This window comes from Mangrovibacter plantisponsor (assembly GCF_003182475.1).
GTDB lineage: Bacteria > Pseudomonadota > Gammaproteobacteria > Enterobacterales > Enterobacteriaceae > Mangrovibacter > Mangrovibacter plantisponsor.
Genome location: NZ_QGTS01000010.1, coordinates 171505 through 229175, shown reverse-complemented (window position 1 = coordinate 229175; position 57671 = coordinate 171505). Strand labels below are relative to the sequence as shown.

Here is a 57671-nt window from a genome sequence, read left to right as displayed (position 1 = left end):
GTGTTCCCCGTGGATACATTCCACTTTCAGTGAGTGGAAGAAGCTTTCCGCACAGGCGTTATCGTAACAGCAGCCCTTTGCACTCATGCTACCGCGCAGGTTGTGTAAGCATCCCTGCAAAACGGCCCATTCACTTTTAGAGATCTTCCGACATACTGATTATGTCCTTCTGAGGAGATCGCCATGCGCAAAGCCCGATTCACCGAACACCAGATTATCGCCGTGCTGAAGTCCGTCGAAGCCGGACGTACCGTTAAGGATGTCTGCCGTGAAGCCGGTATCTCTGAAGCCAGCTATTACATCTATGGACTACCTCCGTTTTGCAAGTACTGAATCTGGTTTTAGGTTGTTGCTTACATCTATCCGGCATCAGGGATACTGACCTGTGCCCAAATGGGTAATCCGCACACAATCGCCTCAACAACTGGACGGCCTCTGAGGCCAATATAATAGTCAGGTTCCGATTGTGCAGGTGCAACCTGTCACCATTTTTCAATACTCTGCAACTTTTTCCGGCAAGCTTTAAATCACAACAGATTGATATTCTGTATTATTTTTCAAAATCGACCAGACAATCCGGGCATTCTTGTTTGCGACTGCAACAGTAGTTTTATTAGCGCCTCTTCGTTCTTTTAATTGATTAACCCACTGATTCATTGCACTATCATTATTATTCTCTGCAACCCTGACGACGGACCTGGCCCCATGGATAAACAAGGTCCTCAAATGCTTATCGCCTTTTTTAGTCATATTCATAAGTACCTGTCTGTCTCCGCTCGAATACTGTCGTGGGACAAGCCCGAGCCAGGTGGCAAAGTGGCGGCCATTCTTAAATTCTGAGCCTTTTCCTATAGCAGCTACCACAGCTGTCGCTGTTTTGGGACCAATACCTTTTATTTTTGCAATACGCTGGCAGGGTTCGGACTGTCTGAATATGGCCTCTATTTCTTTATCAAAGAAAGTAATACGACGTCCCAAATCCATAAACAGATCAAAGAGCTCAGCGACTGTTTTACGCATCCTGGTACTTAATCCGTTCTCAACATCTTCAATAATAAGAGGAACGGCACGCTTTACTCTGGAAATAGCTGCACCAATAGTGAACCCCCGATCCAGTAATAATCCCCTGATCTGACAGACAGTTGCTGTACGATGGTTAACAATGCGTTGTCGGGCTCTGTGGAGGGCCTGAATATCCTGTTGCTCCGGACTTTTGGGGGGAACAAATCGCATCGTCGGCTGCATAAGGGCAATGCCGATAGCCTGCGCATCATTCCCGTCATTTTTTTGCCCCCGGACGAAAGGTTTTACAAACTGAGGGCTAATAACTTTGACATTATGGCCCAGCTTTTCAAACTCACGTTGCCAGTAAAATGCGCCTGTTGAAGCTTCGACTCCAATCAGGCAAGCCGGGATGTTGGCCACGGTCTGGAGCAAAATCTTTCGCGAAACCCGTTTACTGTATACCGGTTTTCCGGCCTGATTCAGTCCACAAAGCTGGAAAACATTTTTAGCCAAATCGATACCCAGAAATTTGATAGTCATGGTTATTCTCCCGCTGAATGTATTTTATTCAGTTAAGCGCAGAGGGTGGAGGTAGTCCATCCCATTAACTGGAAAGCAAAGTTTGGCGGTATGGAAGCGTCTGATATCAAGAAGATGAAAGACCTGGAAGATGAAAACCGGCGCCTCAAACAGATGTTTGCCGATCTCAGCCTTGAATGCCGGGCACTGAAAGATGTTATCGAAAAAAAGCTTTAAAACCAGCGATAAAGCGGGAGCTCGTCAGCTATCTGACGGCACAATTTGCCATGAGCATCCGCCAGGCCTGCAGGACGTTATCGCTGAGCAGGACGGTCTATGTTTACCAGCCCGATACCCGGCGTGATGAACCGGTGATTCAGGTGCTGACTGAGCTGGCGGAGCGCTACCCGCGGTATGGTTTTAAGAAGCTGTTTCAGTTGCTGCGCAGGCAGGGTAACGCCTGGAACCATAAACGCGTTCACCGGATTTACTGCCTGCTGAAACTGAATTTTCGCCGTAAGGGAAAACAGCGCCTTCCGGTGCGTAATCCGGCTCCGCTGGCGACGCCAGAGGCGATGAACCAGAGCTGGTCCATCGATTTTATGCACGACGCGCTGGTCTGCGGCAGACGCTTCCGGACCTTCAATGTGGTGGATGATTTTAACCGTGAAGCTCTGGCGACAGAAATCGATTTGAATATCCCGGCTCAGCGAGTCGTCAGGGTGCTGGACAGGATCGTGGTAAACCGCGGCTACCCGCTGAAGATGCGGATGGACAACGGACCGGAACTGGTCTCACTGGCGCTGGCACAATGGGCTAGAACATGGCGTGCAGCTCGAATTTATCAAGCCGGGTAAGCCAACACAAAACGCTTTTATCGAACGGTTCAACCGGACATACCGGACAGAAATTCTGGATTTTTACCTGTTCAGAACACTGAATGAAGCACGGGAAATTACAGAGCGCTGGCTGATGGAATATAACAACGAGCGGCCTCATGAATCCCTGAACAACCTGACGCCGGAAGAGTACCGGCTGATGGCCGAAACCCCAGAAATCTCAAAAAGTGCGTGGAACTAAAATAGGTATGCTTACAATACTGCCCGCCACGATCCGTGTTGACGATAACATTTTCCGGACATTTACGCCGCCAGAGCGCCATCTGTAACGCATCGCAGGCCAGTTTCGCCGTCATTCGTGAGGACATCGACCAGCCAATAACGGTACGGGACCACAGATCAATCACCACCGCCAGATACAGCCAGTCTTCATCAGCCTGCCAACGACCATGCTGGCATCCTGGTTAACCTTCCGTCTGTCTGGATATCTGCCTTTCTTACGTCCATAAGCTCGCTGGTGGAGAAATTCCACCAGCATGCCCCACTTGCCAACACGACACAGTGCAGTGACCTGGTGTTTTTCAGTATCAAAACGCCCAATGCGGCAGACCATGTTGGTGTGTACCTGGGTGCACGCCGGGTTATCAAAGAATCAGTTTTGTTGTAAACAGAAAAAAAGCGTGAGCAACCCGCTCACGCCCATCACCACATTCCGTGTGATAAAGAGAGTAACGCCAGGAATCACCAGCCTGACGTCACCCGGGGATATCATCACCGTTGTTACGGTTACTTTTTCCCGTTCGGTAGTAATTGCCCGCCAATTTTCAGGCGGAACAACTCATCATCCCTTGTTGAAACCCGGGCGCTGCCATCCGGCATCCGGTAAGCGCCTTCAGTAAACCCGGCTCCATTAATAAATGGCGCGACGGCATCAGGTTTATTCTGCAGAGCGGCCTCCAGCGCCAGAATGGCGTAAGGGTCGATATTGTCGATACTGGCATATTGCAAATCAGGGCTGTCCATAAAGAAACCGTGATGCAGGTTGTGGGCAATAATGTTATCCGCAACTTTTTCAGCCACAGCCAGGTATTGTTTGTCCTGGGTTGCACGCCACAAATCAATCAGGGCAAAAATTGCGTATGGATCACGATTGCGGGTATTCAGGTCTAATTTTGCTTTCCCGGATACCACGCCAATATCGCCAAGGCCCCTTGCCAGGGCAATCCCCCGGGCAACGGCCCACAAGTCCGGGTTGGGCTCTACCGCGTAGGCGCGTGCATAAGAGAGGAGAAACTCACTGCCCGCCGGGTAGGGTTTCAGCATTGTGCCTTTTTTGCCGTAATAGCCATCCCGCGGGAGTGTGTAGCCAGACAAATCCGTGCCATTAGCCAGCATCGGCCGGAAGGTATTGTTGCGGGCGTCATACGCGTATTTGGCAAACGCCTTCAGCCCGTTCACCGTCCATGTTTTTAATGTGTCGCCTTGCGCACCCAGGTCTGCCGCCAGTTGGAGTTGCATCAGGGCGTTTTCAGAATAGAGGGTACTGGTTCGCCCTTTAAGCAGCATATTGCCTTCAAGGGCATCCGGCCCAAACTCCGGGCCAAACTGGCGCTGAGCGCGGTCGCCATATTTGGAATGGGTGTCGCTGTCATCGGTGGTTTCCGCCCGTTTCAACGGCTGGGTAAACTGGTAAACCCCAAGGCCGGTTTGCTTATCGCGCGGTAACACATATTGCTGCGCCAGGCGTAGTGCCCAGGTCAGCGCTTCTGGCTCCTGGTTATATTTGGCAAGCAAGGAGGCTGAATAAATAAGGTCATTACCGGCATTTAAAAAACTGAGCCCTTTGGTGGCGAAAAACGGCGGTTGTTGGGTGAAATCATTGCGCCATAATTTCCCCATGGCTTTACCGTACTCACCATGGCGGCTGGTTTCGAGCGTTTTCCAGTCGTACACATGGGCATTCCAGAAAGCATGAATAAACCGAACTGTCGCGGGTTTATCTACCTGAAACATTAGCGAATAAAAGGGGTAGGCATTCTTGAGTTCATGCACCAACTCTTTCTCGCTCGGCCCTTCGGGTTGCAGGGTTTTTAAGTCCACAAAGCGGTGCCCACCCCAGAAAAGCAGGCCGCTTTTGTCCTGGTAATGGTCAAAATAGTAACGCACCAGGGTTTGCGCGCGTTCAGCATAACGTGGGTCGCCGGTGAGCTGCGTTAACCCCACCAGTACCCGCATAAAGTTTTGCTGGGCTGAAAAGTTGGATAACACCGCATGGCGCCCATCGGGGAATACCCACTCCAGTTGCTGGCCGGTTCGCGGGTCTACGCCATCGGCCAGCAAAGGCGAGGGGGTGTCACCATGGTAGTGATCGGCTGCTTTATCCAGTACCGTATCTGCATACTGCTTTACTACATCAATGCGCGCAGAAGCATGTGCCCCGGCTGCCAAAAAACCTGCGCAACACAGCGCAATCAAAGAGAATTTTGTCATTGCTGTTTCCTTGTGCTCTGTTAATGCAAAAGTGCATCACTCCAGCCAGTGAAAATATCGTGCAGGTCATAATGGGCGGCGTCATCGGGCGATAGCTGGTAATGTTCGCCACCCTGCCCGGCTCCCGGCCCGGTGTTATCCACTTCATAGAACCGGCTGTCTTGTGGGTAAAACCAGATCTTGTCACCCTGTTTATCTCTGCCGGACATTTTGTCCCAGCCATAGATATGGTCATCAATGTCGCAGTGAATAAACGCGACGGTGCCAATTGCATTTGGGTCAGCGTAGCGCCCGTCATCAAAGGTGGTGGTAGGGTGCCAGGGCCGCCCCAGCGCAAAACTGCCAGCCGGAACGCCAGGCTCTTTGGTCAGGTGGCTGTTGAGAAACACTAGGCCGAAGTGGGCATCCCGGGGCGTGCTGGGTGCCGTGATATACCCCAGCGGTGGGGCGATATCGCTGCGGTTGCGGGCAATAATGGTACAGCGGTCAAACACCGCAATGCCGCCGCCAAAAATAAAGTCCACATGGCCGCTAATTTCACAGTCAGTAAAATAGCTGCGGCTGCCATTTTTGCTGTAGAACGTGTCCTGGTAACCTTCCAGGCGCACCTTGCGAAACCGCGCCAGGTCAACATTTTCATCAACCATTAATGCCACCGCCTGGGTGTCTTTCAGTTTGTTGGGGTCGCCCTCCGCTAAGGCACTGTTTGCCGGGAAATCAAAGCTGTTACGCACGGTCAGGTTTTCCAGTGTCACGCCCGAAGCTGCCACTTCAACAGTGCTGGTGCGGAACGTCCCCAGTTTTTTCCCTTCGGCATCGAGCGCGCCAGCTGGGGTGTTGGCTTCGATAATCGTGCGCTCCCGGGATTCACCCACCAGCGTGACTGGCTTAGTGATGACCAGCCGCTCATGCCAGGTTCCGTTTTTAATCAAAATACGCCAGGGCTTACCTTGCTCCGGCGCTGCTTCTAACGCCGCCTGGAGAGAGCTGTAATGGTTTTTGCCAGCGGTGGAAGACACAATGGCATCCCAGGTGCTGGCATGAGCCGCACTACTTGCCATCATCGCCATCGCAAAACAGGTGGCAGGCAAAAATGAACGTGTCATTAATTCACTCCTCCATTCTCAGGGTTGTAATTGCGCAGCGAGAGATTTCAACTGTGGGTTTTCCCGAACCAGCCCGGCAACCAGGGCAGCAATGGTTTCTGCGCCTTTTTGCTGGAAGTGGGTAGTGTCCGGGTTTGCCAGCGTGCCGCTGGTTTGTGTCTGGTACCAGGGGTAACGTGCAGGGTCAACTGCCAGCCAGTATGTCTGCCAGTCCTGAGGGTGCTGGTTCGCCAGCGCGATGGTTGCCGCTTCCAGGTCAAGCAGAGGCACGGCGTTATCCGCCGCGGTTTTACGCACACTGGCAATATAGTCGCCACTGAACAGGTAGCCCGGTTTTGCCGGGGTGTGATGGCTGCTGACCACAGGTTGGGTATCACCGTTTACAAAGGCCGTTTTCCCCCGGGCGTTTTTGACTCTGGCAGTTGAGGTAAGCAGTACCGGGTGTGCGCCCTGCGCCCAGGCTAGTTTGATATAACGCTCAAGAGAGGTTTGGTAAGACATCTCAGGATGCCCCGCCGGGAACTGGCGTTCTCCCTTGTTGTTATTGGGGTAGGTACACAAGTTTTTGACATCGGCTGCGCCGCGCAGTGGTTTGCTGCTGTTGCAGTTCTGGTCGTTATGCCCGTGAGCAATCAGCACATAGTCGCCAGCGCGCATAAAACGCGCCATTTGTTGGTACCAGCCTTCATTATAAAAATCCCGGCTGGAACGCCCGGCACGGGCACCATTGAGCACCACCACACCACTATCTGGCGCAAATTGTTGCTCAAAGACCTGGCCCCAGCCCATACGCGGCAGGCGGCTGACTTCATAAGTAGCGGCCGTTGAGTCACTGACAATCAATACCCGGGTTTTTGCCGCCAGTATGGCCATTCTCTCCTTTACAGCACGTGCATAATCAAAGGGTTCATATGGCCCGGCATTTTGCAGGCCCACCAGTGGGCGGAAACTGATATCTGTGAGAATGGTGCCCGCAGCTTCACCACTGTTATTGTCATAACCGCGGTTATGGTTGATGACTGCCAGAAGTTGGCTCATACCGTCGCCCGGTTGCATCGGCAATGTGACCGGGTTTGTGTGCAGTGGTACTAACCCCACTTGCTCCAGTGCATCATGCATACCGGCCTGAAAACGCGCTAAAGGTGCCGCCAGTTGTGTGGTGTCGATGGTGATCCCTTTCGCCATAATCCATTGTTGCGGGCCGGTATACCCGTTTGCTGTGGCAATTTCCGACACCATACGGTCAGTAAACGGTGTGATATTGGCAATATTGGTTCGGCTGGCATCCAGCTCAGGGAGCAGCGATGCCATGCAGCGCGCCCGCGGCTGGTCATTGTGCAGGCAATCCTGGCTGGTGACACCCTCCCAGGGGTGCGTGTTCATCGCGGAAAGCCGTAGAGGGGCGCTTAGCCCCTGAACGTCCAGTTGGTAGCGGCCTTCATTATCCGTGACTGCGGTACGTTGCAGCCCTTTGCTGTCCGTGACACTGACGGTAACCGAACGAAAAGGCTGCTCAGCTATCACCATCCCTTCCAGCACCGGTGCTGCGGTGGCTGATAATGCCGTGCCGCATAACCCGGCACAGAGTAAAAATTGACGCGCTTTCATACTCTCTTTCCTGTTAATAGCGGGTGCGAACACCCGCAGGTGAGTCAGAAGGTGTAAGTAACCCCGGTTTTCAGTAGTGCCTCGCGCCCGCCTTCCTGGGCGCTTTTTGCCACATCCTGTGCACCAATATTCAGTTGCCATGCCGGGTTTACTTGCCAGTCAACGTATATATCCTGCTGATAATCATGTTTTTTGTTATCAGCCAGGACATAGTCAGCTTTGTGCCAGAAGGCCTTGTAACGTAGCGCCAGGTTTTCCAGCAGGTGGTACTCGGTACCCACTTCGTAACGGTGGCGATGGCGGTTGAGTTGCTCCCCTTTTGCGGCCCGGCCGCGTGCGAGTTTGCGGTAGTCGTAGCGGTACTGGGTGTATAACGACAACGGATCAGCCGCCTGCCAGCTCAGCATCAGCCCCGGGGTATAGCGGGCACCCGCGGTCTGGCTGTCGCCCATCTCACCTGGTGTGCCTTGCCCACTGGTTCCCCCGGAGTAAAAACGGGCCTGCATACTGGGGCTGAGTGTCAGGAGATTATTTAAATGGAAGTGGTAACCAGAAAAAAATGAATAGGAATTAGAAACCACCTCATCAAATGCGGTGTCTTTATTTTTCCCATAAAAATCGATTTTTATTTTGTACCAGGCATCTCCTTGTTCATGCAACAGGCCAAAGTTGTCACTATGAATCCGGTTTTCAGTTGCATAACTGTGCTCATAAAAAAAGTAGGTTTCGGATGCTGAAGTAAGAGAGGGCAAAAAGAACAGACCAGACAGCCCCAGAGTAATGATTTTTTTCATTATTAATTCCCTATACATGAATATAATCAGTCGAATAAATAATTAAACCCGATTTTGTACTGTTGCTGGCGCGATTTTGAATTACCAGAAACTGTAACGTCATCGACTTCAAGATAGGGGCGGAACTGTTTGAAATACCTTACCGCAATTTTGAACTGCTGTTCGGTATCCGTCTTTTTCCCGTTATAAACGGCATACTGATTGGCTGTGAATACACCATTTTTATAACTCCAGGAATCATTAATGTTATCGCCAATAAAATAGTTAAACACATAGCTCAGTTGCAGATGCGGGATACCCGAGTAACTCACCCCACTGTCCAGACGATGGCGGCCAGTATCAGAGCGAGAACGGTAGACTTCACCGGCGTGCCCGTATTTATCAGACTTACTGATGGTGTTGTAACGGTAATCACGCGTCAGCTTTTTCAGCTCGTAACGGTAACGCCCATAGACTGACCATTCCTTGTTAATAGAATAACTTAGCCTGGTGCCTGGTTGATAAGTCAACGAGGTATTTCCAAAGGAAAACTCCATTGATGGTGTCAGTGTGGCCCGACGTTCCAGTAGCCTGAAGTCTTTCTGGAGAACCAGGCCACCAGATCCACCCTGCATATCATCATAAGCGACATCATAATTGCGGCTACTGCCCGCAGAGGTACCAAACTTAACTTCGAAATGCCATAACTCGGGCGTTTTGTGGATAAGTTTTAACGTATCGTGATGGCGCCGGTCTGTTGTTTTAAATTTATGTTCATACTGGAAAGTTGTTCTGCCATCAGCAGCCAGTAGTGAACAGGGAATACAGCCAATCATAATACCGATTGTGAGCTTATTTATGATACAACCTTTCATGACATCCTCTTTATATTGTCGGAAAGGGTGCTTACGCACCAGAAATATCATAAATCCCAGAGGTAATTTTATAGTTATATGACTCATGCTGTGCATAACAAATGGCACAGTTAATAATAAACTCGCCCGGTAAAAGAACCAGAAGGCAGCGAGATCTTGTTATTTTGACCATGGGTGATTAGTCAGGGCTTCAGAAACCTCTTTACGATTTTTGACCTGCGTATGATGCATCAAAAGAAACATCGTTTTAATTTAAAATTTACGATATTTCATTTTTGTTTCTATATTTGTGACCATGCTCAACATTAAATAACAATCGGAATTTTTTTAGTCATTTTTCTTATAATGAGAACCTGCCATAAGCGGAATATTTACTGTCTGCCACTCACATCTGGCAGATGAAGACTGAGGAAGTGCCACAGAATGCCGATATATACTTAACTGTATGCCAACTACCCGGCCCATGAAGGAGGCTCCATGCGTACCTGGTTCGATAAACTGACAGGCAAGAATAAACCGCCCCGGTTTACGAAGAGCTGGGCCCCGGAGCGGGAAGCGATTTACCACTGGATGGGCACCTGGCAACGTAGCCTGCACCGCGAAGAGATGGCATTGCCCGATGAGCCGCCCGCTGAAGATGAAAGTTTGCGCTGGGCACCTGGCGCACTGGACGGTACGCTGGCATGGCATACCGGGCAGCCGGACGATGTGCGCCAGAAAGTCGGCCTGGTTATTCATGCACTCCAGGCGGTGCTGGCTGTGCCCTCCGACGAGGTGGCGGTGCAGAGCCTGTACCGTTTGCTGAATGAAGGCTATCCACTGAGCTATATCGATGCGCTGCTGCAAGAAATCGCCAACACCCGAACTATCTCCGCCGAACGCCTGCGCTGGCTTGCTGAGTGGCTGGCAACACAAGCGCCAGACCGCAATGTGGTGAAAGTCGCAATGGCGTTGCTGATGTTTTTCCCAGGCGAACGGAGTGTCTCTATTCTGACCACTCTGGGCGCACATGATGAATTTACGCTCTATGCGGTAGTGGCGTTACGCGCCATGGTAAGCCAGGAAGAGTACGCCCAGGTATGGTTTACACTGGCACAACAGGCTGAAGGCTGGGGGCGCATTCACCTGATTGAGCGCTTACCCACTCCATTACCCGATGAGGTTCGCCACTGGCTGCTGCGTGCAGGCTATAACAATACCGTCATGAATGAATACACCGCCTGGCATTGTGCCAGCGGTGGGGATTTACCCCAGGCATTGCAGGAAGAACAGGACGAAGCACTACTATTGGGGGCGGCGGGTATTATTCAGGCGCTGATTGCTGGCGGCCCCGCCCGTGATATGCGTAATTATGACGATAATGACCTGCTGTGCACTCGCTGGTTGCAGCGAATACACACCCTGCCGCCTGCCAATTTGCACTATTATCTGTGTGCCAGTGCTATTGCCAACTGGGCTGCACACCAGGCAGAGGAAGATACCGACAACGCACCGCGCTGGCTGGATTTACGCCATCTGGCCGTAGATGTTCTGGCTAACCCCGGCTGGGCAGATTGTATTAGTGAAGAATTTGAGCAGCCAGACTGGTCGCGTTTTTACCTGGCGGTACAGGCAAGCCAGTGCCGTGGGGAAGACCCCTGGCCCAAAGTGTATGAACGCCAGAGTCGTTTTCCGGATGAAAGCCACTGGTATACCTTGCTGCAAACTCACGCCAGGGAGCGGGCCAGCATGGTTCAGGCGCTGGCAGAACAGCAACTGAACCTGGCGCAGATCGCCAGCGGTCCTTCGCTTGAGGCCGGGATCGGCACCGGCTGGCATGATCACCATGTTCTGGATGGGATCTTATATGGGTTGCAACGTTTCCCGGGAGTGGGGTGGTCACTGGTGGATGCAGGGCTATACAGCCCGCTGATTCATAACCGTAGTGTGGCGTTGCAAGTGCTTGAAGCCTGGTCATTACCGGAAGACACACGCTGGCGGCTGGAGCATTTATTACGTGTTGAGCCAGACGATGAACTGCGGCTGCGTATTAGTGAGCAACTGGCAACATTATCCACTGCATAACATTTTGTGCTGTTTTTCTGACGGGCACAGGGCCGCCTGGCTGTGTGCCAGCCAGCACCCGCTCTGATACGGGTGTTGAGGTAAGTATCCGGGCCTGGTAAAGCACGGATAAAAGCGGGTTTGTATTCTGCCAGTTACTGCGTTATATCCCTTAGCACACAGAATTCACCATCCTCATCACAGGAGAGACCATGACTAAAGTTGCAGTGGTTTATTATTCTGGCTACGGTCACACCAAACTGGTAGCAGAAAACGTTGCTGAAGGTGCTCAGGCGGAACTTATTGAGATTGACCAGGAAGGTAATATTCCTGAAGCCGCATGGGACACGCTGCAGGCTGCCGATGCCATTATTTTTGGTGCGCCGACCTATATGGGTTCAGCCCCGTGGCAGTTTAAGAAATTCGCCGATGCCAGCTCCAAAGCCTGGTTCACTCGCGCCTGGCAGGATAAAGTTTTCGGTGGTTTCACTAACAGCGCCAGCCTGAATGGCGACAAACAAGTCACCATGATTGCCATGCAAACCCTCGCTGCGCAACATGGCGGGATTTGGGTAAGCCTGGGCCAGATGCCGGCAAATACCCTGGCATCTACCCGTGATGACGTGAACAACCTGGGTGGCTCCGCAGGCCCGCTGGTACAGTCTCCTTCTGATGCCGGTGCCGATAAAATCCCCGCTGGCGACCTGGAAACCGTTCGCCTGTACGGTGCCCGTGTTGCCTCTATCACTGCACGCCTGAAATAAGCCTCATCACCTGACGTAATCCTCTGGCGCAGTTACCTGATGCCGGGGGGTTATGTATTTGGATACAGTCTCCTTACACTGTTAAAAGTGAACCCGCAGTAACAGTCATCTGCCAGCACAGAGCCAGTTGCACGCCTCAACGATTCAGAGGCCACACCCGTTTGTAATATCTCAGCAAAAATCAAAGAAAACAGACAACGCACAAATCCCCCAGCCACACCATACAGCACAAAAAAACAGCTACTCGCAGCGAGTGTTGTGTCGCGTAAGACCGGTGAACCGGAGAAAGGAAGACAAGGTTATTCCGCCCGGATGGCGGAATAAGGCGAACCGAGGCAGGGATGCCGAGTCGAGCCGGCCGCAGGCTGACTGCCCGGAGGTGAACGCAGTGCGCAGCACCGGTCGCCCGCGAAAACGGGGATTGCAAAGGGGGCGAGCCCCCTTAGCCCGTTCACTGGCTGTGAAGCCACATTAACCTCATCACTTTAAGTGAACGGAATTTTCACGCCAGCCCGGGTGAACGGAAACAACCACACTGCAAGTGAACGGAACAATCGCACCAGCCAGGGTGAACTGACCCCGCTCTGCCAGCACTGAGCAAATTGCGCGCCGTGGTAACCACACTGCTTTCTCTCACCACCAGCGCCCGGCGCCCGCAGGGGGCAATGGCCCCACCCCCTTTTGTGGCCGGCAAAATCGCCGCTTCGCGGACATTCGGCTTACCCCGGCGGCCTGTTCGGGTACCGCTCCGAGTCGGCCTCCTGCCTCCCGTCGCTCTGCCTGCGTCCTGCAGGCAGCCCCGGCCCGCCAGGCACGCCTCAACGATTTAGAGGCCACACCCACACCCGCCTTTAATATCTCAGCAAAAAACATCAAAAAGACAGACCAGACACAGAACTTACAGCCACTCAGCACAACACAAAAAACCCCGCTACTTGCAGCGAGGCCTGTTCGCGTAAGACCGGTGAACCGGAGAAAGGAAGACAAGGTTATTCCGCCCGGATGGCGGAATAAGGCGAACCGAGGCATGGATGCCGAGTCGAGCCGGCCGCAGGCTGACTGCCCGGAGGTGAACGCAGTGCGCAGCACCGGTCGCCAGCGAAAAACCGGATTGTTAAGGGGCGGGCCCCTTAACACGTTCACAGGCTGTGAAGCCACATTAACCACGCCACTGGAAGTGAACGGAAACAGCTGGCTCCACTGCAAGTGAACGGAAACCCCCGCCCCACGGGCAAAAAACACTACTCACTCTCTAACACCATCTCCGCATTCGCCACATCATCCCGGCGCGACTTCGTCGACAGAAAATAGAGATAACCCGCAACCATAAAGGCAATAAACAACCCACCAATTTCCGGGTTAAACCACAACATCGCCACCAGGCAAATCACGGAACAAACCAGCGCGATTGCCGGAATAACCGGGTAACCTGGCGCACGGTAACTGCGCTCCAGCTCCGGTGCGCTGCGGCGCAGGCGGAACAGGCTCAGCATACTCATGATATACATCACAATGGCACCGAACACGGCCATGGTTATCATGGCGGCGGTCAGGCTCATGCCTTGCAGGTTCACGCCATCACAGAAAATCGCGATGATACCAATCACACCACCGGCCAGAATTGCACGGTGTGGTGTCTGGAAGCGGGAAAGTTTTGCAAGGCCGTGAGGCAGGTAACCGGCACGGGCCAGCGCAAAGAACTGGCGAGAATAGCCAAGAATAATCCCGTGGAAACTGGCAATCAGGCCGAACAGGCCAATCCACACCAGCATATGCATCCAGCTGGAGTGCTCGCCAACAATCATTTTCATTGCCTGCGGCAGCGGGTCGTTAATGTCGGACAGTTTACGCCAGTCGCCTGCGCCACCTGCCAGCAACATCACACCAATTGCCAGTACCACCAGAGTAAGAATACCGGTGATATAGGCGCGTGGAATGGTGCGTTTCGGGTCTTTCGCTTCTTCTGCGGCCATGGCAGCCCCTTCAATCGCCAGGAAGAACCAGATAGCGAAAGGAATGGCGGCAAACATACCGGAAACAGAACTCAGTGAGAAACCATCGCTGCCTGCCCAGCCATGGGCAACAAAATTGCTCATGGTAAACCCGGGGGAAACCACGCCCATAAACACCAGCAGTTCGATAACCGCCAGAATGGTGACCACCAGTTCGAACATGGCAGCCAGTTTTACGCCCAGAATATTCAGCCCCATAAAGACGATATACGCGCCTACCGCCGCATATTTCGGGTCCAGCCCGGGGAACTGCACATTCAGGTAAGCACCTATCGCCATGGCAATAGCAGGTGGTGCAAAGACAAACTCAATCAGGGTTGCCATACCTGCAATCAGGCCGCCCGTATCGCCAAAGGCTTTACGGCTGTAGGCAAACGGGCCGCCGGCCTGCGGAATGGCGGTAGTCAGCTCGGTAAAGCTGAAAATAAAACAGGTGTACATTGCAGCAATAAACAATGTGGTAATCAAAAACCCCAGTGTGCCTGCCACTCCCCAACCATAGCTCCAGCCAAAATACTCTCCGGATATGACCAGACCCACGGCAATACCCCACAAGTGCAGGGCACCCAGTGTGGGCTTAAGTTTTGTCGTCATATTTGTATCCCCGTCAGTTATCGTCGTTGTGTGAACGCGTTATTTTGTGAACGTCTTATTTTGCGAATGTTGGTGCGTTTGCTCTCTGATAATGCCGCCAGTGCGGTGGGGAAAACTTGACATCAGCGCGTCGATTCTTGCGCGCTGATGTCAAGTTGACGGAGAAAAGCGGCGTGAATAGTGGTCTGGGTCAATTTTTGCGGCTGTAGTGTCAAGCGCGACAAGGGGAAATAACTTCATGCTGAATGCACCCTGAACCAGACGGACAATATTCATGAGTGCAAAACAGTATGACACCCTGGACAACACAACTCTGACACTACTGGCGCAGCAGGCACTGCGCCGTTACCCGGCACCATTGCAGGGCGAAATCCGCCTGTTATGCCGTTCTGAAAACGCCACCTTTGTAGTGACTGCCGGGGGGAAACGCTATGCCCTGCGCCTGCACCGTGGCGATTACCATGAAAAAGTGGATATCGAAAGCGAGCTATTGTGGCTGGATGCCCTGCGCGAAGCCGGTATTCCGGTGCCAGAGGCGCTGGTTGACTGTGAAGGTGTGCGGGTACAAACATTGCCGCTGGCAGGCGGGCAGGTGCGCCATGCTGTTTTGTTTCACTGGATTGACGGTGACATGCCAGACACCGGCGTGGATCCCAGGGCTTTTCGCCAGTTGGGGGAAATTACCGCACGGTTGCACCAGCACAGCAGGCAGTGGCGCAAACCGGAAGGTTTTCGGCGTATTTTGTGGGACCACCCTTCAATGGTTAGCGCAGAAGGGCACTGGGGCGACTGGCGTGATGCACAAGGGCTTACCCACCACAACCATGACGTGGTGGATGCAGCTCTGGCGCGTATTCGCCATCAACTCAATGAATATGGCCAGGATCAGGCGCGATTTGGGCTGATCCATGCCGATCTGCGCCTCACCAATTTATTGCTCTGGCAGGGCGAAACCCGGGTAATTGACTTTGATGATTGCGGCATGGGCTGGTATCTCCATGACCTGGCTGCCGCCATCAGTTTTGTGGAGCACCACCCGCGGGCTGAGGCCTGGGTGGAGAACTGGCTCGCCGGTTATGAGCAAGTGGCGCATATTTCTGACGCGGATATCGCTGTGGTCCCTGCATTATTGATGCAGCGCCGTATACAGCTTACTGCCTGGGTGGCCTCTCATGCACAAACAGAGATGGCACAAAGCCTGGGGAGTGAATGGGTTGGGCATACAGTGCGTTTGTGCCACCGTTTTATGGAAGAAGAGTCTCTGTTGCCTGTTGGGGCATAACGTTTGCTGCAGTGGCCCTTGTGATGCACCGTGATGACCGGGTGCACTACGAGTGGGCAGCCAGGCTCCCGGGCGCGCGCCAGCAGGGTGTTCTGGCTGCTAACTGATTGATTCTGTTTAACCCCATAAGTGGTACGAATATTGCTCTCACTTATCCCATTCATTAACAGGTAAAGGTGAAGCAATGATGACAACGCCTTCGCTGCATTCGGCGCTCTCCGGCTCGCTTAACAGCGCAGCAGGGGGAAATATGGGGGTTCTGTCTGCCGCCGCCTCCGGTCTGGGTGATTTTATTAGCCAGTACGGTGGTGATGCAGACCGGGTGTTTGGTATCAGTGGCGTCGACCCCGAATTGCTTGCCAGCCCAACACTCAGCCTCGGGTTGGTTAATTATTGCCGGGTAATGGAAGAAGCTGCGCATAACTCAGGTTTTGATAATTTCGGTTTACACTACGGACGGCAGTTTAAACCGCAGTCATTAGGCCTGATTGGCTATATCGGTTTGTGTTCCGGCACACTGGAACAGGCGCTGCATAACGTGGCAAACGCGTTTCCGTATCACCAGCACGACACCTTAGTGCGCATGGTAGATAAAGGCGATTGCTGGCGGCTGGATTACCAGGTGCGCCATGGCGCAATTCTTGCCCGTCGCCAGGATGCCGAGCTGACGTTAGGCATGTTTATGAACCTGATTCGCCATGCTATGGGCCCGCACTGGGCACCACGGGAAGTGCATTTTGAGCACCCGCGCCCGGAACAGTGGCACGAACACTGTAAACTGTTCGATGCGCCAGTGTATTTTGAGCAGCCTTTTAACTCGCTGATTATCCCTAAACGTGAGCTTTCCCGGGCCATGCCAGACAGCGACCCAATGCTATTGCTGGTGATGCAGGATGCTATTCGCCGCCTGAACAGCCGGGTGCCCAACCAGGGCATCGTTGACCAGACGCGCACGCAAGTGCACCTGCAACTGGCTATGGGTGAACCGGCACTTGACGATGTCGCGGAAAAAATGGGCCTGTCTTGTGGTTCACTGCAACGCCGGTTACGTGAGCAGGGCGTGAGTTTTACCACGCTGGTGGATAAAGTTCGCTGTGAAATGGCGACGCACTATTTACAACAGAACCAGTTACCGGTGTCGGAGATGGCACTGCTACTGGGGTATTCAGAAGTGAGCGCGTTTTCCCGCGCGTTCCGTCGCTGGTTTGGGGTAAGCCCACGCCAGTGGCGTAAAGGTGAGCAGGTTCTGGCTTACCGGGAATGATAAAGCAGCCGGGAAGAGTGGGTTCTCATCCGTCGGTGTGGCTTTTATCTGGGGAAGTTACTAAAAGAAAAACAGTGGCATTAATGTAAGCGTGCCTGTTGAGACGCGATAAAAAAATGCGTCCGGGGCTGTTCGTCACAAGGACACCCCCGGACGCATCAATTCACTTATTCACTTTGGTTGAGATGGCGGTGCCGCCCGGAGCCATGTTTTACAATGGTGGCAGCATTATCGTGAATGACCAGTTTGCGGTGGTTCGACAACCAATGATCCTGCCCTAATAACTGACGTGCCTGACGATTCGTCTTCATGCATTCTCCTTACGTTGTATAAAGATGTTAAGGATACTTCGTGTTATCAGAGCGCCTGGCCGAAACCAGGCGCGGCCTTACTGTTATGCGACGCTTACACCTGGTGTTCAAGTGCTTTACTGTTGCTGTTTGTGATCGCAATCCGCTGTGGTTTCTCTTCTTCCGGAATTTCCTGTAGCAGGCTGATAGTGAGTAACCCTTCGTTCAGCGCAGCGCCGGTGACGGTGACACTGTCTGGCAGGCTGAAGCTGGAACGGAAGCTGGCGCGGCTGATTCCGCGGTGAATCCAGCTCTCTTCGCTACCGCCTTTTTCTTCTTCATGCTTACCGGAAATAGTGAGCTGCCCACCGGTGGTTTCAATTTGCAGTTCGTGTTCTTTCCAGCCTGGTACACTCAGAATTAAGTCGTAGCGGTTATCGCCGGTACGTTTGATATCGTAGGAAGGTGCGCCACTAAGTGGTGCATCGCCAGTCAGCTGGCTGAACAACCGGTCAATTCGGTTGAAGCGGTCAGGGAACAGTGAATCTGAAAACAATGGGAATAAAGACAAAGCATTACGTGCCATGATTAACCTCCTGAACATAGTCAATATTCAAAAAGCAGTTCATGTTTTGTGGTGGGGGTTGTGCCCCCTCCGCAATGAAATATAGGGTGGCTGGTGTTTTTTTCAACCCCAAAAAAGTGAAATTTTTTTGTCGCCAGCCCCGGCCTTGCTGGCCGGGGAGGTGAGCACAATTATTGTTTGGCAGATAGCGCGTGAATCACAAAAGGTACGGAGTCACGTAAGGACGGGTTAACCGTTCCACTGTGGTCCAGCCCCGGGTATTCACGGATTTCAACATCTGTTCCGGCGGCTTTCACCGCACTGGCAAAGTGCTGCTGCATGGCGGTGGGTACATTGATGTCATTGCCGCCAATGCCAATAAATACCGGGTGGTTAATATGCAGGGTTGGGTAACGCAGTGTGGGTGTTTGCTCAACCAGAACCGACTGAATCGCGGGTTTCAGGCTGTTGGCTGCATTGAGTTTTTCAGCCATAACAGCCTGGGTGAGTGGTGTGATGCACAGCTTACTGGCCTCATTGAGTAACGGCAGGGCTTTTTGCTGAAAATCATTTTCCGGTTTCAGTGCCGGGTTGTGGTCGGCGGCGGAAAGGTAAATATAAAACGCATAAGGAATCTTCGGATCACCGCCATCCCCGGTTGATTCACCGGTGAAGAGTTTATCGGCAGAAAGTGTGTCATCAAAAAAAGGTGTGCCGGTTAACACGGTGGCGCGTACATGCAGTTCTGGCGCGTAGTCAGGCTGCCAGCCCGCGGTGGAAAAGGCCGCATGCGCCCCCTGAGACTGCCCAACCAGCACCAGTTTGTTAGCCAGCGGAAAGTTTTTCAGTGCCGCCCGCACGCTGTCCAGCACACTCCAGGCTTCTGCCCGGGCGTTCAGGTAATGATGTAACCCGGAAGAGCCCAGCCCTGCATAATCGGGTGCAACAACTGCAAACCCCAGCGATAACCAGGTATTCAGGTACTGGCTGTCTCTGGCAGTACGCGGGTTCAGTGATGGCGCACAATCCCGGCCCACACCCACGGTTCCGTGTGTCCAGACCACTACCGGCCAGCCACCGTCCGGCATTTTGCCATGGGGAATAAACAGTGCGGCGGTGTCTTCGCGCGGGGTTTTCCCGTCCACGCCACTGACTGAGTGGTAGGTTATCAGGTATTGCTCAGCAGCTTCCTGTAAGCCGTGGTCGGCAGGCAGTGCGACTTTGTTCACCAGCTCACCAGCAGTGGTATCGGGAGCGGCGGCATAAGCCAGTGAAAAGGTGAAAGGTAATAATGCAGGCAGCGCCCAGCGCGCCAGTGAGTGAGGTATCAACATAGCGTGTTCCCTGTTTGTGGCTACAAGACCGCCACCTGGCAGTCAGTTTTCAGGGGGTAAGTGTAGCGAAATTAACCTGCTTATGCCGTTTTTCTGCCTGGAATATTGCTTATTCCTGGTGGGTTCTCACTAGCTTGTGGTGGTGGGTGTGCTAAATGGGGGCAACCAGGCTTTGTGTATCGACATCTGAAATAATATGTGTGACATCATCCAGCATACCGATTTTGACTTCGCTGGAGCGGTTGAATTTGCTTTTATCTACCAATAATAAAGACTGCCCGGCGCGTTTAAGCAGAACAGATTTAAACTCCGCATTATAGATATTGGAATCCCAGAGTTGCCCCTGTTGGTCCACGCCTTCACAGGAAAAAATAAACAAATCGATCTCCAGTGATTTTAACTGATGTATCAGGCCATTATTTAAGTAACAGCCGTATTTTCGCTGTAGTTGCCCCCCGGAGATAATCAGGTTGATTTGTTCGTGTTTTCCCAGTTCGTGGCAAATAGGGTGGCTGTTGGTAAATACGGTGAGTTCAATATCGGGTAACTGGCGAGCCAGGTACCAACAGGTTGAGCTGGCATCCAGCGCGATAACCATGCCTGCATCTATCCATTCCATGGCTTCACGGGCAATATCCGCTTTATGGGCATAATGACTTTTCAGCCGGATATGAAAAGGGTCCCCGCTGTCATGGTTTTCCCGGCGAATGGAGCGGGCGCGCCCATGGCTGCGTTGTATTTTCCCCTGAGCCTGGAGTTCGCCTAGATCGCGCCGAATGGTTTCCTGGCTGACATGCAATTTGCTGGCGAGCGCGCCGGTCGTCAAACTTTGGTACTGCATCAGTAATTCCACAATAGCCTGGTGGCGCGCTGGTTTCATGTTGGTCTCCGGTCTGTTCAGGAAGCACGGCTCTACAGAGGGGTTACCCCTTTTTTTAACAAGATATTGCCATATTTGGCGCATTCTCCTGTGATAACAATGGCAAAAGCGTTTTTCGCCCGTTCATAAAAAGCAAAACGTTCAATACGAATTATCTCCGGGCAGGGAAGTTGTGCTGATAACGCCTTGCGGTAACGAACTTCTACTTCCGGATCCAGCGTATCGCCTTCTACGGCAGCCATCATAATTAACGGCGGTGCGTAGCTGTCCAGCTCGAATAACGGAATAATGGCACGCAGTAAATCACTGACCATTAACCCGTCTGCGCGGATCACCTGTGGGCCAATGCTGTGAGCCGGAAAGTGGGCATCTGAAAAGATAATTTCATCCCCGTGCCCCATTTCAGCAAGGACTTTCAGCAGTTCGGGGGAAATCAGTGGTGATATTGTTTTTAACATTGTGTTCTCCTTGTGGGGTTACTGCACGGTGGCAGATGCCACACTGCCAGAGGCCATAGCCTGCGGGGTTTCCGGGTAAAAGTAGCGGTAATGGAAAGTGACTTGTGCTCTGGCCTGCCCGGCGCTGCTGAATTCCCCTGCGCCATACCAGGCAAACATGGCCGCGCCGCAAACGGTGGTTTCTGCTTCGTCGAGCACTTTGACCGGAATGCCCAGCGTATCGGCTTTGATCTGGTTCCACAGCGTATTCCTGCTACCGCCGCCTACCATCAACAATTCCTGGGTGTGGAAGCCACCAATACGTTCGAGTATCTGTAGATTGTTTTTCAGGGACAGGCTCAGGGATTCCAGTGCCGCCCGGTAAAAATGCCCGCGAGTTGTATTGAGTGAAACACCCTGCCATCCGGCCTGCCCGCCTGCCAGCAAATCACACATCATCTGTACGCCATCACAGCCGGGGGCGATTCTGCGCGCTTCATCGACTATCTGTGACCACGGTGTATCTGCCTGCCAAAATAATTTGCGGATCCATTCCAGCGTACCCGATGCCAGCCACTGCATGCCGGGATTGAACAAACCGGGAATACTGTCTGATTCACAGGTTGTGCCACTGTGGCGGGTGAGCCGGGCGGTATCAAGGTGTGGTGTGCGTGCCATCAGAATTTCCCAGGTGCCGGAAGAGAGCACCGGTTCATCCTGCGCAGCCCCCGCGCCGAATAGCGCGAACTGCGTATCATGCCCGGCAGAAATGACAGGTGTATGCGCCGGTAAGCCAAGTTGTGTAGCGGCTTCGGGCAGCAGTGTGCCCACCAGGGCTCCGGCATCAACCAGTGGCGGAAACAGGTTTTCTTTCACGCCAATCGCCTGAAGAATGTCACGGCTGAATGTCCGGGTGCGGATATCCAGCAACTGGCTGGTACCCGCCATGGTCATATCGGTTGTCAGCTTCCCGGTTAGCCGGTGGTTAATCAGTGAAGAAATAAACAGCCAGGCATGGGCCTGTTCCAGTTTCTCCGGGTGATTCTCTTTAAGCCACACCAGTTTATGAATGGTATTAAAGCCAAATTCCCCCACACCACTGATTGCCTGGCGGCGCACCAGCGGCATTAACTGGTCGGTGTGAGCAACCATGCTGGCTGTGCGCGGGCATTTCCAGCTAATAATGGGATACAGCATATTGCCCTGTTTATCGACCAGTGCGCCATCCACGCCAAAGGTTGTCACTGTGACAGCCCGAAGGGTGCAATTTGCCAGCGTGGTGCCAAGTTGTTGGCAGCACAGGGCAAAATTTGCAAGGATGGCGTCCAGAGACCATAAGTGCCAGGTTGGGTTTTCCGGGGAAGGAATGCTGGTGTTTTCCGTCGTCGCCCGGCCAACAATGTGGCCTTGCTTATTAACGGCAATCGCCCGGATATTGGTTGCACCGCAATCCAGCACCAGAATGATGTCTTGTTTCATACTCACTCCAGACAAGTGCCTGGCCCTGCCGCAGGGGCGGCAGGGCGGGCAGGTTCACGTGTATACAATTAACGTTTATACAGCGGCCCATAGTTCTGGCAGGCGCGGTAATCCTGGCCTTCACTATCCATACCGTGTGCAGACCAGCTGGACGGGCGATAAATATTTTCTGGTTCAACGTTGTGCATGCACACAGGAATGCGCAGCATGGACGCCAGGGTGATAAAGTCTGCGCCAACATGGCCGATGGTGAGCACGCCATGGTTCGCGCCCCAGTTCGCCATTACCGAGTAAACATCTGTGAAGGGGCCATTGCCGGTCAGGCGTGGAGCAAACCAGGTGGTTGGCCAACTGGAATCTGTGCGTTTGTTCAGGGCATCGTGAACTGCCTCAGGGAGTTCGACACTCCAGCCTTCGGCAATTTGCAGCACCGGGCCCAGGCCTTTAATGATATTGACGCGGGTCATGGTGAACGGAATGCCGCCTTCAGTCAGGAAGCAGGAAGAGAAGCCACCGCCACGGAAATACTCATGGATGGCAGGGCACCACTGTGTGGCGGCAAGGCAGGCATCAGCTTCCTGCTGGCTGATTTCCCAGTGAGGTTTAATGGTGGGTTTACCTGCGCTGTCTCGTTGTTTACCAGTGCCATCCAGAGCGGCAGAGCCTGAGTTAATCAGGTGAATAATCCCACTGGCTGCATGGCCGGTGAGCGCCTGGCCGGTTACCCGTTGCACCGCTTCTGGTGACCAGTAAGTGCGCACATCAGCAAAGATTTGCGCTGTACCGGTCAGCTGGTGGCCAAGCAACATTGCCACACCATTGAGGCTGTCGTTTTCTGTGGCAATAACACAAGGCTCGCGAACACCGTTCCAGTCAAACGAACTGTTCAGCAAGGATTCTGCGGTATCGCCGTTAGTGTATTGATCTGTCCAGTGGCGTTGCCCCTGGAAGCCTGCGGCAATCGCGTTATAACCTAAAGATTCCTCAACCCGGCCTTTTTCAGCCAGTTTAGGGTTGCCGTGCATCATGTCGCGGATGCACATTGCCATCAGCAAACCTTCTTTAAGTACCGCATGGTGTTGTTCTGCATTGCGCTGGTACTGTTTGGCGTTTTTATCTTCGCCATAGCGGAAGTTTTTATCTGCCCATGCCAGCGCCATTTCCAGTTCATCTTCATCATAAATTTTCTGGTCAATGCGACGGCGCAGTTCAGTCATATCCACAGCCTGTACTTTCATACCAAGCCAGGATTCGAAGAAGTTATGGTCGACAATTGAACCGGCAATACCCATCGACACTCCGCCCAAAGAGAGGTAGCTCTTACCTTTCAGCGTTGCCACCGCCAGGCCTGCCCTGGCAAAACGCAGGAGTTTAGCCTCCACATCTGCCGGGATTGTGGTGTCATCTGCATCCTGTACGTCATGGCCATAAATAGAAAATGCCGGGATCCCTTTTTGACTGTGTGCGGCGAGCGCGGCAGCTAAATAAACGGCACCAGGACGCTCGGTTCCGTTAAAACCCCAAATGGCTTTGGGCCGGGTGGGGTCCATGTCGATGGTTTCACTGCCATAGCACCAGCAAGGTGTTACGGTAATAGTCAGCCCAACATTGAGCTGGCTGAATTTTTCTTCGCAGGCTGCGGCTTCCGCCATACCGGCAATGCAGGTGTCGGCAATAATACACTCCACATTCGCACCGCTGGCGTGGCGTAAATGCTCACTTAACAGCGCGGCGGTAGACTTCGCCATATTCATTGTTTGTTCTTCCAGTGATTCACGCACACCCATACGGCGGCCATCAATCACCGGGCGGATACCAATCTTAGGTAAGTTATTCTTTTTCATTGAAAACTCCTTAACGTAATCAGGAATACAGCGTATTAGTTTGTTTGTTCCCCGGAACGGAAACGGGCGAAAATAAAGATCACAGCGAAGCAAAGAGCCGGAACCAACTCTGCACTGGGGATATTCCCTGCCGCATCACTCACGAAACCCATAATGGGTGTCACGATACCGCCGCCAATAATGGTCATCACAATGAAAGAGGAACCGTATTTGGTGTCGGAACCCAACTGGCGGATACCCAGTGAGAAAATGGTGGGGTACTGAATGGACATAAAGGCGCTGCACAGTGTGAGTGCCAGTAACCCAACATGCCCACCGGTAAAGGCGGAAATCAGGCACAGTGCCATGGAAATGAAGGCATAGGTTGCCAGCACTTTTCCGGGTGCGAAGCGGCGAATTAACCAGGTGCCAGAGAAACGCCCAATAAAAAAGCACACCATAGTGCCGGTCAGGTAATTGGCGGCAAAACCAGGTGTCATACCAGGGATTTCTTCAATAGCGTAGCGAATCAGGTAACTCCAGCAGGCTGTTTGTGCACCGACATAACAGAACTGTGCCAGTACTGCCCACCGCCAGTGGCGGATATGCACCAGGCGCCGTAACGATGACAGGAATGAGCTCTGAGAAGCGCTCTCGCTGTCTTGCTGTTCACTTTGAATGGCCGGGAAACGGGTCAGCATAATGAACAGGGCGACCAGCAAAACAATAGCGACAATAATCATGTACGGTGTCTGAACTGCCAATACCAGGCTGTGTTTATAGGTCGCCAGTTGTTCTGTGGACATCCCGTCCAGTACTGATTGTGGCTGGTGAGGCACATGCGACAGAATTAAACTCTGGCCAAACACGACGGCAATAATGGCACCGAAAGAGTTAAACGTTTGGGCGAGATTAAGGCGAAAATGCCCGCCTTCTTCTGGCCCTAATACAGTGACAAACGGATTAGCCGCAGTTTCCAGGCAACCCAGCCCGGCGGCAATAATAAATAACCCAAGCAGAAACAGTGTATAGTTCATCGCTTCTGCTGCAGGCCAGAATAAAGCAGCACCAATGGCATACAGAAATAATCCTGTAATAATACCTGCTTTATAACTGAGCTTTTTCATCAATATCCCGGCGGGAATGGGAATGACAAAGTAGCCAAAATAAAATGAAGACTGAATCAACCCTGCCTGGAAATTATTGAGGGTAAATGCCTGCTGAAATTGTGGTAAAAGAATATCATTAAGATTATTTGCCACTGCCCAGAGAAAAAATAATGAGCATAACAACGCAAACGGAATGATGTAACTTTTACTCTTTTCTCCGGCGGCTACCCGGTAGCTTTGAGATTGCAGAGAAATATTGCCCATAGCGTCCTCGTTAGTTCTGATATGTTCAACAACCAAGGCGAGCGCTGTCTGGTGGCCTGCCAGAAAGCGCAAGAGTAAGCCCGGCTCGCCCCTAACAGGGTGTGTCTGTCTTCATGTGGCGGCTGAACTCTGGAGACCATTCTCGAATAAAAAAACTGGCTGAATATGAAGCTGGTCACAAATAAGGTCTTTTCCATTATATTGTGTGAGTTGTATCACTATTAATGCCGATCTTTCTTCTGTTTTTAATTTCCATATAAAAATGCGCGATGACCGATTTTTGATCTTTTTATTCAAACGGTCATTTCCTCTCATAAATGACCGTTTGAATAAAAAATAATTTAAACCAACATTTTTTATTTGTGTTTTTATCAGGAAACTTTGTTTATTGATGATAAGGCTTGATGGCGGTCACAAAATAAACCTGAGACATTTTATAAAAAAATAATGAATCTGAAGATACAGGCAGGTTTTTCAAAAAGTCGCGAGTAAAACGTGGGATGCGTTATTTCTCAGCATCAGAAAATTAAGAGAGGTAGATAATGGAAAGAACAGTGTTGTCCAGGCAGATTATTGATACCTGTCTGGAAATGACGCGCCTCGGTCTCAACCAGGGAACCGCAGGTAATGTCAGTGTTCGCTTTCAGAACGGTATGTTGATAACCCCGACCGGCATTCCGTATGAGAAGCTAACCACAGACCAGATTGTCTTCATTGATGAGCAGGGGCATCACGAAGAGGGGAAATTACCCTCCAGTGAATGGCGCTTCCACTTGTCGGCCTACCATACGCGGCCTGATGTTAACGCAGTGGTGCATAACCATGCGGTGTATTGCACCGCCGTCTCCATTCTGAACCGGCCGATTCCTGCTATTCATTACATGATTGCCGCCGCAGGCGGAAATACCATTCCCTGCGCGCCCTACGCGACTTTTGGCACCAAAGCATTGTCCGAGTTTGTGTGTGTGGCACTGAAGAACCGCAAAGCCTGTCTGCTTCAGCATCACGGTTTAATTGCCTGTGAGGTGAATTTGGAAAAAGCGCTGTGGCTGGCCCACGAAGTGGAGGTACTGGCGCAGCTATACCTGACCACGCTGGCGATTCAGGATCCTGTTCCCATTCTTAGCGATGAAGAAATTGCCATTGTGCTGGAAAAATTCAAAACCTACGGCCTGAGAATAGAAGAGTAGCGTACCGCTTATAGGGAGGACTATGTCATGGCAAACCGAATGATTCTGAATGAAACCGCCTGGTTTGGTCGTGGGGCCGTCGCCTCGCTGGCGGGAGAAATAAAACGCCGGGGCTTCACCCGGGCATTGATAGTGACAGATAACCCGCTTATCCAGTGTGGCGTTGTAGGCAAAGTCACCGGGCAACTGGACCAGGCTCATTTACCCTGGACACTCTACGCCGACGTTGTGCCAAACCCGACTATCGAGGTGGTGCAGGCCGGTGTTGATGCCTTTATTCGTAGCGGTGCTGATTACCTGATAGCCATTGGCGGTGGTTCACCGCAGGATACGGCGAAAGCAATCGGTATTATTATCAATAATCCTGAACACCAGGATGTGCGCAGCCTGGAAGGGTTGTCTCCCACTCAGCGCCCCAGCGTGCCAGTGATTGCCATTCCCACCACAGCGGGAACCGCGGCGGAAGTGACCATCAATTATGTGATTACCGACCGCGAACGCCAGCGGAAATTTGTCTGTGTGGACCCGCATGATATTCCCGCCGTCGCGCTGGTGGACGCCGATTTAATGGACGGCATGCCTGCGGCATTAAAAGCATCAACGGGTGTGGATGCGCTGACCCATGCTATAGAAGGCTATATCACTAAAGGTGCCTGGGCATTAACGGATGCCTTGCATATTAAAGCCATTGAAATGATTGCCGGTGCTTTACGTGGTTCAGTGGCAGGTGATCCGGCTGCTGGCGAAGCGATGGCGTTAGGCCAGTATGTGGCAGGGATGGGATTTTCCAATGTTGGGCTGGGGCTGGTACATGGTATGGCGCACCCTTTAGGGGCGTTTTATAACACTCCACATGGTGTCGCTAATGCCATTCTGTTGCCTCATATCATGCAATACAACGCGGATTACACCGGTGAGAAATACCGTGATATCGCCAGAGCGATGGGTGAAACGGTGGAGGGTTGCACGCTGGCAGAGGTGCGCAATAAGGCGATACAGGCTGTTTTATCGCTGAACCATGATGTGGGGATCCCGGAACACCTGCGCGATGTTGGCGTGAAAAAAGAAGACATTGACCACCTGGCTCAGGCCGCACTGGACGATGTGTGCACCGGAGGAAATCCGCGGGCAGCCACTCTGAATGAGATTCGCGCGTTGTATCATCAGGCATGGTGATGGTTTTTTGCGTGGTGTTTACCGCGTTTATGATCACAAGAGATAGAGAAAAAGGGAAAATTTTTTTCCCTTTTTGTTTTAAATTTCAGAAGCCTGACTGGTGTCGGCAATGTTATTTACCCGGTGGCGATTATTGCCCGTAGTAGGCATTTTTCCCGTGTTTGCGTAAATAGTGCTTATCCAGCAGGGTTTGCTGCATATCCGGTAATTGTGGGGCGAGCTGGCGCGAGAACAACCCCATATATGCGCACTCTTCCAGTACCACTGCATTATGAACGGCATCTGCGGCATCTTTTCCCCAGGCGAATGGGCCATGGGAATGCACCAGCACAGCCGGAATCTGCAGGGGATCAAGGTCGCGCTGTTCAAACGTCTCGATAATCACATTACCGGTTTGCAGTTCGTAATCCTGTGCGATTTCAGCATCATGCATCAGCCGGGTGCAGGGTACTGCGCCGTAGAAATAGTCTGCCTGTGTGGTGCCCCAGGCGGGTAAATCCAGGCCTGCCTGTGACCAGATTGTCGCATGGCGGGAATGGGTATGCACAATGCCGCCAATGCCCGGAAAACGGCGGTACAACGCCAGGTGGGTGGCAGTATCAGAAGAGGGTTTCTTTTTCCCTTCCACCACGGTGCCGGTTTCCAGATCAACCACCACCATGTCATCGGCTGTCATCATGTCATACTCTACGCCTGAGGGTTTGATAATCACCACACCCTGCTCGCGGCAGACAGCGCTGACATTTCCCCAGGTAAATGTGACCAGCTGGTGTTCAGGAAGCGCCAGGTTGGCGGCCAGCACTTCATTTTTTAACTGCTCTAACATGGAAATCCTCCTTCCTGCATACGTTGTTCAATCCACTGGCGAGCCTGAATAATTTCCAGCACCGGCTCCTGGGCTTTCTCTGTCCACATCTCAATTAAAAAGGCGCCGCGATAATTCAGCTCTGCAAGGGTTTTGAAGATGCCGACAAAATCGACACAGCCCTGGCCAAAGGGCACATCACGAAATTGCCCCGGGCTGTCTGCGGTGACAGCCAGCGTGTCTTTCAGGTGAATGGCGGCAATGCGGTTAATCCCCAGACGGAGTTCACTGGCAACGTCATTCCCCCAGGCGCTGAGGTTGCCGACATCCGGGTAAACACTGAACCAGGGGGATGCAAGTAAGTCGTCCCACTTTTTCCATTTGGTAATGGAGTTCATGAACTCGGTGTCCATGATTTCCACAGCCAGCATCACCTGTGCCGCCGCTGCCTGCTCAACAGCCCAGGCCATGCCTTCAGTGAAATAACGCAGCGTGGTTTCATCGTGAGTTTCGTAATAAACGTCATACCCGGCTAACTGGATGGTGCGGATCCCCAGGTCGCGTGCCAGCCTGATAGCCTGGGTCATAATGGTTCTGGCGCGCTGGCGAATGGCTTCATCTTTGCTGCCAAAAGGGAAACGGCGGTGTGCGGACAGGCACATCGACGGTATAGATACACCGGTTTCCAGCATGGATTCCACCAGGGAGGCTCGCTGGCTGGCAGACCACTCCAGGCGGGATAAGCGCTCATCGGTTTCATCGACTGACATCTCGACAAAATCAAAGCCACAGCTTTTCGCCAGCACTAACCTTTCCGGCCAGGTGAGGTTTTTGGGTAAGGCTTTTTCATAAATACCGAGTGGATGCTGGCGCATTATTTGCTCCCCCAGATGGCCTGAATTTGTTGGTGGAAGGCACTGGCAACGGCTGGCGGGTTGGGGTTATCAACCAGTGCTCGCCCGGCAATAAATGCGCGCACCGCGATATCACGGAACAGGTGCAGGTCGTCAGGGGTGATGCCGCCGGTAATCGACAGTTCCAGGCCAATATCCGAGAGTGCTTTCATGCGGTTAAGATCCGCCTCGCTCCAGGTTTGCCCGCTGGCCTGAGCATCCCGGCCCCGGTGGTAAATCGCCTGGCGAATGCCGGCTTTATACCAGGCGCGGGCATCATCGAAAGTCCAGTTGCCAAATAGCTCAATCTGGATATCGCCCTGATGCTGTTTGGCAACGGATAATGCTTTTTCCACTGTTGCCAGGGGGGCTGCACAAATCACGGTCATCCAGTTGGCACCCGCCGTCATCGCCTGTTGGGCCAGCGTTTCTCCGGCATCGGCCACTTTCCAGTCGGCTACCACGATTTTTTCCGGGCAACGAGCCCGTAATTCGCGCACTGCGTGCAACCCTTCAGACAGGCATAAAATGGTGCCAGCCTCAATAATGTCCACATGGTGATGCAGCTTTTCCACATCCTGGAGTGCAGATGCCAGGCTGGTGTGGTCCAGGGCCAGTTGTAACAAGGGTTTCATGCGATAGATTCCTTAGCACGTTGAGATGCGGCGCAGCGAGCGTGAAACTGCTGCATGGCATCAATCAGATATTGGTAATGCTGGTATTTATGTTGATAGCGCGCGTGAGCATCCTGGTCGGGGGTCAGGCGGTGAATAGGGTGATTCAGGTGCTGGCAGGCAACCTGAAATGAGGGATACACGCCACTACCCACCAGGGCGGCGAGTGCGGCGCCAAGGCAGCCGGTTTCTTCCACCTGGGGTAATTCCACGGTTAATCCGCTGATGTCGGCAAACATCTGCATCCAGACGGCAGAATGTGCCGGGCCACCGGTTATGCGTAAGGTGCGGGCCTCGGTAAAACGGGTTTGCATACGGTTCAGGTGAGTCATATGGCTGAAAACTACACCTTCATAGACGGCCTGCAGCAGGTGAGCCCGCTGGTGAATCGCCTGTAACCCATAGAACCCGGCAGTCATTTCCAGCCCGGCATTGCTCCCATACAGAAATGGCAAAAAGTAGACATCTGAACCGGCCTTCGGCAGGCTGGCGACTGCGTTATTAATCTCGTCAAAAGAGAGTGAGCCCCACTGGCTCGTGAGCCATTCGAGATTGCCGGATGATGTGGGGCTGGCTTCATGGACAATATAGAGTCCCGGGTCGGCGTAGCGGCCATAGACATAACGGTGAGCTTCGTGGGGATGAATCCCGGATGTCACACCGCTGGTAACGGCCCAGGTACCCATAACGGCATTGAGTGTGTGTTCATCCTGTAATCCGGCACAGAGTGCGGTGGAAACCACATCAAACAGCCCCCCCACTACAGGCGTGCCTGCAGCGAGACCGGTCAGGGAGGCGGCATGAGCGGTGATTTCCCCGCATATTTCTGCCGGGCCAACAATTGGCGGTAGAGCGGGCATGATTTCTTCAATACCCAGCATTTGCGCCAGTTTGGGGTCATATTCACCCCGCGCCATGTGGTACAGGTTCGATTCGGAGATATTGGTTTCTTCTGCGCTTTTTACGCCTGTCAGGCACCAGCGCAGATAATCGTGGCCCATCATCACGCAGCCAATGTTCTGGTAGCGTTGCGGCTCATGGTCCTTAATCCAGCGCAGTAATGATGCCGGGTGGCCGGTCCATAACGTCTGGCGAGTTTCAGGATAGAGCCGTTCAGGCATACCTTCCTGTTGCCACTGGCGTACTTGCGCCATAGCCCGACGGTCTGAGGAGAGAATGGCATTGCCGAGAGGCTTATTCTGTTTATCGAGCAGAAACAGCCCCTTACCCTGAGCAGAAATACCAATCGCCTGAATTCGGGAGCCATTTACCTCTGCCCGGGTCAGTAACTGACGAATGGTACTGGCGCACTGCTCCCATAACGCGTGCATATCGCGCTCAGCGTATCCAGGTTGTGGGTTGAGGGTGGTCAGTACGCCTCGCTGGATAGAGTGCTCTTTGCCAGCGCGGTCATATAACCCGGCCTTCAGATAGGTGCCGCCGCAATCAATACCCAGCCATAAAGGCTCGCTGTGTTCTCTCATCATCGGTACTCGTTTATGCGCGCCGAAGCGCGCAGGTGTCTCAAATAGTGGATTTATTAGCTACACCCTGGTGTGTCGGGTGAACTTCATCGTTGTCGCATCTGGCCGGCAGGATCAGCGCCAGAATGGCAGACAGCAGTAGTGATGCGGCCAGGCAATACACCCCGGCATCTTTGCTGTAGAGGGTTATCAACACGCCAACTGCATAAGGGCCACAGAAGCCACCGAGGTTCCCCAGGGCATTAATTACGCCACGCGCACCACCGGCCATTTCGGCGTTGAACAGGCGGGCCGGAATGGTCCAGAACACACCCGCGGCGGATTGCAGGAAGAAACCGCAACCAATCAATGCCAGGTACGACAGCCAGACATGCTGTTGCAACGTGACAGACAGAAACATGCACAGGGAAAAACCGAGCAGCGGCAGGAAGACGAATAACTTGCGTTTGCCTGTGCGGTCAGACAAAGAGGAGAACAGGAACATACCCGCCATAGCGGCAACAAAAGGCAGAACTGCCAGTAAACCTACTTCACCCATGCTACTGTGAGTCAGGCCTTTGAGAATGCTGGGTAACCACAGGGTGTAACCGTAGATCCCGGTCTGGTAGAAGAAGTTAAGGGCAATTAACTGCCAGATAGTTTTGTCTGCCAGTACCAGTTTCAGTGAGGCATTGCGCACCTGTTTGCCAGCAATTGCTGCCTGTTCCTCTTTCAGTGTCCGGATTAACCACTGCTTTTCGGCCTCGGATATCCAGCGGGCTTCTTCAGGCCGGTCACTTACGGTGAGGGACCACAGAATAAGCACGGCAACAGAGAACAAACCTTCAACAATGAACAGCCAGCGCCAGTCCAGAACGGTAATAAGCCAGCCTGAAAGCGGAGCGGTGATGATGCCTGCGATAGGAACGAACATGATGACGATAGCGTTAGCACGCCCGCGCTCTGCGTCCGGGAACCAGTTACTGACCATCGTCAGCACTACCGGCAGCATCCCGCCTTCAGCAACCCCCAGCAGGAACCGCAAGGCAAGTAACTGGTACTGATTGGTAATCAACCCGGTAAGAATGGATAAAATAGCCCAGGCAACCAGAGACCAGCCAATAAAGCGCTTGCCGCTACCATGCACTGCTATTTTTCCACCAGGCACCTGCAGAAATAAATAACCGATAAAGAAAATACCACCGGCAAGACCTGCCATACTGGCCGAAATTCCTAATTCACTGTCCATTCCGCCTGGCATGGCAAAGGCAATATTTACCCGGTCCATATAAGAAATAATACAGGCGATTAATATGGGTGGAATAATTCTCAGCCAGCGCTGGCGGGGAATATGTTGAGATTGTAGGGTACGGGTTGAAGTCATAATATTATTCTCTTAGTCGTCGTGAGATAACACGCTACGGCCTGATTTTATTCAGGCCGATGAGGGATTCTGTTGTTATTATGTTTTTGCCAGGTTTAAGGCACGGATCCCGTCGTGTAATATTGCGACACGGTGTGAAACATCCGCGCTGGCATTTATTTCTAAGAGTTTGATACCTAAAAAAGACAGGTTGTTGTCTGGCACGGCGTGTAACCATTTGCGCGCCTGCTCAACGGTCATCAGGCTTTCATGGCAACCTGCTTCACTGCCAGGGAAAGGCGCAAATGGCGCATGCAGGTCTCCCCATTCGCCATAAGGGCCAGATTCAGTGGTGCCCGAAAACATCAGCCCGGCCAGTTTGTGCTGGCTCAGTACTTGTTGCAGGTGGCGTAACGGCTCTTCAGTATCACGGCGCTCAATCACGGAACGCGCCCAGTTCAGAGCAACACGAATATTGCGCCCGCGTACTGTATCCAGCACATTTTCCAGTGGTAAAAATCCTTTACCGGGTTGGACGCCGTTCATGGCATCACAATGTTCCAGCACCAGGTCACAAGACCAGTCCCAGCGAGTCAGTTCATCCAGCGAGGCGTTAAAGGCTGCGGTGGAGTGCTCAACAGAAGCCGTAGCCAGAGGCGCCGCGTGGATTTCCAGGGCAATAACCCGTTTTTTTGCTGCGCTGTCGTTAATACGGTTAATCTTCTGATACAGGTGGCGATACCAGTTCAGGCAAGCCTGGCGCTGGGTTTCATCGGCAGATGCCAGCCCAAATCCGGGCTGGCTGGCGCGCTGTTGCATGGTACCCATAATAGCGGTAACCACAATTTCCCAGTCGCCAGGAATATGGTTCAGCAGCCAGTCATCGCCAAAGGGATGTAATTCCTCAAGGCATGGCTGTTCCAGACCACGAATATCCGTGCTGTCTGCCAGTTTGCGCCAAAAGCTGGCTTCGTCATTTTCATTTTTATAGTGAAACGAAGGTGCGCAAGGGTACGCACCGATAATATAACCCGTGTGTTGGCTATTCATTGTAGTGGTTCCTTATTATTTGCTGTTTTTCAGCAAATAAATAACAAGGCTAGTTTATTGTGGAAATATCCACCTTCACGACAACTTTTCTGATATTGCAAACGTCCTGGTTAATACAGGCCGGGCGATGCACATCCTGAGGGAAAAAGATGGCGTAATTACCCGGAGTCATATGAATAAAAGATTCATTCTCTGCCGACTGGTAAAAAATAATATCCCGCTCGGCAAGTAAAGACTGGCTTACCGGGTTGTTACCCGTTTCGGGCGCGATACCGATTTGTTCATCGCCACTGACCAAAAACTGAATATCAATATACCGGCGATGTACCTCTGGCAGGTTCTCCATGACAGGTTTCGTCGTGAGATCCAGAATCTGCATGTACAGTTTTTTGCCGTCCACTTCCACTACACCGGTATCCATACGGGAAAAGTCAGTTTCCCGCAGCAGTGCCAGTGCCTGTTCCAGTGGCGGCGGCAGCGGGCAAGGGTTCGGGTTGTTGATATGGCCGAAAATCATAGTATTTCCCCTACAGAGCCTGAATTTTTTCCCATACGCTGTCGTCAACAGTGATACCGTTGCGGCGATTTTCTTCGAGCAGGCGAGTAAATTCATGGCCTGGCAAACGAATGGCTACATTCGGGTCCGCACGTTCAGCCGTGGTGACGTAATCCATAATACGTTGCAGTTTTTCATCACGGGTTTTGCCGTCGATAAGCCTGTCTACTTCAATGGCGATAAAAATCTGCGACACGCCATATTCATCACTGTTTTCTTCCGTGACCTGAGCGACAGAACCACCGTTAGAAAGCAGGGTGGCAATCATGTCCAGCACAATAGACAAGCCTGAACCTTTCCAGTAACCCATTGGCAGAATGCGGCGATTCTTTTCCACTGTGCCCGGGTCTTTCGTGAGATTACCGTCGTCGTCAAACCCGCCATCTACCGGTAACTGGCGGCCAGCCAGGCGGTTCACTTCCAGCATGCCGTAAGAGAACATCGACATGGACATATCCACCATCGTAATTGGGTTGCCCGGTATTGCCACAATCAGTGGGTTGGTGCCAATGCGGCACTCTTTAGCACCCCAGGGCGGCATGACGGCGATGGAGTTCGTCCAGCAAATACCAATGTAGCCTTTTTCTGCTGCCTGCCAGCCATAGCTGCCACCACGCATCCAGTGGTTGGCATTACGCAATGCAACCAGCCCAATACCGTGGTCTGAAGCCAGTTCCGTGGCGCGGTCCATCATTTTTTGTGCCGTCAGGTTGCCAATGGCGCGGTGTGCGTCCCACTGCTCTATGGCCCCCAGTGAAAGTACGCGTTCAGGTACTGCATCAGGAATGATGTCGCCTGCATCGAGTTGCTGAATAAAGCGAGGAAAGCGGTTTACGCCGTGGGAGTACACCCCTGATTCGGTTGTGCGGGCGAACATTTCTGCACAGGCATCCGCTGTTTGTGGATTGATCCCCCGGTTTACCAGCACCCGGTTAAATGCAGCTTTTAACTGCTCAAACGTCACTTTCATTCCTGATCTCCTTCGATTTGTGGGAATGGCGTGAATGAATTTTTAGCTGTAAATTTCATATTGTGGAATCTGATTTCAAATATAACGATCAGAAAATGAGATGTCAAAGCATGAATGAAAACTAAAAATGAAGTAAATTCAGTGCGTTAATAATTTATTGCCCAGATCGTGAACTGAAACACACTTTGCGCTACGATCAGGAAACGATAAAAGCAGGATGAGAGACATGAGTGAAAAAAGAGCGAATGCGGCCCTGGATAAAGAGCGGCCCGCAGGCAGCCAGAGTTTGTTTCGTGGCTTGCAATTAATTGAAATTTTGAGCAATTACCCAAATGGTTGCCCACTGGCCCACCTCTCGGAATTGGCACAACTGAACAAGAGCACAGTGCACCGCCTGCTGCAGGGGTTACAGTCTTGCGGCTATGTGACGACTGCGCCCGCTGCCGGGAGCTACCGGCTGACCACTAAATTTATTTCTGTGGGGCAAAAAGCGCTGTCATCACTGAACATTATTCATGTTGCCGCTCCCCACCTGGAAACGCTCAACCTGGAAACCGGTGAGACCGTGAACTTCTCAACACGGGAAGATGACCACTCAATTTTGATTTATAAGCTGGAACCCACAACCGGTATGTTGCGTACCCGGGCGTATATTGGTCAGCAGCAACCGCTGTATTGCTCGGCAATGGGGAAAATTTACCTCGCCTTTGGGCAGGAAGATTACGTGCAAAAATACTGGGAAATACACCAGCCACAAATTCAGTCGCTGACTCGCAATACGATTACCCGCCTGGGGGATATGTACCAGGAGCTGGCGTCCATTCGCGATAAAAACATGGCCATGGACCGCGAAGAAAACGAACTGGGTGTGTCTTGTATTGCTGTCCCTGTTTTTGATATTCACCAACGGGTGCCATACGCGATTTCTATTTCGTTATCCACCTCCAGGTTAAAACAAATTGGTGAGAAGAACTTGTTGAAACCACTGCAAAAAACAGCACTGGCTATTTCTCAGGAGCTGGGGTTTAACGTCCAGATATAGTGGCTTTGCCAGGCGGTCTCTTTTCCTGCGGTAACACACTGGCGCAGTATGTCTTTGCATACTGCGCTTGCCCGGCTATTGCTGATATTTTGGTACTGATTACTACCTGAATAACTTTCTTTTTCGCACTCTTTAATAAGTGCGCCCCTCGTCACATTTTAGATAAATAAAAATAACCAATTGAAAATATTGATTATTTATTTATTCACCTTCCGTGATATTTCATGTTTACTTTTTATCGTGAATTTGAAATTTGATTTCGCATATTGAAACACTGGTGCGTTTTTTTTCGATGCAGCTGTGAAAAAAAACTTTGTTAGCGGGTCACCCACGAAAAGGCATCGCTATGAATCAAATTCGGGCCCAGCAACCTACGCTGGAAATGCAGCATATTGTGAAACGCTTTGGCGGCAACCCCGCAGTCAATGATGTCAGCCTTCATGTTATGCCTGGTGAAGTCCTTGCGCTGCTTGGTGAAAATGGTGCAGGGAAATCAACGTTAATCAAAGTGCTGGCGGGGGTGTATTCCCGTGATAGTGGCGACATCCTGTTTAAAGGCCAGTCTATCTCTTCGGCAGCAGCAATTAAGAGTGCCACACAACAACCTATTGCATTTATCCACCAGGACCTCGGGCTGGTGGAATGGATGACGGTTGCTGAAAACATGGCGCTGGTCATGGGGTTTCCGCGCAAGCTGGGGCTGATTCGCTGGCGTGAAATTGAACGCCGCGCTCGCCAGGCACTCCAGGATGTGGGGATTGATATTGACCCACAGGCGAGGGTCTTTGAGTTATCGCGTACTGAAAAATCCTTGCTGGCGATAGCGCGTGCTGTCGCTGTTAACGCGGAATTACTGGTGCTGGATGAACCCACCGCGTCATTACCTGCCAATGATGTTCGCCACCTGTTCAGTGTTATTGCCCGTTTACGGGAAAAGAATGTCGGGATGATTTATGTCACACACCGCCTTGATGAAGTCATTGAGATTGCCGACCGGGTGTGTGTGATGCGCGACGGGTGCTATGTCGCCGGAGGGATGACGGCAGATTATACCGTGCGTGGCCTGGTGGAATTAATTGTGGGCGAGCAAACGGCACAAGAACAGCGTGAGCCCTTACCGGAAGGGCGTTCCCCGGTGCTGGCACTGGAAAATGTGCAGGTTGGGGATACCGGCCCGGTGAGTTTCTCATTACAGCCAGGGGAGATGCTGGCCCTGGCCGGGCTGCGCGGGGCAGGCCAGGAAGAAATTGGCCGGCTGTTGTTTGGGCTGCGTCAGCGAGAAGGCGGGGAAATCCATTTCTGTGAACAGCCTTATGCTGCCAGAAACCCGCGGGAGGCAATGGCGCGCGGTGTCTCTTTAGTGGCCGGAGACCGGACAGGCGAAAGCCTGGTGATGTCGATGTCGGTGCGGGAAAACCTGTTTATGAACCCCTGCGCCAGTGGGCATCGGGTGCTGTCCCGGTATGGCGGGCGTGAAGAAATCGGCGAAAGCTGGTGGAAAGTGCAGTTGTTCGATGTCCGCCCGAAGGACGTCAACATTGATATCAGTGCGTTATCTGGCGGTAACCAGCAGAAAGTAGTGATGGCGCGCTGGATGCATCTGGCGACGCCGTTGCTGATTCTGGAAGACCCAACGGCGGGCGTGGATGTTGGCGCCCGGGCGGAGATTTATCACCTGTTGAATAAATCGTTGGGTGAGGGCGTGGCGGTACTGGTTATCTCGAATGATTTCGAGGAGATAGCTCATATCTGCAACCGGGCGCTGGTGTTTAACCGCGGGCGTGTTGTGGGTGAACTGCGCAATCAGGATGTGACGTTTGCGAATTTATTGGCACTGGCTTCTGCCAGTTCTGAAGTCACTAAAGGGCAAGAAGATTATGTCGAATAAAACATCGGTAAAATCCACCGCGTTGGAGCAGCGCGTCAGTTTATCCCGTGACGGCGTCAGCCCCTGGATGATGCAGGTTGTCACGCGCTATGGCTTGTTATTATTGTGCGTGGTGCTGACTCTGGTGTTCTCCCTGACGACACCGTCGTTTGCGTCCATGCTGACGCTGCAGGCTATTCTTGCCAGCAAATCCAAAATCGCCTTACTGGCACTGGCTGCCACCATCCCGATGATTGTGGGCAAAATCGACCTGAATGTTGGGTTTGGCATTGTGTTGTGGCACATCCTCGCAATTACGTTGCAGGTGCAGTACGGGCTGTCCTGGGAAATGGCCATTGTGATAGTGCTGATTATCTCAGCGTTGTATGGCCTGCTGAACGGTATCCTGGTGGCTCTGGCCGATATCGACAGCTTTGTCGCCACACTGGGTTCAGGCACGGTGCTGTATGCGGTCGCCCTGTGGCACTCCGGTGGGCGGCAAATAGTGGGCGATCTGCCGGATGCTTTTATTGCTATCGACCACGCTGAAATTTTTGGGATCCCGGTTGCGGCGTTTTATGTCCTGGTTGTGGCGGTGTGCCTGTGGTTGTTAACCGAACACACGCCAATGGGCCGTTGCATGTATGCGGTGGGCGGAAATCCTGCAGCGGCGCGGCTTAATGGCATCCCGGTGAATCTGTATGTGATGGGCTCGTTTATTGCTTCCAGTGTCCTGACCGGGTTTTGCGGGGTACTGATTGCCTCAGAACAAGGGGTCGGGCAGGCCAGCGTGGGTATGGATTACCTGCTACCAGCACTGGTGGGCGCATTTTTAGGTAGCACAACCATTCGCCCGGGCCGGGTGAATGTGTGGGGCACTGTGGTTGGGATTTGTATTTTGGCGATTGGTATTGCCGGGATCCAACAATTTGGCGGGGCATTCTGGGTTGAACCTCTGTTCAACGGTGCCACGCTGTTGCTCTCCATTACGCTTGCCGGTTACGCACAGCGTCGCCGTATGGCGAATCAAAAAGCCGTTCAACGGCGACAAACGACAGGTAGTGCGCAGCCAGCGCAACTGTCCACACCTTCCGACGCTAATCATGTCGTTAAATCATAACAGGGGTATTTTTCATGAAATATCGTTTGCTTGCATTGGGTTTGAGCCTTGCTTTATTCAGCCAGGCGCCAGCTTTTGCGGATGATTTTATGTCTCAGGTGAAAGCGGCAGTTGCCAGCGCAACCGCACCCGTGACGCAGTGGGACGGGCCAACAACCGGGCCGGCATTGCAAAAAGATAAGAAGATTATTTTTATTGCCTCTGATATGAAAAATGGCGGTGTGCAGGGGGTGCAGCAGGGGCTGAGTGAGGCCGCTAAAGCGGCAGGCTGGCATCTGGAAACACTGGATGGCGCCGGGTCGGTAAAGGACCAGTTATCTGCGCTTAACCAGGCTATCGCCCAGAAACCCGATGGCATAGTGATTGGGGGCTGGAACCCTAATGTCGCGAAAATCCCTCTCGACCGTGCGGCGAAACTGGGCATTGTGTTAATGGGCTGGCATGCTATTCCACAACCTGGCCCGGTGGAGAAATACCACCTGTTTTATAACGTGACCTCAGATTCAAATGCCGTCGCCCGGATTGCTGCCGATTATGCAATTGCGCGTTCTGATGGCAAAGCACAGGTAATTATCCTGACCGATTCGCTGTACCAAATCGCGCTGGATAAAGCCAATGTAATGAAAGAGGAAATCGGTAAATGTGCTTCCTGCAAAGTGCTGGAATTTATTGATACACCACTGTCTGACACCTCCAGCCGTATGCCTTCAATGACATTCAGCCTGTTGCAAAAATATGGTGACAATTACCAGTACACCCTGGCAATTAACGACCTCTATTTTGATTTTATGGCACCCGCGTTGAGAACGGCGAACAAAGGTGGGAAAAACGCGCCCTTTAACATTTCCGCCGGTGATGGCTCCATTACGGCGTATCAGCGCATCCGTACCAGTAACAGCCAGCTTGCCACGGTTCCTGAGCCGTTGAAACTGCATGGCTGGCAAGTGCTGGATGAGTTTAACCGTGCTTTTGCCGGGCAGAAACCCTCTGGCTATGTCACGCCGGCACACCTCGTGACGAAAGAGAACATTGATAAAGATGGCGGGCAAAACAATATGTATGACCCACAGAATGACTACCAGGGCCATTACAAAGCAATTTGGGGAGTCAAATAAGCGAGGCGGGTATGCAGGTAACATGGCTTGGGGATCTGGAACGGTTATGCTCGCCCGCGCAATGGGCAGAGGGCCCTGTCTGGCTTGAACAAGAGCAGGCCGTGGTATTCAGTGATGTAAAAGGCAACCGTATGTTTCGTTGGTCTTCCGGGCAGGGTGTGGCGCTCTGGCGGGCATCTGCGAATTATGCCAATGGCAATGCGGTAGATACTGAAGGCCGGGTGGTGACTTGTGAGCATGGTCGTCGTGGCATCAGCCGCACGGAACGGAACGGCGATGTGACACTGCTGGTGGACAAACTGGAAGGAAAGCGCCTGAATTCCCCCAATGATGTCGCCGTGCGCTCCGATGGTACGATTTGGTTTACCGACCCACCTTATGGCATCGTCGGTGACGATGAAGGCTATAAGTCGGAAAGCCAGGTGATTGGGTGTTATGTCTACTGTTTCGACCCGCGTGATAACAGCCTGACTATTGCAACCAGTGATACCCAGCGCCCTAATGGCATTGCGTTTTCACCCGACGAGAGTCTGCTTTATATCGCCGATATGTCGGTTGTGGATTTCCCTGAGCAGGGCCGCCGGGAACTCCGGGTATATGAGGTTGCGGGCAAGAAGCTGGAAAATGGGCGCCACCTTGCTGAAGTGGCGCCTGGTTTCCCGGATGGTTTTTGTGTGGACCGCTATGGGCATATTTTCTGTAGTTGTGCCGATGGCGTGATTGTTTTTTCAGCGCAGGGTGAACAAATAGGTAAAATTCAGGTACCTGAGCGGGTGTCCAACTGCGTTTTGGGTGGGCCTGAGCAGGGAGTCTTGTTTATTACGGCCACAACATCGCTCTACAGCCTGCGGTTGCGTTATTTATAGCGGTTTGGCGCAATAATCCGGTATCACACTTACACTTCCGGCAGCACGGGGGCAAATGCCCCGTGCTGCCGTCAAACACAGTATCCCGCGCTGCCTCCCTTTTTATTTATCCTGTGGCTATTTATTTGGCCGGACTGAACCAGTCTATTTTTTATTAGTAAAACCAATGAAACCACAATCACTGATCACTCTCGTCAATAAGTGATCAATAATCACCCGAATTACAGCGGGTGATGTTTATAACTTGTGAATAAACAAGGCTTTTTTTACCAATTTAAGAAAAACCGTATGGATAAAACAGGATTTATTATCTATGTTGAATAGACAGGCACTTAAGAAAATGAAATATCGGCCGATAACCCTTTTATCAATTTGGGTGGCTGATGGCATGGATTAGCAGGAACACCCTGTTCCAGGCTCGAAGGATACTGAATAGTGAAATCTGACCGTTTGTCACAACGTTCCCGACAGGGATTACCTGCAGTTCCTGTTCCACCTGTAGTGGACGCTATTGCTGCGCGCCTTGCCTGGGTTACGCGGGGTGATGAACACCTGGTAGCCGGGTTATTGTCCCAGCCTTATTTACATGGGCAGGTGATTCAAAGCGACCACGAGCAACTCCTGGTGCAATTCCCGTTCTTTTCTGCCGTTCACACCGGGATGTCCACCGATGACTACACTCTGGCTCTGGTGAATTTGTGGCTGGCAATTGAAGCACAGTACACCATGGGGAATGTGCTGCCGGAAGATGTGCTTAACGGACTAAAGGAAACAATGACAATCACGCGCCAACGTGATTGTCAGAGAAAATATAGCGATATTTCGGTATCTATGGAGTAATAACCGGCTCACCCGGTTATGCAGTGGTCACGCGGGAATACTGTCGGCCTGTAAATACTTCTCCATATGTTTCGCAATAATGTTGCGCAGCATTTCATATTTCTTACGCATCGGGTCGCTACGGTGAAATACCAGCACCATTTTTCGGGTGGGTTCTGGTGCCACGCAGCGTATGTACTTCACTTCATCGCGGGTTTCTTCCTGGGTAGAGAGTAATGGGAAGAAGGCAATCCCCTTGTTAAACGCCACACTACGGCGCAGTGTCTCAAGGTGCATGGCGATAAAGCGGTTATCTGGTTCCAGCTCAAACTGATAGCAATAGCGCAAGATTTGGCTGTGCAGGCAGTTGCCGTCATCCAGCATCAGTATTTTGTTATTTTTGAGATGGTCCATGTTGATTTCATCGAACCGGGCATAAGGGTGCTTGTGGCTGACACCTAACACCAGTGGTTCTTCAAACAACGGTAATTCAACATACTTACTGGTTTCTTTGCTGGCCATGACAATTGCACATTCAATGGCGTCAGATTCCAGCATCGCCAGTAAGTGCTGGGTTTGCGCTTCATGAATTTCCATCTCTACTTCCGGGAAGTTTTCCCGGCATAAGGTATTCATATGGGAAAAAATGTACGGCGCAAGGGTTGGAATGATGCCGATATCCAGCGTTTGTGACAGGCTGTGCTGGCTGCTGCTTGCCATGTTTTTCAGCGCTTCAATTTCCCGGAGAATCACCTGCGTTTGTTCAACAAGGCGCAGCCCGGTTTGAGTGAAACGAATTTTACGAGTGGTGCGTTCCAGCAGCTGTAACCCCAGTTCATTTTCCAGTTTACGTAACTGGGCGCTGAGTGTTGGTTGACTCACGTTACAGGCTTCGGCTGCACGCTGAAAATGGCGGTATTTGGCCAGTGCAACAAGGTACTCTAAATTACGAATGTTCATTTTTTTTCCCGGGTTGCAAATGCTGCCGTTGTACGGGCAGATTTATATAATTTGTTTGGTTGTGATGCCTTGTTATTATTCTTAACACGGTCATTTCTCCCCCATGAATTGCATGAGAACTAATACTTTTTTATTATTTTCCTGCTAAATCCTGTCATTTTCTTATGAACAAAAAGTGCTGATTAATTTTTGTTCACAATAATGGCAGGTGCTGTTTTTAATTTCATAAAATATTCACCACGGTACTTTTTGTGTAATAACGTGTGTGTTCAGGTCTGTTAAACCATGCATCAGACCAATCTTAAGTGAGCAACTGAACAAACAAGCCAACCAGTGCGCACTTCAGGCTCTCATTTTTCATTCCCGGAAGCAGTAACACATTCTGTTGCAATGTTTTTTTTCATTTCATGGCCTCATAGCATGGGAGTTTGCGGTCTTTGAATCCTGCCAAACACCCCTGTGCTGAAACTCTGAAACGGTGGTAACCGGTCAGTCCTTCCCTACAGCCGGTAACGTATTTGTTATAAAGAGCATCCTGCCAGCATTCGGTAACCCATAATGAGGGTTGTGGCCTGGGCATACATACTTTACACCCAGGCGAAAACTATCGTATTGGCAAAATAATGTGACCAGGAACAATATTTACCGCAGTGGTTAATAACAGTGCTGCGTTTATTTTGACCTTAATCAAATTCACATTTTATGAAAGTGAGTGGTTCACAAAAATTTTGAACATGACTATTTATCATCCTTTTAAAGATGCTGCAAATAAAGAGAGCATATGAAGTGCAGATAAATAGTAACCTTCGCCCGGGCGCAGTGATTTATCCATTTGGTGATAATCACCCATGGTTAAGTCTCGCACCGCCAGTATTCCGCCGGACATATCGTAATTTGCCTGGCTGTTGCCAGAAACGTCTACCCAGGCCGGGGTTGCATTCCGGGTATAGCTGGACCAAAAGTGGCGGAAATTTTCTGTCGCGCCAGATTTAACATCACCCAGGCTAAGGTATAACGGAATACGTATGGCATCATAGCTAAAGCGGGCAGGCCAGTTTTTGGCGGGTGAGACATCACCGTTGTCTTTAACAAACACCCAGTCGCTCGGGAGCTGGGTTTTCCCAAAACGCGCTTTGTCCAGTAGTGCCAGGCTGGACTTCTTCAGCTTCAGCCACACCGGGTTATGGCTGGCTTTCCAGAAGCTTTCCCATGCCGGGAAAATAAAGTAAGACGGGTTAACAACATAGCCATCGTCATGCACAAAACCTTCCAGCCCCGGTAACAGCAATGTCTGGTTATCTTCATCAATAATCAGGCAGTTGATAAGCGCTTCCTGAATATGTGATGAGGCGTCGGTCCAGCTCTGCTCATGCCATTTTTCGCCAGCGAGCAGTAGTGCCCAGGCTATCAGTGTATCGCCATCACTGGCGTTGTTGGTATCGGTCACTTTGTTCACGGTTGGGTCATAGCGCCAGGCGAATAACCACAATGACGGGCGTAATAATGTGTGTTCAGTCCAGCCCCAAATGCTCTCAAAGGCAGGGCGGTCGTTATTCATGACGGCCAGTAGCATGCCGTATCCCTGGCCTTCAGAATGGCTGATGTTGCCATTTTCACGGTCGACAATGCGCCCGTCCTGATTCAGGTAATTGTGTTTAAACACCGCCCAGTTGTTTTCCTGAGCGGGCGCGGCGAAAGAGCTCATGGTCAGCGAGAGCAGTAATAGCCATGGCGAGAACCAGGTCGCTTTTAACATGATAGAGAATGTTCCTTTAGAAAACGCATATTGCTTTGTGGAACGCCGCCCGGCAAAGGGCAGCGTATTCAGCGTACAGGGACACAACAAACTGTTTCGCCGCCTGGGGTTACAGGACGGCTTCAGCCAGTGCCTCAGTAGCAGGTTTACGTGCCAGGCTGACATCGTTTTGCAGCCACTGGCGGAAAGTCTCACCTGTTGCCTGATGGCGCAGGCCATATTCAACAAAGGCCTTCATATAGCCAATTTTGTCGCCGCAATCGTGAGATTTACCCACCAGGCTGTAAGCTTCGACGGTGGATTCTTTCAGTAACATATCAATGGCATCGGTAAGCTGGATTTCGCCACCCGCGCCAACCGGTGTTTTGTGCAATAACGGCCAAATCGCTTTAGACAGGACATAACGACCAACAACCGCCATATCGGACGGCGCCTCTTCTGTGGCCGGTTTTTCCACCATGCCCTGAATGCGGCCAAAAGCACCTGCGCTCAGGTTCTTCCCACCGCAATCGACCACACCGTAACGGGAAACATCTTCATGTCTCACGCGCTCAATCATTAACTGGCTGGCACCCGTTGTTGTGAAGCGCTGGATCATCGCGGCAAGGTTGTCCTGCGCCAGGTTGCAGTGGCTGTCGTCAATCAGGACATCTGGCAGTACAACAACAAAATCGTCATCACCCACCAGTGGCTGGGCACACAGTACGGCATGGCCCAGGCCTTTCGCCTGGCCCTGGCGTACATGCATGATGTTCATGCCAGCCGGGCAAATGGTACGCACTTCTTCCAGTAACTGATTTTTTACGCGTTGTACCAACAGTGATTCGAGTTCAAAAGAAGTATCAAAGTGGTTTTCAATCGCGTTTTTGGATGAGTGAGTGACCAGGATGATTTCCCGGATGCCACTGGCATAACACTCCTGCACGATGTACTGGATAAGGGGCTTATCCACGATGGGCAGCATTTCTTTAGGGATGGCTTTGGTTGCAGGCAGCATACGCGTACCAAGACCTGCAACAGGAATCACAGCCTTTAACATTCTCGTTTCCTCTGTGTGAGCGCAGCAATACACGTCGTAATTCGGATTGGTAACAACCTGAATTACGGGTGTACACAATTTAACTATTTATTTTTATTAACTATTTCGTTGTTAACGATTGACATCAGACCGAGCCGACAATGCTGTGCGGATCCGCCGTTGAGACAATTTGGTAATTAATAAAGTCGTCCCCACCCAGTGCTTTTACTTTATACAGGGCGGTATCTGCGGCCTTTAATACGGAAGCAAAGTTGGTTCCGTGTCTGGGCCAGGTGGCGACGCCAATGCTGACGGACAGCGCCACCTGGTGGCGAATAGTCTGTAAGTACATCGGCAGACGGGTTTGCTCGATAATACGTTGCAGTAATAACCCGGCATCGTGTTCATCAATTCCGTCAATAAAGGTCAGTGCGAACTCATCACCGCCCAGCCGGCCAAGCAGTGTGGTGTCGCTGATGCACTGTTTCACCCGGCTGATAAAGTGGCGTAAAACTTCATCACCTGCGGCATGGCCCAGCTCATCGTTGATGGTTTTAAAATTATCTAAATCGAGAATGGCGACTACGGTTTCGGCGCCGCTGGCCTGGGCTGCACGAAATTTTTTCCGGCTGCGGATGTAATACCCCTGGCGATTCAACGTCTTGGTTAATGCATCGTTGTGCGCCCGGTAATGCAACCGTTCACGAATGGTGACATGGTGCGTGATATCAAAACACACCAGGATAAAAGCAAAGACATCGCCACGTTCATCGCAACGTGGTAGTAACGTGACATCAAGCCAGAGTGGCTCGTTATTTTTCTTGCGCAGGAAGACTTCGCCCTGCCATTTTTCACCTGTCATCCGGGAGACTTTCAGGCCAACCAGCAACGAAGAGGTATAGTGTTCTTCGCCTGGCTGGAAAAGTGGCGCGTCTACCACGTCATCACTGTCATACCCTGTCAGCGCGTAGTAGCCGGGGTTGGCATAGCTCACTTTTCCCTGGGCATCGAGCACCAGGGAGATAAAGGCATCCTCTTCCATATAACTGACACTACCGAGTTCAAGTTTCCTTCCTGAAACAATCAGTTCATTCAACATTATGGTCACCTGAAAATTGATATATGGCGGAATGCCTTTTCCCCACGAAAAATAACGGGCTGGTTGCAGCCTGCCCGTTGATGTTGTGGGGAGAGAGCACTTATTCCGTCATTGCGTAGCGAAAAATTAAAACATCTTCAGTGGTGTTTTCTTTCCAGCGCACCGGCACGCTATTGCCTGCACCCTGGGAAACCAGCCACTGTGAGTACGCACCTTCCAGTACATAAGCACTGGCACGGCGCCATTGCGCTTCATCGCGGGATTCCGGAGCATGTGGCCAGGCACAATGAATCAAAATCAGTTCGCGCTGTGCTGGCGCCATTTTTACAAAGCCCCAGTTGAACAGTTCCAGCACATGGTTAATGTGTTGTTCCAGTTCATTCACCGTGTTTGACGGGTCAATGGGATACCATTGCGCCAGCATGCCGCCGATACGGCGCAGCGTGTCCGGGTCTTTGTCCTGCTGGCTGTTGGTGAATTCGTTAAAGAACAGATACACCAGGTCGTGCCAGCCAGCCTGATAGTTACGTTGTAAATAGGTATCCTGATTGCTAAACATGTTTATATCCCACCGATTAATTGTCTTGATCGACATAATATTTAAAATAAATCAGGGCCTTACCTTCGTTATAACTGCCAAAGGTGTCATACCCCAGGTTTGCGCCCAGTGCGACGTTGTCATTCAGGCGATAGCGGGCGTCCACACCAAGGGTGTAGCCGATACCGTTTTTCGCAGTTGCTTTGTAAACGCTGTCCACATCGTCATCTGAACTGGCATAGCTTTCGAGTGTTGACTGCAGGCTACTGTGGCCCGGGTAGTAATCACTCTGATCCTGTTTATAAGACTGGTAGCCGACAGAGCCACTCAGAGTCATGTCCCAGTCACCCCAGTGGCGGCTGAAGGTCACAGGTAATGTCAGCGACATATAATCCTGCGGGCTGAAGTAACCGCCCTGGCCGGTGGTGTAGTAACTGAGGTTGCGCTGGAAATCCATGTAGTTAACGTTCACGCCCATACGCAATTCGCTTTCTGGCGTTTGATACAGGCGAATGTAGCTGCCCGCCATCGCGTTAACAGAATGGTTCGTGGGGACGTTGGTGCCCAGGTAAGTATCAAAGCCGAGTTTGGTGTACAGCCCGACCAGGTCATTATCCCAGGCATATTGTGCGGAGACGCCGTTACGGGTAATGGCACCCCATTTTTCGCCGGTCGTTTTATCTTTGGCGCCCACGTAAGACAGCAGGCTGTCTGTGACTGCGCGGCGTTCAGCTTTCAGGTCGAGCGAGCTGTGGTCAGTCAGTTGCGGTTTCCACTCCACACCACCAACCAGGCGTGTCATCTGGCCGCCAGTAGGCGTACTGCCGACATCCAGTTTGTAGCTGTCGCCGCTCAGGGATAAGTGGGTTTCCACCCCGTTGGCCTGCTGGCTGCCCTGGCTGTCTGCATTGGTAGACGTGGTGCTGGTGGAGGTTGCCGCAGCCAGTTTCGCTGCATGGCTGATAGCGCCATAACCAAAGCGGTTAGCAGACTCCCCTGCCATTTCACCGGCATTCAACGTGACTGGTGCTACATCCAGGCTCAGGCGGGCATTGCTGTCGCCCAGCGTGCCGGAAACGGTCATCGGGGCTTTGACTTCAGTCAGTTCACCCAGCCCGGCCTCACCGCTACGGGAACGAATTGAAACGGCCCCACCGGTCCAGGTCGCAGTTTTTTCTTGCAGATTACGCATCATACTGTCGATGTCGTTCAGTGCAGTCAGTTGGGTTTGCTGTGTGGGTGACGGTATCGACAGCACACTGTTGATGGCATCGTCGCCATTGCTGACGTCATCAGACTGTATACGCCAGCGTGCCGTGCGTAATAACGACATCGCCTGCTGGTTTTCACCTTGTGCGGCTGCAACATGGGCGGCAAGCAGCAGATAGTCGGTATTCTGGTTCGGTTCCAGTTGAGAGAAATACTGTTTCGCTTTGTCGCTGTCGTTACGCGCCAGTGACAGCCAGACTTCGCCGGTGAGCGCCTGCCTGTCCTGCGGTGATTTACGCAACACATACTGGTAGATTTCATCGGCTTTATCAGTCATGTGGTCTGCCTGATAAATCCGTGCAACTGTCAGCAGCAAGTCAGTGTTGGTGGGGTTATTACGCAGGGCTGGCATCACCAGATCCCAGGCGGCGCGGATTTTATTGTGCGCCCGCAGGGTATCTGCCTGAGTTATCAGGTTGGCCAGGCGGATACGGTCTATTTCTTCCTGGCTGGAAGCATTTTGCAATGCCGGGGCGTTAAGCACGCTTTCCGCTTCAGCAAACAGCCCGGCCTGGTTGAGAACGCGGATCTGGCTGGCGTAATCAGCCAGTGAACCGTGTAACCCTTGTGCCTGGCTGTTGCGAACCAGTGCCAGTGCACCGGCGTTGTCGCCAGCCTGCATTAATAATTCGGCAAGGCGGCCAGCATCCACCGGGGTTTGAGGCGGCGTTCTGGAGAGCATACGCAGGCTGTTAAGTGCCGCAGCGCGGTTGCCCTGTTTAATATAGTTCTGGGCAATATCCAGTTGGCGGTTCAGCAGAATGCGGCTGTTAAGCGCCCGCATATCATCACTGAAACTGGTGCCAGGTACTTGTGACATCAGGCTTTGGGCTTTGGACCAGTTGTCATCTTCAACAAAATAGACCGCCGACGCATACAGGGCATCGTTATGCTGGGTTGCTGTCAGGCCGCTTTGTTGTGGCAGGGCAGACATCATTATTGCCGCACGTTGCTTTTCACCACTTTGGCGTAATAAGCGGGCGTAATCGAGCTTGAGCCAGGCATTTTGTGGGTATTTCGCTACCGCTGCCTGCAAAATTTGCATCGCCTGGGACGTGTTTCCCCCTTTGATGGCTGCTTCGGCAGCTTTGCGCTGCTCGTCGCCGTTATCACCCCAACTGGCATAACGGGTACGCAGGCTGGCGGGCAGGGTACGCAGAATTTGCGCGGCTTCAGTTTCTTTATGCTCTTGTTTGAGGATCCAGAACAGGCTGGTGCGCGCGGTGGTGTTCTGCGGGCGTTCTGCCAGTAACTGGCGGTAAACCTGCTCGGAGTCAGACAGTTTTCCCTGGCGGCGGTAAATATCCGCACGCTGCATGTCGGCGGCCTGGCGCTGGTCGGCGGATGTACCCCGGGCATTGTCCAGTTGGCTTAATGCTTCAGCATACTGCCCTTTTTGGGTCATTGAGCGGGCCAAATTCAGCGCGCCATAAAAATGGGCGTTGTCTGCGTCTTTGGTCCACTGGGCGTCATTGGTGTTGCCGGTGTCTTGTGCTGAAGCCTGGCGCAGCAATGTTTCTGCCTGGGTAAAATCCCCATGGCGTAACGCAACATAGCCCAGCCCCGCCAGCGCGTTGCTGTCTTTGGGCTGTGTCTTGAGCACTTCATCGAATTTTGTTTTTGCTGTGCTCAGGTCACCGCCGTTCAGCGCATCAAATGCTGCTTTGGTTGCCCCGCCATCCACACTTTTACGGTAGTGGTCCATGGGGGCGGTGTCATCCGGATGGCGGCTGGCATAAGCGGTGTACACAGGCAAATCCGTTGCTTTCGGATTCAACCAGAGCAACGCCTGTTGCAAGGCTTTATCGGCAATTTTGTTGTCCGGCGCCAGACCGGAGAGCATGGCAATACCTTCGCGGCGCCCGCTTTCCTGCCAGGTCAGTGCTGAACCCAGCGCCAGTTGTGTTGCTGCATCCCCGGGCAGCATATGTGCCCGGCGGCGCAGGCCATCAACACCCTGTTGCCATGTGTCACCGTCGCCTGCCAGCGTCTGGTAATACTCCAGCGCCAGTTCGTCTGGCGGCGGGTTGCCGTGTAACAGAGTACGGTATGTGGCAATCGCTTCTTTGATATGCCCGCTGCGCGCCAGATCCCGGGCAGTATTCAACTGCCCACGGGAAATGGTTTGCATTGAGTTCGCACCATCCAGTGACGCCAGATGCGGGTCATCCGGGGAGATGTCACTGATTTTTTTGCGCCAGATAGCGGCCTGTTGCGTATTGCCGCTTTGCATCTGGTACAACGCCATCAGGTACATGGCATCAATGTTGTGGTTATCCACCGCCAGCACTTTCTGCAGTGCTTCCATTGCCATGTCATCATGGGCTTTGCTGTGCCAGTAACTGGCCTGAGACAGCAGCTTTTTCACCGCGTCATCGTTGGCTGAACCGGGTTTATCACCCGCAGCATTGCCTGACGCCGTATTATCTGACGCGGTATTGCCGGGTTGTGTATTGCTGGCCGCGCCCGCAGGGTAACTGGCACCGACCAGACACAACAGGGCAAAGGCGTGTGTCAGTTGTTTCTTATTCATGTTTCGATGTTCCGTGCAGGCGTTGGTGAGCGTGTCGTTTCAGCCACTGGTACAGCAAGGTGCTGGACAGTAACGCAATCAGGCAGACAATCAGAGCCAGGTAAAAAATGTGCTGGCTGGCATACCACAGCACGCGCATCCACACAGGCAAATCGCCAGTGATGAACTGCTTGCCAACACGCCAGGTTTTGACATCGCCTGCACCTGTCACGGCGGTAAAATCGCCGGATGCTACGGACTGGAATCCTTGCCGGGTCATATCCACCGGGAGTTGTTGCAACCCTTGTGAGCTGGTTGCGGTTGCCAGTACGACCACACGTTTTGCGTTCCACGGTGAGCGCAGGCTGATAAACCCGCGCCAGGCACTGTTGTCGGCCAGAAAACTGGCGGCATCGGTGTAAGTTCTGCCCCAGTCACCGGTCAGCAGCGAAATCAGGCGGCTGGCGGCATTGGGCGTATCCACTTCCAGCGTATTTTCGTTCAGCGAGAACAGACTACCCTGCAGCAACGGTGTGATTAAGTTGCTGTTTTTCAGGCTGCTGATTGCCAGAATATCGCTGTCAGCCAGGCGTTGCTGGCCTGCGTCCTGCTGAGGAATACCGGTATAAATTTGCACAAAACTGGCGGCAACACCGGTGTCACGACCAGACTGCGCCATCATATCCATTAGCAGAGTGACCTCTTCTGAACTGGGGTGAGGCGGCAGCAGAACCGCCGTCTGTGCCAGGTCTGCGTGGCGTGTGAACGGGAACATTGCGCTGGTGAACCAGGCCAGGTTCGGTAATTGCCCAAAGTGCCACGCATGAGTGAAGTCCAGCGTGGAGTCGCCATCTACCCGGCTCTGGATACTGTCATCCGCCATGGCGCTGCAGGGGGCGTTTTTCCGCACGCCAGTACCAAACCAGAAGCCCAGTTGGTTATTCCCAAATACAGTACCCGGGTCGATATTGACGGTGGCGTTTTGTTGGCGGCTGGATAAGCCCAGCATATCCATCACTGGCGTGAAAATACCACCACGGCTGGCTGGCAGGCGTTTAAGAAACTCGCCATTGATGCTGACATTCAGGAACGAATGCTGGTCGTCAATCCAGGTTTTCTGGGCGAAGCTGTAATTCAGGTGCAGCGGTATCGTGGTGCCATCCCACATAAATAAGTCTGGCGCAGCACGGAATGCCAGTTGGTTAGCTCCGTGCCAAATCCCGTGGGCAACCAGTGCGCCGCTGTTGGTTTCCAGGGAACTGAGTTTTACCGGGTGTTGGGTATTCACCCAGCGCGGCGCATCGTAAGCCTGGCGTTGGGCAAGTGTGATAGCCGGCACCTGCAGGGTGTCGGTGTCGGGTAACCCGGGCTGGGTTAAGCGCCATGCAGCCTGGCGCAGCTCAGCTTCATTACGGCCACTGACCACTAACAGTTTGTATGCCGGGTTGAGCGGGTTATCGATAACCTGCAATGCCGGGCCACCGCCGTCGGCAATAACAACCGGGCCAATATGGTCGCCAGGTTTGCCAAACAGAATCCCGTTGCCTGGGGGCAGCTCATTGTATTTGGCCGCAAACTGGGTGCCCTTCTCGCTGTTCATTACCCCAAACTGCGAAGCGACAATCGCCGATGCTGTTAACACAGAGGCATCCGGGTTCTCCGGAAATGCGACGTTTAACGAGGCACTTTGCATCTGCTTAACATCAAGGAAGGGGCGCGGGAAGGTGCTCAGATTTTTACGCACATCCAGCCACAAGCCCTGGTAGTTCAGCGCGGAAGACGGCATCAGGGTAACCCGGTAGTTCGCTGGCAGTTCGCGCTGGCAGCTCCAGGTGTCGTTAATGATATCGTCCCCGGTTTTCAGCTGAAAACTGAGGTTGTTATGAGAGGCAATCATGGATGACGGAATATCCAGGTTCCAGAAGCCTTTACTTTGCTGGAGTTGATCCAGCGGTATGGCACCCAGAGGCTGGCCATTCAGCATTAATTGCAGGTTTTCGCCCGGTACATTGACCGCACTCAGTTGCAGGTTAAGGTTGAGGTGCGCATCGGTAATCACCAGGTCACCCGGCAGGGTAAACGATAACCCGTTCTGCAACTGTTGGCCGGAAATTATCAGGCCAGTTGAGGCCCCCATATCTTTAAAGCTGATGGTGTTGGCAACATTTTGGTTGCTGTTGTTTGCCGCGGTAATACTGGCAACATCCGCCGCGGGAGCATTGCCCTGCACACTGACTGGCAGGGGCAAATCCGGCAGGGCATCTGTTTCATTCTGCAGTGCAGCGAAACTGGTCTGGCTTACGGCGCATAACAGGCAGGTTGCCAGAAGCGGGCGTTTAAATCGCATCGTTAACCTCTGCCTGTTTTTTAGGAACTTCCGCCATCCGGGCATTAAACCCGTTAGCGTGTTTTTTGCGGCCAAAGAACAATTCCCATACACATCGCAAAATGCTCAGGAAAGAGGCGAGCGGGCGGTCTGGCGCATGAGGGGGTTTAAACCAGGCGTCTGCGCGGGATAACACAACACGTACCAGTTTGCGGCGTTCATTCAGGGAGAAGCTATCGAACTCCATGCGTAATTCGCCCACACCGGTGCCAGTGGTGCGCAGTGGAATATGCGCCACTTCACCACCCAGGCCGATTTCCAGCATGACTGCGCTTTTGTGGGCAAGGTCGTGGCCTTTAACCAGGGCCACACGAGCACCACCCATGGAAACATCAAGCGTGTGTGTATCCATGGTTGAACCATCGGAGAAGCGCACCCGGGTGGGGAGTTTGGCGGTGATCCGGATGGTTTTACGTACCTGTTTTGTCTCTTTGGCTACAGCAATAGAAGCCAGCAGAGTGATGGTACTGAAGGTGCCCCAAATAATGTTGAACAAGATAACCCAGGCGTCGATGCCAGCGTAGAAACCCATGTAGTAACGCACGCCAACCCAAATCATGCTGCCAACCATCAACAACGCGGTGATGATAAGCGGGCGTACAGTGGTGGCATCGAAATAGTCTTTATCCAGCAGGTCGCCTTTGTCGGTAACGTTAAATTTCCCCAGTTTGGGTGCAATCATGGTTACCAGTGTGGGCAGTATCAGGTGGAACGCCATAACGGTTTCATAGATTTCCCCCCAGAATGCGTAACGATAGCGACCGGTGATTTTAGAGTTCACATAGGTGGATAAAATCAGGTGCGGCAACGCATAGGAGAAGATCAGCGTGGCGGAAGAAGAAATAATATTCAGGTTAAACAGCATGAACACCAGTGGCGCGGTCAGGAAGATGACTCGCGGCAGGCCATACTGAAAGTGCAGCATTGCGTTCAGGTAGCACAGGCGCTGAGTGAATTTCAGCCCACGGCCCAGCATGGGGTTATCTACCCGGAATATCTGGGTCATGCCACGCGCCCAGCGGATACGCTGGTTAACATGCAGTGCCAGGCGTTCGGTAGCCAGACCGGCTGCCAGCGGAATATCCAGGAAGGCAGTATTCCAGCCACGGCGCTGCAGCTTCAGTGCGGTGTGGGCATCTTCTGTAACGGTTTCAACCGCAAACCCACCCACTTCATTTAACGCATCACGGCGAATTACCGCACAGGAACCACAAAAGAAGGTAGCGTTCCAGTTGTCGTTGCCTTGTTGTACCGGGCCATAAAACAGTGCGCCTTCATGAGGAACACGTTTGGCCGGTGTCAGGTTACGTTCAAAAGGATCCGGCGAGTAGAAATAGTGCGGCGTTTGAATCAGCGCCAGTTTCTCATCCTGGAAGAAGGCACCAACAGTGGCTTGCAGGAAGACACGGGTTGCCACGTGGTCGCAGTCAAACACGCAAATCAGTTCACCGCGGGTGAGTGTCATCGCATGGTTAAGGTTGCCTGCTTTGGCATGGCTGTGCTCGCTACGAATAATGTAGCCAACCCCCGCCTCTGCGGCGAAGTCACGGAATTCGTCACGTTGGCCATCATCCAGAATATAGACGCTGACTTTGTCTTTCGGGTATTCAATGCATTGTGCTGCCAGAACGGTATCACGTACTACATCCAGGCTTTCATTATAGGTGGGTACATAGATATCAACGGTAGGCCAGGTGCTCTGGTCTGCAGGCATTGGTGCAATAGGGCGTTTTAAAGGCCAGGACATCTGGATATAACCCAGCACCAAAATTGTCCAGGAGTAAATTTCTGCAGCAAATAATAATGAACCCAGCACCATTTCAACGCTGGAGTCAAAATGTAACGTTGTTGTTGCACGCCACCAAATATAGCGAGTTGACATTAATAAAGAAAACACCAGCATGGTTAAAACGGCTTTTTTGTTTTTAAATCTGCCAATAATAAATACTGCCGCAACCACAGCCATGCCGAAGATGTACTGTTTATTGCTATTCATTGGTGTAAAAATAACCAATAGCGATAATGCCAGTAACAATAATGTAAGAATAAATCTCAGTATTTTTCGCATATTTCTTATCTTGAACAGGAAAATGAGCAGGATTTTCCAGCCAGTGCCTGTAAACCGGCGACCCCAAAAAATATTACCTGCCAGTTAAATTCTGGCGATGAAATCAGACAAACATGCAAATCAATAGCCGGTATGTATGATACTGGCCTGGTTATATTCTGGCTGTTAAGCCGATATTGCTAAATATGAGATGTTCTGTTATTTGCCAATGACGGCGAATAAGATATCCAGACGTACCGGGTTTTCTTCACGTGCGCTGGTTGCCGGGCGGGTCATTTGGGCAACGCTTTCCATAATACCGGAAGCAAGGGAGCTGCCCCGGCTGGTGTGCACGGGTGTTACAGGTGCGGCCTGGAGTTCGGCCAGTTTATGTTTTGCTTTGCTGACAGGCGCTGCGTTATTCAAATTAGTACTCTCCAGGCGATTGATAGATTTAACATTATCAGGCGCTGTGCTATGAGTGACCGGAGTGGATTCATGAGTTACGGTTACATCGTCTTCTGTGTCATCGGTCTGGGCATCATCCATTTGCTGGAAGGCAACACCGGACATTTGCAGCTTTGCTGTCAAAGAACTGAGATCGTCATACATAATCGTGTCTGGCCCTAATATAAAGAACGTTGTGTGGTTTTCGTCTTCTTTCTTACCCGCCGGTGTACTGCGAGCGGTAGCATTACCTTTTCATTATTTATTCAATAAAAAAGTAATGAAATCTGTTCATATCCGACGAATTGAGAATTTCCTTATATACTGTGTGTGAGGCAGGTACAGGTCAAGTGAGTGTATCGATAAATCAAAAATGATTTATTTGATCTGTCTATGAATAATTAAAACTTTCTCTATGAATACTGGGAGGAGTTGCCCGCCAGGCCTCATGTGGCACTGGCAAAGACAAAAAAGTTATTACGAGGAAGACTATAAATAAGAGTAGTTGATAGATAATAAATAACAAAAAAATTCATACTTCGTTCACAATCCATGGAGAGTTATCGGCAGGCATGAGTATCTCTTTATCAATAAATAAAAAGGGATATATTGATACAATCTATAAGTAATGATCTTTACCAATATAATGTTGTTGGGATATTGAACAACCGATCTCTTTCTATTAGCATGAAGCCGATCTTTTCATCTAAGAAAAATAAATATGCATTCTGATAATGAGGTTTTCGGCTCTCAGAATATGCTTGCTGCGTTAGAGCATGTTCATGATGCTGTTGTGCTATTAGACAGTTCGCAAACAGTTATTTTCTTCAATCGTGCAGCAGAGAAGCTTTGGGGCTACCCTGGCGTTACCGTATTTGGCCGCCGGGCGGCAGAGATCCCGTTATTTTATACACCAGAACAAACAACGGAATCTCAGCAGACAACACAGCTGACGGTGATTACTGCAACAGGCGAAGAAAATGCGTTAAGTGCGACTATCAGTTACGACGGTGGGCCTGGAAATGAAGCGCCGTGCATGATCGTTGTGCATGTCGACCAGGAAAAAATCACGCAGCTTTCTAATTTCGATCATCTGACCGGCCTGCCAAAACGCCGCGCACTGCATCAGTATATTGATACCCTGATTGCCGGAGATGAACACACGCGTGCCGCGTTGTTTTTCCTCGATCTGGATCATTTCAAGGATGTGAATGACGCGCTTGGCTATGCGGCTGGCGACCAGGTACTGGCAGAGATTGCACGCCGCCTGAGTAGTGAGTTTTCGCGTCATGCTTTTGTCAGCCACGCCGACAGC

46 protein-coding genes and 4 pseudogenes (2 of these 50 only partly in view) are annotated in these 57671 nt (G+C 52.0%); 15 read left to right on the top strand and 35 right to left on the bottom strand.

Going from position 1 to position 57671, the window contains the following annotated elements:
- Nucleotides 1-105 (bottom strand): annotated as a pseudogene (locus tag DES37_RS17370) (IS3 family transposase) (its annotated part extends 129 nt beyond the left edge of the window); the annotation flags it as partial.
- A gap of 78 nt (nt 106-183) precedes the next feature.
- Here DES37_RS17370 and DES37_RS17365 point away from each other — a divergent pair.
- Nucleotides 184-300, top strand: a pseudogene (locus DES37_RS17365) (transposase); the annotation flags it as partial.
- A 222-nt stretch (nt 301-522) separates the two neighbouring features.
- On the opposite strand, the gene DES37_RS17360 reads toward DES37_RS17365, so the two are convergent.
- Nucleotides 523-1545: an IS110 family RNA-guided transposase gene (locus DES37_RS17360; RefSeq protein ID WP_110027034.1), complete on the bottom strand. Its 1023-nt coding sequence runs from the start codon at nt 1543-1545 to the stop codon at nt 523-525.
- Between the two features lie 66 nt (nt 1546-1611).
- On the opposite strand from DES37_RS17360, the pseudogene DES37_RS17355 reads away from it, so the two are divergent.
- Nucleotides 1612-2604, top strand: a pseudogene (locus DES37_RS17355) (IS3 family transposase); the annotation flags it as partial.
- On the opposite strand, the pseudogene DES37_RS17350 reads toward DES37_RS17355, so the two are convergent.
- From DES37_RS17350 to DES37_RS17325, 7 genes and pseudogenes are all read right to left on the bottom strand, one after another.
- Nucleotides 2534-2803 (bottom strand): annotated as a pseudogene (locus DES37_RS17350) (DDE-type integrase/transposase/recombinase); the annotation flags it as partial. The pseudogenes DES37_RS17355 and DES37_RS17350 overlap by 71 nt on opposite strands.
- On the bottom strand, nt 2767-2976 hold the full coding sequence (locus tag DES37_RS25515) for a hypothetical protein (protein ID WP_146211533.1): 210 nt from the start codon (nt 2974-2976) through the stop codon (nt 2767-2769). The pseudogene DES37_RS17350 and the gene DES37_RS25515, both read right to left, overlap by 37 nt.
- Nucleotides 2977-3149: 173 nt before the next feature.
- The gene (locus tag DES37_RS17345) at nt 3150-4853 is read right to left on the bottom strand and encodes a pectate lyase (protein ID WP_110027033.1); all 1704 of its coding nucleotides are present in this window, start codon (nt 4851-4853) and stop codon (nt 3150-3152) included.
- A gap of 20 nt (nt 4854-4873) precedes the next feature.
- Nucleotides 4874-5959, bottom strand: a complete 1086-nt coding sequence (locus DES37_RS17340) for a pectinesterase family protein (protein WP_110027031.1) — start codon at nt 5957-5959, stop codon at nt 4874-4876.
- Between the two features lie 18 nt (nt 5960-5977).
- Nucleotides 5978-7567 carry an SGNH/GDSL hydrolase family protein gene (locus tag DES37_RS17335; RefSeq protein ID WP_110027029.1) on the bottom strand — a complete coding sequence of 530 codons (1590 nt, stop codon included), beginning with the start codon at nt 7565-7567 and terminating at the stop codon, nt 5978-5980.
- Between the two features lie 44 nt (nt 7568-7611).
- Complete coding sequence (locus DES37_RS17330) at nt 7612-8361, bottom strand: oligogalacturonate-specific porin KdgM family protein (RefSeq protein WP_110027027.1); 750 nt, start codon at nt 8359-8361, stop codon at nt 7612-7614.
- 26 nt (nt 8362-8387) lie between these two features.
- A complete protein-coding gene (locus tag DES37_RS17325; protein WP_036108871.1) occupies nt 8388-9215 on the bottom strand; it encodes an oligogalacturonate-specific porin KdgM family protein in 828 nt (275 codons plus the stop codon).
- A gap of 477 nt (nt 9216-9692) precedes the next feature.
- Here DES37_RS17325 and DES37_RS17320 point away from each other — a divergent pair, with 477 nt between their 5' ends.
- A complete protein-coding gene (locus tag DES37_RS17320; protein WP_110027026.1) occupies nt 9693-11279 on the top strand; it encodes a hypothetical protein in 1587 nt (528 codons plus the stop codon).
- Nucleotides 11280-11470: 191 nt separating this feature from the next.
- Nucleotides 11471-12022, top strand: coding sequence for a flavodoxin family protein (locus DES37_RS17315; RefSeq protein ID WP_110027025.1), 552 nt, complete (start codon nt 11471-11473; stop codon nt 12020-12022).
- Nucleotides 12023-13263: 1241 nt separating this feature from the next.
- Here the strand turns inward: DES37_RS17315 and eat are convergent.
- Nucleotides 13264-14628 carry an ethanolamine permease gene (gene eat, locus DES37_RS17305; protein WP_036116622.1) on the bottom strand — a complete coding sequence of 455 codons (1365 nt, stop codon included), beginning with the start codon at nt 14626-14628 and terminating at the stop codon, nt 13264-13266.
- A gap of 274 nt (nt 14629-14902) precedes the next feature.
- On the opposite strand from eat, the gene DES37_RS17300 reads away from it, so the two are divergent.
- On the top strand, nt 14903-15910 hold the full coding sequence (locus DES37_RS17300; RefSeq protein WP_110027023.1) for a phosphotransferase enzyme family protein: 1008 nt from the start codon (nt 14903-14905) through the stop codon (nt 15908-15910).
- A gap of 187 nt (nt 15911-16097) precedes the next feature.
- Nucleotides 16098-17174: an AraC-like transcriptional regulator QhpR gene (gene qhpR, locus DES37_RS17295; protein WP_211320564.1), complete on the top strand. Its 1077-nt coding sequence runs from the start codon at nt 16098-16100 to the stop codon at nt 17172-17174.
- Nucleotides 17175-17341: 167 nt separating this feature from the next.
- Here the strand turns inward: qhpR and sra are convergent, their stop codons facing one another.
- The 8 genes from sra to fucP form a co-directional block, all read right to left on the bottom strand.
- A complete protein-coding gene (gene sra, locus DES37_RS17290) occupies nt 17342-17485 on the bottom strand; it encodes a stationary-phase-induced ribosome-associated protein (RefSeq protein ID WP_072007014.1) in 144 nt (47 codons plus the stop codon).
- A gap of 94 nt (nt 17486-17579) precedes the next feature.
- Nucleotides 17580-18050: an Hsp20 family protein gene (locus DES37_RS17285; protein WP_110027019.1), complete on the bottom strand. Its 471-nt coding sequence runs from the start codon at nt 18048-18050 to the stop codon at nt 17580-17582.
- 170 nt (nt 18051-18220) lie between these two features.
- Nucleotides 18221-19357 (bottom strand): alpha/beta fold hydrolase, encoded by a 1137-nt coding sequence (locus DES37_RS17280; protein WP_036116724.1) that lies wholly within the window; start codon nt 19355-19357, stop codon nt 18221-18223.
- Between the two features lie 157 nt (nt 19358-19514).
- Complete coding sequence (fucR, locus tag DES37_RS17275) at nt 19515-20243, bottom strand: L-fucose operon activator (protein ID WP_036116630.1); 729 nt, start codon at nt 20241-20243, stop codon at nt 19515-19517.
- 32 nt (nt 20244-20275) lie between these two features.
- Nucleotides 20276-20701, bottom strand: coding sequence for an L-fucose mutarotase (gene fucU / locus DES37_RS17270; RefSeq protein WP_036116632.1), 426 nt, complete (start codon nt 20699-20701; stop codon nt 20276-20278).
- Nucleotides 20702-20719: 18 nt separating this feature from the next.
- Nucleotides 20720-22159, bottom strand: coding sequence for an L-fuculokinase (gene fucK, locus DES37_RS17265; RefSeq protein ID WP_110027016.1), 1440 nt, complete (start codon nt 22157-22159; stop codon nt 20720-20722).
- Between the two features lie 68 nt (nt 22160-22227).
- Complete coding sequence (gene fucI, locus DES37_RS17260) at nt 22228-24003, bottom strand: L-fucose isomerase (RefSeq protein ID WP_110027014.1); 1776 nt, start codon at nt 24001-24003, stop codon at nt 22228-22230.
- Nucleotides 24004-24038: 35 nt separating this feature from the next.
- Nucleotides 24039-25355 (bottom strand): L-fucose:H+ symporter permease, encoded by a 1317-nt coding sequence (gene fucP / locus DES37_RS17255; RefSeq protein ID WP_036116728.1) that lies wholly within the window; start codon nt 25353-25355, stop codon nt 24039-24041.
- Nucleotides 25356-25897: 542 nt separating this feature from the next.
- On the opposite strand from fucP, the gene fucA reads away from it, so the two are divergent.
- Both fucA and fucO read left to right on the top strand, forming a co-directional pair.
- On the top strand, nt 25898-26545 hold the full coding sequence (gene fucA, locus DES37_RS17250; RefSeq protein WP_036116635.1) for an L-fuculose-phosphate aldolase: 648 nt from the start codon (nt 25898-25900) through the stop codon (nt 26543-26545).
- A 27-nt stretch (nt 26546-26572) separates the two neighbouring features.
- Nucleotides 26573-27721 (top strand): lactaldehyde reductase, encoded by a 1149-nt coding sequence (gene fucO, locus DES37_RS17245; protein WP_110027012.1) that lies wholly within the window; start codon nt 26573-26575, stop codon nt 27719-27721.
- Nucleotides 27722-27851: 130 nt separating this feature from the next.
- On the opposite strand, the gene araD is transcribed toward fucO, so the two are convergent.
- From araD to yiaK, 8 genes are all read right to left on the bottom strand, one after another.
- Entirely contained in the window at nt 27852-28547 is a 696-nt protein-coding gene (araD, locus tag DES37_RS17240; RefSeq protein ID WP_110027011.1) for an L-ribulose-5-phosphate 4-epimerase, read from the bottom strand.
- The gene (locus tag DES37_RS17235) at nt 28541-29401 is read right to left on the bottom strand and encodes an L-ribulose-5-phosphate 3-epimerase (protein ID WP_110027009.1); all 861 of its coding nucleotides are present in this window, start codon (nt 29399-29401) and stop codon (nt 28541-28543) included. The genes araD and DES37_RS17235 overlap by 7 nt, the downstream gene beginning before the upstream one ends.
- Nucleotides 29401-30054: a 3-keto-L-gulonate-6-phosphate decarboxylase UlaD gene (gene ulaD / locus DES37_RS17230; RefSeq protein WP_036116643.1), complete on the bottom strand. Its 654-nt coding sequence runs from the start codon at nt 30052-30054 to the stop codon at nt 29401-29403. Before ulaD ends, DES37_RS17235 begins: the two co-directional genes overlap by 1 nt.
- Entirely contained in the window at nt 30051-31577 is a 1527-nt protein-coding gene (locus tag DES37_RS17225; RefSeq protein WP_110027053.1) for an FGGY-family carbohydrate kinase, read from the bottom strand. The genes ulaD and DES37_RS17225 overlap by 4 nt, the downstream gene beginning before the upstream one ends.
- A gap of 40 nt (nt 31578-31617) precedes the next feature.
- On the bottom strand, nt 31618-32940 hold the full coding sequence (locus DES37_RS17220) for an MFS transporter (RefSeq protein WP_036116646.1): 1323 nt from the start codon (nt 32938-32940) through the stop codon (nt 31618-31620).
- Between the two features lie 78 nt (nt 32941-33018).
- Nucleotides 33019-33969 (bottom strand): DUF4862 family protein, encoded by a 951-nt coding sequence (locus DES37_RS17215; protein WP_110027007.1) that lies wholly within the window; start codon nt 33967-33969, stop codon nt 33019-33021.
- A 49-nt stretch (nt 33970-34018) separates the two neighbouring features.
- The gene (locus DES37_RS17210; RefSeq protein ID WP_036116649.1) at nt 34019-34486 is read right to left on the bottom strand and encodes a NanQ anomerase/TabA/YiaL family protein; all 468 of its coding nucleotides are present in this window, start codon (nt 34484-34486) and stop codon (nt 34019-34021) included.
- 10 nt (nt 34487-34496) lie between these two features.
- Nucleotides 34497-35495 (bottom strand): 3-dehydro-L-gulonate 2-dehydrogenase, encoded by a 999-nt coding sequence (gene yiaK / locus DES37_RS17205; protein ID WP_036116652.1) that lies wholly within the window; start codon nt 35493-35495, stop codon nt 34497-34499.
- 226 nt (nt 35496-35721) lie between these two features.
- On the opposite strand from yiaK, the gene DES37_RS17200 reads away from it, so the two are divergent.
- The 6 genes from DES37_RS17200 (at nt 35722) to DES37_RS17175 (ending at nt 42345) form a co-directional block, all read left to right on the top strand.
- Entirely contained in the window at nt 35722-36537 is an 816-nt protein-coding gene (locus DES37_RS17200) for an IclR family transcriptional regulator (protein ID WP_036116654.1), read from the top strand.
- 346 nt (nt 36538-36883) lie between these two features.
- Entirely contained in the window at nt 36884-38425 is a 1542-nt protein-coding gene (locus tag DES37_RS17195) for a sugar ABC transporter ATP-binding protein (protein ID WP_110027005.1), read from the top strand.
- The gene (locus tag DES37_RS17190; protein WP_036116659.1) at nt 38415-39524 is read left to right on the top strand and encodes an ABC transporter permease; all 1110 of its coding nucleotides are present in this window, start codon (nt 38415-38417) and stop codon (nt 39522-39524) included. Before DES37_RS17195 ends, DES37_RS17190 begins: the two co-directional genes overlap by 11 nt.
- 14 nt (nt 39525-39538) lie before the next feature.
- Nucleotides 39539-40639: an ABC transporter substrate-binding protein gene (locus DES37_RS17185; protein WP_036116660.1), complete on the top strand. Its 1101-nt coding sequence runs from the start codon at nt 39539-39541 to the stop codon at nt 40637-40639.
- Between the two features lie 11 nt (nt 40640-40650).
- A complete protein-coding gene (locus DES37_RS17180) occupies nt 40651-41505 on the top strand; it encodes an SMP-30/gluconolactonase/LRE family protein (protein WP_036116662.1) in 855 nt (284 codons plus the stop codon).
- A 435-nt stretch (nt 41506-41940) separates the two neighbouring features.
- The gene (locus DES37_RS17175) at nt 41941-42345 is read left to right on the top strand and encodes a hypothetical protein (RefSeq protein ID WP_146211532.1); all 405 of its coding nucleotides are present in this window, start codon (nt 41941-41943) and stop codon (nt 42343-42345) included.
- Between the two features lie 27 nt (nt 42346-42372).
- Here the strand turns inward: DES37_RS17175 and oxyR are convergent, their stop codons facing one another.
- The 9 genes from oxyR to DES37_RS17130 form a co-directional block, all read right to left on the bottom strand.
- Entirely contained in the window at nt 42373-43284 is a 912-nt protein-coding gene (gene oxyR, locus DES37_RS17170) for a DNA-binding transcriptional regulator OxyR (RefSeq protein ID WP_036116664.1), read from the bottom strand.
- Nucleotides 43285-44029: 745 nt separating this feature from the next.
- Nucleotides 44030-45040 (bottom strand): family 8 glycosyl hydrolase, encoded by a 1011-nt coding sequence (locus DES37_RS17165; protein ID WP_036116667.1) that lies wholly within the window; start codon nt 45038-45040, stop codon nt 44030-44032.
- 109 nt (nt 45041-45149) lie between these two features.
- Nucleotides 45150-46079: a UTP--glucose-1-phosphate uridylyltransferase GalU gene (gene galU, locus DES37_RS17160; protein WP_110027002.1), complete on the bottom strand. Its 930-nt coding sequence runs from the start codon at nt 46077-46079 to the stop codon at nt 45150-45152.
- Between the two features lie 124 nt (nt 46080-46203).
- Nucleotides 46204-47157, bottom strand: coding sequence for a sensor domain-containing diguanylate cyclase (locus DES37_RS17155; protein ID WP_110027000.1), 954 nt, complete (start codon nt 47155-47157; stop codon nt 46204-46206).
- Nucleotides 47158-47257: 100 nt separating this feature from the next.
- On the bottom strand, nt 47258-47716 hold the full coding sequence (gene bcsD / locus DES37_RS17150) for a cellulose biosynthesis protein BcsD (protein ID WP_036116673.1): 459 nt from the start codon (nt 47714-47716) through the stop codon (nt 47258-47260).
- Nucleotides 47717-47732: 16 nt separating this feature from the next.
- Nucleotides 47733-51497, bottom strand: coding sequence for a cellulose biosynthesis protein BcsC (locus DES37_RS17145; protein WP_110026998.1), 3765 nt, complete (start codon nt 51495-51497; stop codon nt 47733-47735).
- Nucleotides 51490-53823 carry a cellulose biosynthesis cyclic di-GMP-binding regulatory protein BcsB gene (gene bcsB, locus DES37_RS17140; RefSeq protein ID WP_110026997.1) on the bottom strand — a complete coding sequence of 778 codons (2334 nt, stop codon included), beginning with the start codon at nt 53821-53823 and terminating at the stop codon, nt 51490-51492. Before bcsB ends, DES37_RS17145 begins: the two co-directional genes overlap by 8 nt.
- Nucleotides 53813-55930, bottom strand: a complete 2118-nt coding sequence (bcsA, locus tag DES37_RS17135) for a UDP-forming cellulose synthase catalytic subunit (RefSeq protein WP_110026995.1) — start codon at nt 55928-55930, stop codon at nt 53813-53815. Before bcsA ends, bcsB begins: the two co-directional genes overlap by 11 nt.
- Nucleotides 55931-56128: 198 nt before the next feature.
- Complete coding sequence (locus tag DES37_RS17130; protein ID WP_146211531.1) at nt 56129-56482, bottom strand: hypothetical protein; 354 nt, start codon at nt 56480-56482, stop codon at nt 56129-56131.
- A gap of 595 nt (nt 56483-57077) precedes the next feature.
- On the opposite strand from DES37_RS17130, the gene DES37_RS17125 reads away from it, so the two are divergent.
- On the top strand, nt 57078-57671 hold the start of the coding sequence (locus DES37_RS17125; protein ID WP_110026993.1) for a putative bifunctional diguanylate cyclase/phosphodiesterase. The gene runs 1059 nt beyond the window's last position; 594 of the gene's 1653 nt are visible here — the first part of the coding sequence; its start codon is at nt 57078-57080; its stop codon lies beyond the right edge, outside the window.

Bases quoted from the DNA above. Each gene is read 5' to 3' on its own strand.
- DES37_RS17185 (WP_036116660.1), top strand. From the start codon at position 39,539: ATGAAATATCGTTTGCTTGCATTGGGTTTGAGCCTTGCTTTATTCAGC.
- DES37_RS17235 (WP_110027009.1), bottom strand. From the start codon at position 29,401: ATGCGCCAGCATCCACTCGGTATTTATGAAAAAGCCTTACCCAAAAAC.
- DES37_RS17330 (WP_110027027.1), bottom strand. From the start codon at position 8,361: ATGAAAAAAATCATTACTCTGGGGCTGTCTGGTCTGTTCTTTTTGCCC.
- fucR (WP_036116630.1), bottom strand. From the start codon at position 20,243: ATGAAACCAGCGCGCCACCAGGCTATTGTGGAATTACTGATGCAGTAC.
- DES37_RS17315 (WP_110027025.1), top strand. From the start codon at position 11,471: ATGACTAAAGTTGCAGTGGTTTATTATTCTGGCTACGGTCACACCAAA.
- fucA (WP_036116635.1), top strand. From the start codon at position 25,898: ATGGAAAGAACAGTGTTGTCCAGGCAGATTATTGATACCTGTCTGGAA.
- DES37_RS17215 (WP_110027007.1), bottom strand. From the start codon at position 33,969: ATGAATAGCCAACACACGGGTTATATTATCGGTGCGTACCCTTGCGCA.
- DES37_RS17340 (WP_110027031.1), bottom strand. From the start codon at position 5,959: ATGACACGTTCATTTTTGCCTGCCACCTGTTTTGCGATGGCGATGATG.
- DES37_RS17210 (WP_036116649.1), bottom strand. From the start codon at position 34,486: ATGATTTTCGGCCATATCAACAACCCGAACCCTTGCCCGCTGCCGCCG.
- DES37_RS17300 (WP_110027023.1), top strand. From the start codon at position 14,903: ATGAGTGCAAAACAGTATGACACCCTGGACAACACAACTCTGACACTA.
- yiaK (WP_036116652.1), bottom strand. From the start codon at position 35,495: ATGAAAGTGACGTTTGAGCAGTTAAAAGCTGCATTTAACCGGGTGCTG.
- sra (WP_072007014.1), bottom strand. From the start codon at position 17,485: ATGAAGACGAATCGTCAGGCACGTCAGTTATTAGGGCAGGATCATTGG.
- fucI (WP_110027014.1), bottom strand. From the start codon at position 24,003: ATGAAAAAGAATAACTTACCTAAGATTGGTATCCGCCCGGTGATTGAT.
- DES37_RS17325 (WP_036108871.1), bottom strand. From the start codon at position 9,215: ATGAAAGGTTGTATCATAAATAAGCTCACAATCGGTATTATGATTGGC.
- DES37_RS25515 (WP_146211533.1), bottom strand. From the start codon at position 2,976: ATGGTCTGCCGCATTGGGCGTTTTGATACTGAAAAACACCAGGTCACT.
- DES37_RS17190 (WP_036116659.1), top strand. From the start codon at position 38,415: ATGTCGAATAAAACATCGGTAAAATCCACCGCGTTGGAGCAGCGCGTC.
- eat (WP_036116622.1), bottom strand. From the start codon at position 14,628: ATGACGACAAAACTTAAGCCCACACTGGGTGCCCTGCACTTGTGGGGT.
- DES37_RS17195 (WP_110027005.1), top strand. From the start codon at position 36,884: ATGAATCAAATTCGGGCCCAGCAACCTACGCTGGAAATGCAGCATATT.
- oxyR (WP_036116664.1), bottom strand. From the start codon at position 43,284: ATGAACATTCGTAATTTAGAGTACCTTGTTGCACTGGCCAAATACCGC.
- bcsB (WP_110026997.1), bottom strand. From the start codon at position 53,823: ATGCGATTTAAACGCCCGCTTCTGGCAACCTGCCTGTTATGCGCCGTA.
- DES37_RS17130 (WP_146211531.1), bottom strand. From the start codon at position 56,482: ATGTCCGGTGTTGCCTTCCAGCAAATGGATGATGCCCAGACCGATGAC.
- fucO (WP_110027012.1), top strand. From the start codon at position 26,573: ATGGCAAACCGAATGATTCTGAATGAAACCGCCTGGTTTGGTCGTGGG.
- DES37_RS17145 (WP_110026998.1), bottom strand. From the start codon at position 51,497: ATGAATAAGAAACAACTGACACACGCCTTTGCCCTGTTGTGTCTGGTC.
- DES37_RS17335 (WP_110027029.1), bottom strand. From the start codon at position 7,567: ATGAAAGCGCGTCAATTTTTACTCTGTGCCGGGTTATGCGGCACGGCA.
- araD (WP_110027011.1), bottom strand. From the start codon at position 28,547: ATGTTAGAGCAGTTAAAAAATGAAGTGCTGGCCGCCAACCTGGCGCTT.
- DES37_RS17320 (WP_110027026.1), top strand. From the start codon at position 9,693: ATGCGTACCTGGTTCGATAAACTGACAGGCAAGAATAAACCGCCCCGG.
- bcsD (WP_036116673.1), bottom strand. From the start codon at position 47,716: ATGTTTAGCAATCAGGATACCTATTTACAACGTAACTATCAGGCTGGC.
- DES37_RS17165 (WP_036116667.1), bottom strand. From the start codon at position 45,040: ATGTTAAAAGCGACCTGGTTCTCGCCATGGCTATTACTGCTCTCGCTG.
- DES37_RS17285 (WP_110027019.1), bottom strand. From the start codon at position 18,050: ATGGCACGTAATGCTTTGTCTTTATTCCCATTGTTTTCAGATTCACTG.
- fucP (WP_036116728.1), bottom strand. From the start codon at position 25,355: ATGGGCAATATTTCTCTGCAATCTCAAAGCTACCGGGTAGCCGCCGGA.
- DES37_RS17180 (WP_036116662.1), top strand. From the start codon at position 40,651: ATGCAGGTAACATGGCTTGGGGATCTGGAACGGTTATGCTCGCCCGCG.
- fucU (WP_036116632.1), bottom strand. From the start codon at position 20,701: ATGTTAAAAACAATATCACCACTGATTTCCCCCGAACTGCTGAAAGTC.
- fucK (WP_110027016.1), bottom strand. From the start codon at position 22,159: ATGAAACAAGACATCATTCTGGTGCTGGATTGCGGTGCAACCAATATC.
- DES37_RS17220 (WP_036116646.1), bottom strand. From the start codon at position 32,940: ATGACTTCAACCCGTACCCTACAATCTCAACATATTCCCCGCCAGCGC.
- galU (WP_110027002.1), bottom strand. From the start codon at position 46,079: ATGTTAAAGGCTGTGATTCCTGTTGCAGGTCTTGGTACGCGTATGCTG.
- DES37_RS17360 (WP_110027034.1), bottom strand. From the start codon at position 1,545: ATGACTATCAAATTTCTGGGTATCGATTTGGCTAAAAATGTTTTCCAG.
- qhpR (WP_211320564.1), top strand. From the start codon at position 16,098: ATGACAACGCCTTCGCTGCATTCGGCGCTCTCCGGCTCGCTTAACAGC.
- ulaD (WP_036116643.1), bottom strand. From the start codon at position 30,054: ATGAAACCCTTGTTACAACTGGCCCTGGACCACACCAGCCTGGCATCT.
- DES37_RS17155 (WP_110027000.1), bottom strand. From the start codon at position 47,157: ATGTTGAATGAACTGATTGTTTCAGGAAGGAAACTTGAACTCGGTAGT.
- DES37_RS17225 (WP_110027053.1), bottom strand. From the start codon at position 31,577: ATGAGAGAACACAGCGAGCCTTTATGGCTGGGTATTGATTGCGGCGGC.
- DES37_RS17200 (WP_036116654.1), top strand. From the start codon at position 35,722: ATGAGTGAAAAAAGAGCGAATGCGGCCCTGGATAAAGAGCGGCCCGCA.
- bcsA (WP_110026995.1), bottom strand. From the start codon at position 55,930: ATGCGAAAAATACTGAGATTTATTCTTACATTATTGTTACTGGCATTA.
- DES37_RS17345 (WP_110027033.1), bottom strand. From the start codon at position 4,853: ATGACAAAATTCTCTTTGATTGCGCTGTGTTGCGCAGGTTTTTTGGCA.